This is a genomic window from Roseburia amylophila, assembly GCF_025567465.1.
Taxonomy (GTDB): Bacteria; Bacillota; Clostridia; order Lachnospirales; family Lachnospiraceae; genus Roseburia_C; species Roseburia_C amylophila.
In genome coordinates this window covers 115,344-159,129 of the sequence record NZ_JAOQKI010000007.1, presented here as the reverse complement: position 1 = coordinate 159,129, position 43,786 = coordinate 115,344, and the positions used below count along the sequence as shown (strand labels likewise).

Below are 43,786 nucleotides of genomic sequence, written 5' to 3'. Positions count from 1 at the left end.
AGTGACCTCCATAAGATGGATAAATCTTTTACAGAATGGGATTAGCCATCAACACGTTTTGTCCTATAACCCGAAAAATCGCATGCTTGCATGCGGATTTGGCGAGCACCGCGATAACTCGAGAAACTCGCAAAGCGTGTTTCTCGTAGTTACAGGAAATTGCTTTCCTGTAAAGTAAAAAACGCTCCGTGAGAAACTCTCAAAGTATGTTTCTCGTAGCTGACAGGCATTTGTAAGAAACTGACAGTGATGCATCTTATTCGCCCGGATGAAAATTCTGGTAGAAATCAATAAATAATTCCAAGGATTTCGAAGGCTTTAAGGTGTTTTTATAAGCGAAGCCAATTTCACGCTTGTGAATTGGAAAACCAAGTGGAATCTCTAATAACTCTTTATTTGCAAGTTCGTTCTGGACAAATTGGCGGATGACGCAGGCAACACCCAGGTTGGTTTTTGCAAAGTCAATTAAGAGGTCCATCGTAGAGACTTCGATTAAATCTCTGGTCTCAATTTTATTTTCCTGTAAATAATCATCAATATACTGACGGGTCATGTTGTGCTTATCAAGAAGCATCAGTGTAGAATGCTGTAAGATTGCATCGGAAGAAATGCCCCTTGCATTCAATACGTTTAAGTAAGCTTCCGTTGCAACAAAAATATCTTCAATTTCAGCCACATTGCTGAAATTTAAAGTCTTCTGGTTTTCCGGCCTTGCAATCAGACCGATATCAATTTTGTTTTCTTCTAACATCTGTAAGGATTCGTTGGTAGACTGGCATACGATAGAAATATTAATATGCGGATAACGTTTTGTGAAATCCTTTAAATAAGGCAGAAGCATGTATTTGCAGAGTGTGGAACTGACACCGATTTTTAAGTGGCCGACACCAAGCTCTAAGGAGTTCTTTAATTTATCTTCCCCTAAAGTCAGAGTTTCGAAAGCGGAACTGACATGAGTAAAAAGTAGTTCGCCTTCTTCGGTCAGCAATACGCCGCGGGAACTTCGGCGGAAGAGTTCGCAGCCCAGGCTTTCCTCTAGTTTCTGTATGGATTTACTGATGGCAGGCTGGCTGATATAAAGCTCTTTGGCTGCCTTTGATATATTCTGTGTTTTTGCTACGGTATAGAAAATACGGTAACTGGATAAACTCTGTAACATTTATAGATCCCTCCGTGTTTATAACTAAAAATCATAATAAATATGTTTAATATGTATTTCCATTATACCACTAGCTGTGCTATAATAGCAACTGTATAGAAAAAATGATTTAATTTCAGGAGGAATTTCAAATGGGAATGACAATGACACAGAAGATTCTTGCGGCACATGCGGGACTTGATTCTGTTCAGGCTGGCCAGTTGATTGAAGCAGATTTAGACTTGGTATTGGGAAATGATATCACTTCACCGGTGGCTATCCATGAGATAGAGAAAATGAAAGTAGACGGAGTGTTCCATAAGGATAAAATCGCACTGGTTATGGACCACTTTGTACCAAATAAAGACATCAAATCTGCACAGCATTGTAAATGCGTCAGAGAGTTTGCATGCAAAAACGAAATCACCAACTACTTTGATGTAGGAGAAATGGGTATCGAACATGCACTTCTTCCGGAAAAAGGACTGACTGTTGCAGGAGATGTTATTATCGGAGCAGATTCACATACCTGTACTTATGGAGCATTGGGAGCATTTTCCACCGGTGTTGGAAGTACTGATATGGCGGCAGGAATGGCAACCGGAAAAGCATGGTTTAAAGTACCATCCGCGATTAAATTCAACATCACAGGAAAACCAGCACCATGGATTAGCGGTAAAGATGTTATTTTACATATCATCGGAATGATTGGTGTGGATGGAGCATTATATAAGTCTATGGAATTCGTAGGTGATGGTATCCGGTATCTTTCCATGGATGACCGTTTTACCATTGCAAATATGGCAATTGAAGCCGGCGGAAAGAACGGAATCTTCCCGGTAGACGAGAAAGCAGAAGCATATATGAAAGAGCATTCCAAGCGCCCTTATAAAGTATATGAAGCAGATGAGGATGCTGTATATGATGAGGAGTATACCATTGACCTTAGTACACTTCGCCCAACCGTAGCATTTCCACATCTTCCGGAAAATACAAAGACCATTGATGAAGTAGGCGACATTACTATTGATCAGGTAGTAATCGGTTCCTGTACGAATGGAAGATTAGATGACCTTAAGATTGCAGCTTCTATCCTGAAAGGAAAGAAAGTAAAGAAAGGTTTACGTGTAATCGTAATTCCTGCAACCCAGCAGATTTATCTGGATGCTATGGAAGCCGGATATATCAGAACCTTTATTGAAGCAGGTGCTATTGTCAGCACACCGACCTGCGGACCTTGCCTTGGTGGCTATATGGGAATCCTTGCTGAGAATGAAAGATGCGTATCTACAACCAACCGTAACTTTGTGGGACGTATGGGACATGTGGATTCGGAAATTTATCTGGCAAGCCCGGCAGTTGCAGCAGCAAGTGCAATTACAGGAAAGATTTCCAGCCCGGAAGAAGTATAGGAGGATTAGAACATGAAAGCAGCAGAAGGAAAAGTATTTAAATTCGGTGACAACGTAGACACGGATGTTATTATACCGGCAAGATATCTGAATTCTTCCGACCCTAAGGAACTTGCCTTACATTGTATGGAAGATATTGATAAGGAATTCGTAAATAAAGTATCTGCAGGAGATATTATTGTAGCGGAGAAGAACTTTGGATGCGGTTCATCCAGAGAACATGCACCAATTGCAATTAAAGCCGCTGGTGTAAGCTGCGTCATAGCAGAGACTTTTGCACGTATTTTCTATCGTAATGCAATCAATATCGGACTTCCGATTATTGAATGTAAGGAAGCAGCTTTGGAAATCAAAGCAGGAGATGAGGTAGAGGTAAATTTTGATACTGGTGTCATTACCGACAAGACCACTGGAAAGAGTTTCCAGGGTCAGGCATTCCCACCATTTATGCAGAAGATTATCGATTGCGGGGGACTGGTAAATTACATCAATCAGAAATAGCAGAAAGTGTAGAAAGATAATTGATATATTTTGGAGAGATTTTAAGATTAGTATAAATTTCTGCATATTCTCTAGCGGATAGCTCTGTAATATAGTTTTCTTCAAAATTCTTATGAATACCGGCTGCCTTTGCCAGATCAACAGCTTTGTTGTAGGCAATGGCAGCTTTTTCTTCGGAAGAATAAGTACCAATGGAATAATTGCCATTGATATGGATAAAAGCCTGATAACGGAGGAGTCCATTGTGCTCTGTTTGTACAACTCCACGGTAGCGGTTAATGACAATAATATTGGCATAGCTGTAATCGAAGGGGTTACCATTGGCGAAAGTGTAATCTACATCCAGTACCGCATGATTACGGACTCCATAGCGGGAGAGAATCCCGGTCTGCATGCCGTATTCATTTACAAAAAGCCGACCACCACGCTGCATAATCTTGTGGCTGGAATAAAAGAATAAATCATCAATATCAAATTTATATTCCGTCTGTGGTGCGAGAAAATAGAGAAAATAATTCTGCTTCAGATAAATCGGATTCTTGATATAGACGCCATTGTCACGGAAATTTAAAAGTGTAATGGCTTTGGCAAAATCTAAAAGTTTAATATATGCGGTATAATTTTCCAGTGTGATTTCGGACTCAGAAAGTAGAGAAGTCCCCTCTTTATAGGCAAGATGGGCTTCTTCTTCCGTTGGAAAGCTTCCAAGACTGATATGTTTTCTTTTATAGGTAAGGCTGGAACGGTAGTAGATGGTTCCGTCTTTTGTTTTGGCTGAAAAAGCACCGGAAAGCATGGTAAATCCTCACATTCTAAAATTCTTAGCTACAAATCATCTGTAAGAAGCTGCCGGTGGCGAGTTCTTACGGTAAGTATCACTTTGAGTATAACATTTTTAGGAAAGCATGAAAACAGGAAAATATCTTAAGAAAATATCAAACTTTTGAAATGAAAAATATGCTATGATACCAATATATATTGGAAATTGCAAGGATATAAAAATTCGTGGAAATATCAGGAATATTTGGCGGCGTTATTGGAATAGTGATATGATTGCAGGTGGAAAGGAGCAATTCGTTGAAGCAGGAAAATACAAGAAAGAAATATCAATTAAAAAACTGGCTAAAAGCAGGGATGATTCTGTTACTGGTATGCCTTGGAGGGTTATATTTTTTCAAGACATCCGAACGGTTTCAAAAAAGTGATGAAGTAAAGATAACATTAAAGCATGATAATTTCTTTGATGACAGTGTAGCAGGGATATTGGAGGATCTGGATAATGAAATCGGGCTTCCCAAGAAAATTTATCTGGTGAACCATTTTGATGTGACTTTCTATGCTACCGGAGAAATTGCTGCAATAGATACATTTTTCTATGGTGAGGATGAGAATGGAGAAACCAGAACCTATCTTGTGGACTATAACCGGAAGAAAAGCAGCAAAATGACAGTTTACATCAATAATTATGCCGAGACAGATTATGAAGAAGATATGTGTCTGACACCGCTTTTTGAACTGTTGGGAAATATAAAGGTGAAAGAACGGGTAGATAGCTGGGCAGAAGAAACAAAGAGCCATACCTTTGGAATAAGTTATTCGGGGAAAAGAGCTTTTACCAGTGCAGATAGCCTGCAGGTGATAAAAGCAGAAAGTGCAGATATAGATGAAAATGAAGATATAGATGGAACTGCAGATACAAATGAAAATTCAATTTTAAGCCAGTTGGAATATGGCGGAGAAGTTACAGGTTTTGCAGTTACATTTTCTACTGGTGGCGAAGAAAATACAGGTGAAATTATAACTTATATCATAAATCCAAAATATACCAGTGCTGCAGTGTTAGCCCAGCAAAACCGGCAGGAACAGATTGAGAAAGCCAAAAACAGCTCCGGTGATGTCACAGGAGATAAAAACGGGAATAAAGATAATAGTAATATATCTGGCAGTGAGGACGAAGAAGGAGAAGAGGCTACACCATGGACAGAAAACAGGGAAGATGGAAGCGTGTACTTTTTTTTAGATGACAATACCGGTTATCGTCTGTTGGTGGCGGATGCAGCTGCCGGCAGCCGTTTTTATGAGCTTGAAATGACAAAGGACGGCGGGCAGAGCTGGAATCAGCAAAATGCAGATCCGTTTGATGGAAATATTGGTGTGGCAGAAGGAATAGAATTCTATAATGAAAATCTGGGCGTTATCGGATTGGCTGGAGCGTCAGGTGATTATTCCACACTTTATTTGACACAGGATGGCGGGAAAACATTTTCCATGATTGAGCTTTCCATGGATGAAGTGACAGAACTTCCGGACACAGCAGCAGAGTATGGATTTTCCATATCAGACTATGATTATTGCAAGATGCCACAGCAGAAAGATGGAAAACTTATAATAAAAGTAATATCTGCTATGGGTGAAAACGATGGAATTCTTTTTGAATCCATAGATAGTGGGAATACATGGAATTATTCTGGGATAAGTTATTGACAGTAAACTGCTGGTTCTTATATAATGAAAGACAGAACAAATTTTATGCAGAGAGCAAAAGAGGGACAAAAAATGGATTTGATTTACACAAGTACAAGAAACTCAGATGAAAAGGCAACAGCTTCACAGGCAATTTTAAAGGGTCTTGCAGGAGACGGTGGTTTATTTGTGCCGGATTCATTACCAAAGCTTGACGTTGATATGGATACCCTGGCAAAAATGAGCTATCAGGAGACTGCTTATGAGGTAATGAAGCTTTTCTTAACAGACTTTACAGAAGAAGAGTTAAAGCATTGTATCAATAGTGCGTATGATTCTAAATTTGATACAGAAGAGATTGCTCCGTTAGTAGATGCAGACGGTGCATATTATCTGGAGCTTTTTCATGGAGCTACGATAGCATTTAAGGATATGGCATTATCCATTCTGCCTTACCTTATGACAACTGCTGCAAAGAAAAACCATGTAAAGAATGAAATTGTTATTTTAACAGCAACTTCCGGTGATACCGGAAAAGCTGCTTTAGCAGGATTTGCAGACGTTCCTGGTACTAAGATTATTGTATTCTATCCAAAGAATGGTGTCAGCCCGATTCAGGAGAAGCAGATGGTTACCCAGAAAGGGGCAAATACACATGTAGTTGGTATTCATGGTAACTTTGACCAGGCACAGACCGGCGTTAAGAAAATGTTTTCTGATAAAGAACTGGCAGAATTGATGGACAAAGCCGGATATCAGTTTTCCTCTGCTAACTCTATTAATATCGGCCGTCTTGTTCCTCAGATTGTTTATTATGTATATGCATATGCAAAATTATATGAAAATGGTGCAATTGCAAAAGATGAAAAGATTAATGTTGTAGTTCCAACCGGTAACTTCGGAAATATCTTAGCAGCTTTCTATGCAAAGAACTTAGGACTTCCGATTGCAAAATTAATCTGTGCTTCCAATGAGAACAAAGTATTATTTGACTTCTTCTCAACCGGAACCTATGACAGAAACCGTGAATTTGTATTAACTTCTTCTCCATCCATGGATATCCTGATTTCCAGCAACTTAGAGCGCCTGATTTATCGTATTGCCGGAAATGATGCAGAGAAAAATGCTGAATTCATGCGTGCATTAACAGAAGAGGGCAAATATATGATTACCGATGAGATGCGTGCCCAGCTTGCTGACTTCTATGGCAATTACACCACAGAGGAAGAAACAGCAGAAGTAATCCGTGACCTCTATGAGAAGACCGGCTATGTGATTGATACACATACTGCTGTAGCAACCGGTGTATACCACAAATATGTAAAAGAGACCGGTGATAATACCAAGACTGTTATTGCATCAACAGCAAGCCCGTTCAAGTTTACCAGAAGCGTAATGGATGCCATTGATAAAGAAAAATATGATTCCATGACTGATTTTGAACTGGTAGATGAGTTAAGCAAGATTGCAAATGTAACAGTTCCACAGGCAATTGAAGACATCCGCAGTGCAGAAGTACTTCATAAGACAGAATGCGATGTAGAAGATATGCCTAAGACGGTAAAAGCATTTTTAAATATCTAAATGCTTATGTAAAACATGGAGAATCTGCTACCGGCAGTTTCTTATGGATACAAGGTAACAAAACCCTGTCAGAGAAATCTGACAGGGTTTCGTTTATGTAAATAAAATGTAAAGGTTTAAGATTAGATTTCCATCAGGAAGTGAATGGTTCCAAATGGGAAAATAATAGGAAATACATAAATCTTAGTGGCATTTGTAAGTGTTTCTTCCTCATGAACTTCCGGAGGACATAAGTTTAATTCCAGGGAAAATTCATTAGACATATTTACATTAAATAATCCATTGTGAAGATTTAAGAAATCTTCGATAGAGGCTTTTACATACTCATCGAATTCATGGAATTCTTCTTTGGCATAACGGGATGCAAAAGCAATTGCAACAGATTTACTCATGTCTATACCAGAATTGAAAGAAAGTAAACCTTCATCTTTCTGGGTAACACAATAGTTGGTCATATACTCGGATTTCATCAGTGGATTTAATGGTGTAAAATCCTTTCCGATGAAACGAACGATATCATTAAAGAGAAGATTAAGGTATGCAACAATCTTTCCTGACATATCAGAATTATCAAAATGGAAGAATTTATGAATCAGCTTTTCAACCATATCATTCTGTTCGTTAGCAACATTTAAATCATCAATTTCATTACTTGCCTGATATTCTGCAAGTAATTCCTCAAACTGACTGTTGGTAAGCAGTCCGTCTTCAATCAAAATCTGACCTAAAAGCAGGTAGTCTGGTTTCTGCGAGGAGAGTAATTTGTCAACCTGTTCCTTTGTAAGATATCCGCCTTCGATTGCAATTTCACCAAATTTCTTGTCTTCATGGGTCTGACGGCATATAATAGCGTCAACCTGGGAAGCATTTAATAATCCGGCATGAATTGCCAGAGTACCTAATTTCAGATAGGAAGAGGACTGCCTCTCTAATGCATCTACCAGCTTATCCGCAGGAACAGCACTTTTGCTTAAAAGAAAATTACCAAAAAACTGTGTATACATAATTATCTCCCTTCAAAATAATTCTTCAGTACCCGCTCAATCTGTTCAACATTCAACGGTTTCTGGATAAAATCCTTTGCACCGGCTTCAATTGCATTCTTTAACTGAGCCTGTGTACCAACAGAAGATACGATAATAATAACCGCTTTCGGGTCAGATTCTCTAATTTCTTTTACAGCAGCAATACCATCTTTTACTGGCATAACAATATCAAGAAAAACGATATCAGGTTTATCGGATTTGAATTTGTCAATTGCTTCCTGACCATTTGCTGCCTCAACAAAAGTTGTACCACCATACTGCGCAATAATGTCTTTCAACTGTTTTCTCGCCAGAATGGAGTCATCTCCAATCAGGATTTTTGCTTCGTCTAATTTCATATATAATCCCTCCAAATACAACTAGAATAATTAGAACATATTAATATACTACAATAGTTGAACTAAAGTTTCAATGGCTTTTTCGATAAAATTCGTGGTTTTGCATAAAAAACAAATAAAAATAGAAAGTTATATGATAAATATGTTCACATAGCAATGTAAAGTGTGGTAAGATAAATCAGAATCAGGAAAAAAGAGTAAAAGAGGTTACATATTATGAAAGTAAACTGGAATTTAGTAGTAGATGTTGTGGTAGCACTGGTAGGTGTCTATGTTCTTATGAATGGCATATGGATGAAAAGTACCGGAAAGACAAGCAGCCTTTTGGCAACGCCGGAGGAATTAAAGAAATGTAAACATCCGGAGAAGATAAGAGAAGAAGTAACACCGAAAATGCTTCTTTGCGGAGCACTGGCATTAGTATATGGCATTGTGACGGCATTGGGTGAGACCATCTTTAAACTGCCGATTATTATTAAATCAGGAATCCTTCTGCTGCTGGTGTTATCCTGTCTGTTTTTGGTCAGTACATTAAAGAATGCCAGAGAGAAGTATTTATAAAAAATATTTATTTATAATAATTTATAAAAAACTGTAGTTTATATCTGGAAAAGATACCGGATAAGAACTACAGTTTTTTTGTGTCTAGGCATTCCATAAGAAGCTGCAGGTGACAGAATCTTGCGGTTTAACGTTTGTCAATCGGAACATATTCTTTGCGTTCACCGATGTTACGATATGCAGGACGCATAATTTTTCCATTCTGGGAAAGCTCCTCTAAGCGGTGGGCACTCCAGCCGGCAATTCTTGCAATTGCAAAAATTGGTGTATAGAGTTCTAAGGGAAGGTCAAGCATATGATAAACAAATCCGCTGAAGAAGTCTACGTTTGGACTTACACCTTTATAGATTTTACGTTCTTTGGCGATGATTTCCGGTGCAAGGTGCTCTACTAAGGAATAGAGTGCAAATTCTTTTTCATATCCCTTTTCCTGGGAAAGTTTTTCCACAAAACCGCGGAAGATGACTGCTCTTGGGTCAGAAAGAGAATATACTGCATGACCCATTCCATAGATAAGACCGGCATGGTCAAAAGCTTCTTTATGAAGAAGTGCAGTAAGATATTTACCTACTTCGTCTTCGTCTGTCCAGTCTTTTACAGTGCGTTTCATATCTTCAAACATCTGAACCACTTTGATATTGGCACCACCATGTTTCGGCCCCTTCAGGGAACCAAGGGATGCTGCAATAACAGAATAAGTATCGGTTCCGGAAGAAGATACCAGATGGGTAGTAAAAGTAGAGTTATTTCCGCCACCATGCTCCATATGTAAGATTAATGCAATATCTAAAAGCTTTGCCTCTAATGGGGTATATTTACTGTCTGGCCGCAGAATATGAAGAATTGTTTCTGCAGTAGATAATTCCGGCTGTGGGGTATGAATATAAAGGCTGGCACCATCATGATAATGGCGGTAAGCCTGATAACCATATACAGAAAGCAGTGGGAATAAGCTGATAAGCTGCAAACACTGTCTCAATACATTAGGAAGTGAAATATCATCGGCACGGTCATCATAGGAATAAAGTGTAAGCACACTTCGTGCCAGTGTATTCATCATATCTTTGCTTGGAGCTTTCATAATAATATCACGTACAAAACTGGTTGGAAGTGTACGGTATTCGGAAAGCAGTCCACAGAAGTTTTTCAACTGTTCTTTGGTTGGAAGCTCACCAAACATCAGAAGATAAGCACATTCTTCAAATCCAAAATGGCTGTCCGGTGCAATTCCTTTTACTAAATCTTTTACGTTATAGCCACGGTAATAAAGTTCGCCCTCAGCTGGAATGTATTCTCCATTTACCAGCTTGGTAGAGCATACATCAGAAATGTGTGTAAGTCCTACCAGAACACCCTTTCCGTTTAAATCACGAAGACCACGGTTAACATTATATTTCGTATATAATTCAGAAGGAATGATGGATGATGCGGAGCATTTATTCGCAAGTTCCATTATTTCCGGTGTGATTTCATAAAAACGTCCTGTCATATTGTTCCTCCTCTTTTAATTATTTTAATATGTTATCATATTTCAGTTGTAGAAAACAAGAAAAAAGCGTAAATTTTAAAGAAAGTTTAAAATTGTTTTCTAAAAAATTTAGAATTATAGGAAGATGGTACTAATGTAAAAATGTTCTCTGATAAAACGTTTTTTGCTGGATAAATTACAGAATATATATTACAATTAAAAAAAATACCGGAGGCACAAAATGGAAAAAGAAGAATTATATCGTTATGTGGATCATACTGCGTTAAAAGCCTTTACCACATGGAAGGACATAGAAAAATTATGTGAAGAAGCAATAAAATACCATACCGCATCAGTCTGTATCCCAAGCTGTTACATCAGCCGGGTAAAAGAAACTTACGGCGATAAAATCAAAATCTGTACCGTAGTAGGATTTCCGTTAGGATATGCGAACACTGAAGGAAAGCTGGCAGAGACAAAGAAAGCATTGGAAGACGGCGCAGAAGAAATTGATATGGTAATTAATATCTGCGATGTAAAGAATGGGGCATATCATAAAGTAGAAGAGGAAATCCGTCTTTTAAAAGAGGCAACAGGAGATAAAATCTTAAAGGTTATTATCGAAACCTGTTATCTTACAAAAGAAGAAAAGATTGCCATGTGCCATGCGGTAACCAATGCCGGAGCAGATTTTATCAAGACATCCACCGGATTTGGAACGGCAGGTGCTACCATGGAAGACGTATTATTAATGAAAGAACACATTGGAGCAGAGGTTAAGATTAAGGCGGCCGGAGGAATCCGTACCAAAGAAGATATGGAAAATTATATTAAGGCAGGCTGTTCACGGCTTGGCACAAGTTCTGCCGTTGATATTCTGGGATAGCAGATATTAAGAGCAATGAAGAATGATAAGATAATGAAAAAAATTGTAAAACAGAAATAATTTAGAAAAGGTGAGTGTCATGGAGACGGACAAAAGACAATTATTAGAAGCGGCAAAAGAAGCCAAAAAATATTCCTATGCACCGTATTCCAATTTTCATGTAGGTGCAGCCCTTTATTGTAAGGATGGCAGTATCTATACCGGATGTAATATCGAAAATGCAGCCTTTACGCCCACGAACTGTGCGGAGCGGACAGCAGTCTTTAAGGCGGTATCGGAAGGGAAAAAAGATTTTCTGGCAATTGCTGTAGTGGGAGACAGGGAAGAACCTCTTACACCTTGTGGTGTCTGCCGGCAGGTACTGACAGAGTTTGTAGATGGAAGCACGTTTGAGGTAATTATGGAAGATGGGGCTGGAGGCATTAAAGTCATGAAATTAGAAGAACTATTTCCGGCATCTTTTTCGCCAAAAGATCTGCAATCATAAATTGTTCCACAATTTGACAGGAATTTTACATTGAAAAACGACACATATTAGAGTATAATAACAATTACAAAAAGCAGATAGTTTTATGCCTGGGATGTTCGACACGCCTGTTATTTTGAACCTACATTTACTTTAAACGGGATTCCAATATTTCCAATAGGATGTCAGGCCTCCGTTTGCAGTGGAAGGCAGAGTATTGGTTGAGGTTACCCACCTAGCTTTGCTAGGAGTCAAAATACAGGAAACGGCATTTTGGGTATATTTGCTAAAGATAAGGTATGAATAGACGAAAGAATCTTTGTGTACAAAAGAATCATAAGGTACGGAAGATAAACATATAGTATACCAAAGAAGCATGTTTACAAAAGAACCGAAAATACAAAAGAGAAAAAAGAAGCTGCTGAAAAGCAGCTTCTTTTCTGCAACAGGCAATAAAGGAGTTATTATGCGAAAAGTGAAAAGTAAAAAAAGTAATTATCTGTTGCTGTTTTGTGGAGCATTTCTGGTTCTTATACTGGTGGTTCTGATAACGGATACAAAAGGGGAGAAAAATGGATATTCCGAACAATGTGTTTATCGGAATGAGATTCCCTCCCTGCTGCAGTTTACTTATTATTCCAAGGACGAATGGGCTGAGAAACTGCCGCAACAGGGAACACTTACCTATGATGATGTAAGTGGCATTCTGGAATTGCTTCATTTAAAAGAATATATTCCTTTGGATGATTCGAAAAAAAACATTGACCGGGCAGCCTGGTTTGCTATATATGATGAAATTTTAAGTTATCTTGATACCGATACGTCTGTCTTAAAAAAGGACATTCTTGTATTGAAAAAAGAAAAAAAGCAGCTTACCACACAGGATGGCACTTATACCATTACATCCAATCCAAAGTGGTATCAGAAGCTTCACAGTTATGGTGTTTATCTGTTGGAGGATAAAGTAATCGGGGTCGCCGCAAAGGATAAAGAAGATGTGGCATTGAAAAATGCCTATCTCATTTCAAATATAGAAGGAAATCTTACATTTCTTTATCAGGGAACAGAATACCAGCTGCCGGTTGATACCGATGAAGAATTATCAAATGTCGTAGCAGATATTTCGTTCAGTGAAAAAAAGATACATAAAATCAGCCGGAAGGAAGATACCATTACCGGAAAGCTGATATCAAAAACAGATACCGCAATGGAGATTAAGGGATATGGACAAGTTGCGATAGATGAAGCCATGAAAATATATGCAACTTATGATGGAATCCGGGAAGTCTCCATGGATGCACTGATGCTGGAAAACATGGAAATTACATTTGTAGTGGCAGAAAAACAGATCTGCGCCATTCTTTTGACAGAGCCTGCTAAAATAGAAAACATCCGTGTTTTGTTATTAGACAATGATAATATGTTCCGTTCTGATGTATCATTGGTATCGGATGTGCCGGTGCATCTTTATTATGGAGAAACGGAAACTGTATTAGAAGCAGGAAGCGTGATTACAGCATCCTGTTATGCCAATATACTGACAACATCGTCTGTTTCATTAGTCACAGAGGATGGCACATCGCCATTCTATTTTACTGACAATCAGGGCAATCGCATATCCCCGGCTTATGCAGGCAGCATGGAGCTTCGTATGTATCCGGAAGGATATACAGTGGTAAATGTAGTGGATTTAGAATCCTATGTAAAGGGCGTTATCCCAAGTGAGGTTCCATCTTCTTATGGAATGGAAGCCTTAAAAGCACAGGCTGTCTGTGCCAGAAGCTATGCTTATATCCAGATGATGCACAATAAATATGAAGCTTATGGAGCACATGTAGATGACAGTGTGAATTTTCAGGTGTATAATAAGCAGAATCAGACGCCGGAAACGGTAGCTGCGGTAGATGAGACGAAAGGTCAGGTACTTTCTTATAAAGGTGATATTATAGAGACTTATTATTATTCCACATCCTATGGCCATACCGGAGATTACGAGGCCTGGAATCTTGATAAAGATGCTTATGGTTATTTGCAGGGCGTCTGGGTGCGCAGTGAAGAAAATCCCATTGATTTATCGGATGAAAAAAGCTTCTTGGATTATATCAGTAACGTAGACAGTGCCTGCTATGAATCGGATTTGAAATATTTCCGTTGGAATACTGTGCTTGATTTCCAGGGAAAAGATGAGACATTGCTTCATACGATAGCCGATAGAAAAGAGCACCAGCCGGAGGCTATTAGTTATTATAAAGATGCATCTAAGACGGAAACAACAGACAGTTGCAGCAACTTTGGCTCATTGCAGGCAATAAAGGTGGTAAAACGCAATCAGAGTGGTGTTATTTTAGAACTGGAACTTGATTTCCAGAATGGTGCAGTCAGCGTACAGTCCGAATATAATATGCGTGCAATTTTGGGCTGTGGTATTACGAATATTAACCTTTTGGATGGAAGCAGTGTGGAAATGAGTATTCTGCCCAGTGCTTATATCAGTATACAGGCAAAAGGGGATGGAACTTATGCAGTCCTCGGCGGTGGTTACGGTCATGGCATTGGCATGAGCCAGAATGGGGCACAAAAGCTTTGCGGGCAGGGCTTTGATTATAAAAGGATATTAAATTATTTTTATCAGGATACAGAACTGACTGAGTTATATCAGCCACAAAATATGACGAAGGAAGAAGGGGGTGCATAAGTTTGCTCTGGAAACTGATTGGAAATGTAAAATCATTTTTAGATAAATGTAAACGGGATAATATCAATGCATTTGCAGCACAGGCGGCATTTTTTATCCTCTTATCCAGCATCCCGTTTCTTATGGTATTCAGTTCCCTTTTGCAGTACACGCCGGTAACGGAAGGGATGATTTTACAGATTGTAAATGAAACAATGCCTGAATATATTGCACCGTTCCTGGTAAATATTATCAATGAAGTCTATACCAAATCCTTTGGAATCGTATCAATTGCAGCCATCGCAGCAGTGTGGTCGGCAGCCAAGGGTGTGCAGTATATGGCAAATGGGTTGAATGTGGTAAATGATATTGTGGAGACCAGAAACTGGTTTGTTCTCCGTTTCTGGGCGATTATTTATACCATTGTATTTGTCATTGCTATTGTAATCTCGCTGGTATTACTGGTATTTGGCAAATCATTAGAACATCTTCTGGTGAAGCATATTCCGATAATGACACATATTGTAAGTCTCATATTTGAACGTGGAAGCCTTATTATGATACTGGTGTTAGTCATTCTCTTTGTAGTGATTTTTACATTGATACCAAACCGTAAGGCAACCTTTCGTTCCCAGCTTCCGGGTGCAGTACTTTGTGCCATTGCCTGGTGTGTGTTTTCTGCCGGATTATCTATCTATGTGAATTATTTTAATGGATTTTCCATGTATGGAAGCCTGACTACATTGGTATTAATTATGTTGTGGATGTATTTTTGCATGTATATCCTGATGTTATGTGCGGAATTCAATGTGGTATTCGACGAATATATTGCAGGATTCATACAGCAGAAGAAGGAGCGGAAACGGGATAAAAAATAACTTGAAGTTTTAGAAACCCTGTGGTATTATAACATTTAGTGAAAAAGTAAAAGGCAATGAAAGTGTTCAGTAGGTTATTGTACTTTTTAAAGAGAGAGGAAATCATCGGCTGAAAGTTTCCTTAAGGTAAGGCAGTAATTGAATTTCGCACGGAAGCTGCACAGGTGAATGTTAGTAGTCTGTGACGTGATACGCGTTAAGTATTTATAAGTGTCTAATGATTTAGAAATCAGGGTGGTACCGCGGAGTAATTTCGTCCCTATGGGAAGAAAATGCTTCGCGTTTTTTTACGTGAAAAATTCGCAAAGCGTGTTTCTCGTAGTTTATTTATGAATGAAATAAAATGATAGAAGGAGATATTATTATGAAAGAAAAGCTGCAGAAAATCAGGGAAGAGGCAATTCATCAGATTGAATCATCCGGCGAACTTGGCAAACTGAATGATGTCAGAGTTGCATTTCTCGGAAAGAAAGGTGAACTCACCGCAGTATTAAAAGGAATGAAGGATGTTGCACCGGAGGACAGACCTCTGGTAGGACAGCTGGTAAACGAGACCAGGGAAGCTATTGAAAAGAAATTGGATGAGACAAAACAGAAATTAGAAGCTGCCCAGATGGAATTGAAATTAAAACATGAAGTAATTGATGTTACACTTCCGGCTAAAAAGAACCGTGTCGGCCATCGTCATCCGAATACCATTGCATTGGAAGAAGTAGAGCGTATCTTTACCGGTATGGGCTATGAAGTAGTGGAAGGACCGGAAGTAGAATATGATTATTATAACTTTGAAGCGTTAAATATTCCGGCAAATCATCCTGCAAAAGACGAGCAGGATACGTTCTATATTAATGATAAAATCGTGCTTCGTACCCAGACTTCACCGGTACAGGTCCGTGTCATGGAAAAAGGCAAGCTTCCAATCCGTATGATTGCACCGGGAAGAGTATTCCGTGCAGATGAAGTAGATGCAACCCATTCACCATCTTTCCACCAGATTGAGGGAATGGTAATCGATAAGAATATTACATTTGCAGATTTAAAGGGAACGCTGCAGGAGTTTGCAGCCCGTCTGTTCGGACCGGAAACCAAAGTAAAATTCCGTCCGCATCACTTCCCGTTTACAGAGCCAAGTGCAGAGATGGATGTCACCTGCTTTAAATGTGGCGGTAAAGGATGCCGTTTCTGTAAGGGAGAAGGATGGATTGAAATCTTAGGCTGTGGAATGGTTCATCCGAAGGTGCTTCGTATGAGCGGTATTGATCCGGAAGAATATTCAGGATTTGCATTCGGAGTTGGTCTTGAGCGTATTGCTTTATTGAAATATGAAATTGATGATATGCGTCTCTTATATGAGAATGATGACCGTTTCTTAAGACAGTTTTAATGAACAGGGAAGTTGAAGGGACATGTTTCCTGTAGTCGGAAAGAAAAGAACACAGTAGAGAGTTGATAGAAGGAGAAACAATATGAATACATCATTAAAATGGATAGAAGCTTTGGTTCCGGGACTTAATGTTAATGCACAGGAATATACCGATGCAATGATTCTGTCCGGTTCAAAAGTAGAATTTTACAAGAAAATGGATGCCGATTTAGAGAAAATCGTCGTTGGACAGATTAAGAAAATCGAGCCGCATCCGGATGCTGATAAGTTAATCATCTGTCAGGTAGATGTGGGAACAGGTGAGGACATCCAGATTGTAACCGGTGCTCCGAATGTAAAAGAAGGAGATAAAGTTCCGGTTGTATTAGATGGCGGACGTGTTGCCGGTGGACATGATGGAAAGATGACAGAAGGCGGCATCAAAATTAAAAAAGGTAAATTAAGAGGAATTGAGTCTAATGGAATGATGTGCTCCATTGAAGAACTTGGTTCTACCCGTGATATGTATCCGGAAGCTCCGGAATATGGTATCTACATCTTCGCAGAGGATGAGGTGAAACCGGGTGATGATGCAATTAAAGCATTAGGCCTTGACGATACTATTGTGGAATATGAGATTACAAACAACCGTGTAGACTGTTTCTCAATCCTTGGAATTGCCAGAGAAGCAGCAGCAACCTTTAAGAAAGAATTTGTACCGCCGGTTGTAACTGAGACCGGAAATGATGAGGATGTCAATGATTATATTAAAGTAAATGTAGTAGACAAAGAATTATGTCCTCGTTATACCGCCCGTGTGGTAAAGAATATTAAGATTGCTCCATCACCAAAGTGGATGCAGCGCAGACTTGCAGCCCAGGGAATCCGTCCAATCAATAACATTGTGGACATTACCAACTATGTTATGGAAGAATACGGACAGCCGATGCATGCATATGACTGGGATACCATCGAGGGAAAAGAGATTGTTGTAAGACGTGCCGGAAAAGGCGAATTATTTACAACTTTGGATGGTCAGGAGCGTACTTTGGATGAAAACGTTCTGATGATTTGTGATGGCAGGAAAGCAATCGGTATTGCAGGTATTATGGGTGGCGAGAATTCCATGATTACAGACAATGTAAAAACCATGCTTTTTGAAGCTGCATGCTTCGATGGAACCAATATCCGCCTTTCTGGTAAGAAAATCGGGCTTCGTACCGATGCGTCTTCCAAATTTGAAAAAGGTCTGGATCCGAACCTTGCTATGGAAGCTATGAACAGAGCCTGCCAGTTAATCGAAGAATTAGGCGCTGGTGAAGTAGTTGGCGGAGCCATTGATATTTACGAGAATAAGAAAGAAGGCAGACGGATTCCTTTTGAACCGGAGAAATACAATAAATTATTAGGAACCAATATTAAGCCTGAAGAAATGCTTTCCTATTTTAAACGTCTGGAATTAGGTTATGATAAAGAAACCAATGAAGTATTAGTTCCATCCTGGAGACAGGACTTAGAGTGTGATGCAGACCTTGCAGAAGAGGTAGCAAGATTCTTTGGTTATGCAAACATTCCAACAACCCTGCCAAGCGGAGAAGCTACTACCGGAATGTTATCCTATAAATTAAGAATTGAAGCAATTGCAAGAGAAATTGCAGAGTTCTGCGGTTTTTCACAGGGCATGAATTACTCCTTCGAAAGCCCGAAGGTATTTGATAAATTATTACTTCCGGAAGATTCACCATTACGCCAGACCGTAACAATTTCCAATCCTTTGGGAGAAGATTTCAGTATTATGCGTACCACATCCTTAAATGGAATGCTGACATCTTTATCAACCAACTACAACAGAAGAAATAAAGATGTACGTCTCTATGAATTAGGCAACATTTATCTGCCAAAGAGTGTACCGGTAACGGAACTTCCGGACGAGAGAATGCAGTTTACTCTTGGTATGTATGGTGAAGGTGATTTCTTTACCATGAAGGGTGTGGTAGAAGAATTCTTCTATAAAGTTGGAATGACGAAGAAAGCTGAATATGATCCGAAGTCCGGAAGACCTTATCTGCATCCGGGCCGTCAGGCAAACATTGTATATGATGGTAAAGTAGTTGGTTACTTAGGAGAGGTTCATCCGATTGTAGCTGCTAATTACAATATCAAAGACAGAGTATACGTTGCAGTGATTGATATGCCATCTATTATGGATGAAACAACCTTTGAACGTAAATACGAAGGTATTGCCAAATTCCCGGCAGCAACCCGTGATATCAGTATGGTTGTTCCAAAAGAGATTCTTGCAGGAGATATCGAAAAAGTATTCGACAGCAAGGGCGGCGCTTACTTAGAAAGCTACACACTGTTCGATATTTATGAAGGAGCCCAGATTAAACCGGGTTATAAATCTATTGCTTATTCACTGACCTTCCGTGCAAAGGATAAGAACTTAGAGGAAGCAGATTTAAGCGGAGCAATGAACCGCATTGTAAAAGCATTAGAAGCAATGAAGATTGAACTGAGAGCTTAGAAATAGAGGAAAGAAACATGGATGTAAAAGATTTTGATTACGATTTACCGGAGGAACTGATTGCGCAGGATCCTCTGGAGGATCGTTCCAGTTCCAGACTCATGGTCTTAGATAAGAAAACAGGAGACATTGAACATAAAATATTCCGTGATGTAGTAGATTATCTGCAGCCGGGAGACTGTCTTGTGTTAAATAATACCAAGGTAATTCCGGCAAGACTGTTTGGAGTCAAAGAGGGAACGGAAGCCAAAATAGAGATTCTTCTTTTAAAGAGAAAAGAAAATGATATCTGGGAAACACTGGTAAAACCGGGAAAGAAATGTAAGCCTGGTGTTAAGATTTCTTTTGGAGAGGGACTTTTGACCGGAGAAGTCTTAGAGGTCGTAGAAGATGGTAACCGGCTGATTCAGTTTCACTATGATGGAATCTTTGAAGAGATTTTAGACCAGCTTGGTCAGATGCCATTGCCGCCTTATATTACCCATCAGTTAAAGGATAAGAACCGTTATCAGACAGTATATGCCAAATATGATGGTTCTGCCGCTGCCCCAACAGCGGGACTTCATTTTACACCGGAATTATTACAGCAGATTCGTGATATGGGCATAGATATAGCAGAAGTTACCCTTCATGTGGGACTTGGCACTTTCCGTCCGGTAAAAGTAGATACCATCGAAGAGCACCATATGCATTCGGAATTCTACCGGATCGAACAGTCGGAAGCCGATAAAATCAATCGTGCCAAAGCAAATGGCCACCGGGTAGTTGCCGTGGGAACCACCAGTACAAGAACTTTAGAGTCTGCAGCAGAAGAAGATGGCACTTTACGGGAAAAGAGCGGATGGACGGATATCTTTATTTATCCGGGCTATAAGTTTAAGGTTATAGATGCTCTGATTACGAATTTCCACCTGCCACAGTCTACCCTTGTGATGTTGGTGTCTGCTCTTGCAGGCAGGGAACATATTCTGGCTGCCTATAAGAAAGCAGTAGAAGAAAAATACCGTTTCTTTAGTTTTGGGGATGCTATGCTGATAAAATAATTTCTTATTGTCAGAATTCGAAATATAGGATAAAATAATTTTATTAGCTTTAATCTTGATAGAAGGAGAGGACTATGGACGAGAGAAGAAAACATAAACGATTGGATTTAGATGTATCTGTTCAGCTGGAACGTCTGGATCAGGATGATATTACTACTTTAAAATTTATTCATGTGGTAGTTACTGATATTTCACGTTCCGGAATCGGATTTGTTTCTGACCAGAATTTGAAAGTTGGAACCTACTATGATACCAAGATTCAGATCTGGACGAAAGAGGTCATTGATGCGGTACTTGAGATTGTCAGATGTGACCCGAAGGGGGACGGAACCTATAAATATGGCTGTGTATTTGTTGGAATGTCAGATACCGATGCATTAAAAATTGATATTTATCAGATTTTCAATGATGTCTAAAAGAAAAACTGAGTTACAGAATAAAATGTGTTGATGAAAACCGCTTTTAACCCTTGAAAATAAAGGGCTGAAAGCGGTTTGATGTTTTCAAAACTGCCTGTAGCAGATTTGGTGCTTTTTTAAGTGGATTTATAATCTGACATATGATTTACATAGATAATTTTTCTAAATCTTTGTAGAAATCAGGGTAAGAAACCTCTGCAATTTCGGAATGCTCTAATTCGATACCGCCATCAATATTTAACGCAGCAATGGCAAAGCTCATAGCAATCCGGTGATCAAGTCCTGCATCAATGGCTGCGGAGTGTAAGGTCTTTCCGCCGTGAATAATCATGCCATCATCCGTTGGGGTAACATCACAGCCTAATAACTTTAAGTTTTCTGTTACCGTAAGAATACGGTCGGTTTCCTTTACCTTAAGTTCTGCAGCATCCCGGATAATGGTGATTCCTTCTGCAAAGGCTGCCATAACAGCAATCACAGGGATTTCATCGATTAAAGTTGGGATGAGTTCCCCTTCCACCACGGTACCATGAAGTGAACTGCCTTTTACCAGAAGGTCGCAGACCGGCTCACCGGATGCAGTTCTTGGATTCAGCCGTTCGATGGAGCCGCCCATTGCTTTGGCAACTTTTAAGATGCCGTCTCTTGTGGGATTGACTCCAACATTGCGGATTAAGACTTCGGAACCAGGAGTAAGTAACGCTGCCGCAATAAAATAGGCTGCCGAAGAAATATCTCCAGGAACTTCCACTTTCTGTCCGTTTAAAACAGGATCCGGTGCAATGGATGCAGTTGTTCCTTCGGAGGTGACTTTAGCGCCGAACGAGCGAAGCATTAGTTCTGTGTGGTTGCGGGAGAGTACCGGTTCCGTTACGCTGGTAATTCCGTCTGCATATAAGCCGGCTAAAAGTATACAGGATTTTACCTGGGCAGATGCAACCTTGGAAGTATAATCAATGGCATGTAATTCATGTCCGGTTATTTTTAAAGGAACACAGTTGTTATCCTTTAAACTTTCGATATCTGCCTGCATGAGACGAAGCGGTTCCATGATACGCTTCATGGGACGGGTGCGAAGGGAATTATCCCCATCTAACTGGCTGACAAATGGATTACCGGCTAAGATACCAGAAATCAGCCGGGTAGTAGTTCCACTGTTCCCCGCGTCTAAGATATGCTGTGGCTCCTTTAGACCGTGTAATCCTTTTCCATGGACAAGTACACAGTTTTTTTTCTGCTCAATTTTAATGCCCATTTCCTGAAAGCAGGAAATCGTAGAAAGACAGTCGGCACCCTCTAAAAAATTGGTGATTTCGGTTGTGCCGTTGGAAAGCGAACCAAACATAATTGCACGATGGGAAATGGATTTGTCTCCCGGAATATTTATTTCTCCATGTAAGGCATGGGCTTTTTTGATCTGCATAATAAAATCCTTTCTGGATGTATTCTGAAATATTGTCAATATTTTATCTAAATATTATCGTTCATAAACTGTATAATGATATTTGCGAAGCAGTGCAATGGCACAGTTAAGTGCTTCTTCTTCATATAATTCAATACGAAGTACACCGTTTTCAAATTCACGGTTATGGATAATTCCAATATTTTTAATACTGATATTGTTGCTGGCAAGAATCGTAGCAATGGTTGCAATTCCACCGGCTTCATCAATCAGATCACAATAACATTCAAAGACTTTACGCAATGGACCGGAAGAAGTAATGGTGATAGAATCCCGGTAATCCTTGGCATGAGAGAAGAAATCATAGATTTCCTTTTCTTTTCTTTCAGCAACCAGACTACGCATGGTATTTAACTCTTCCGTATAGCGGTCAATGAGTGTTAAAATCTGCTCCCGGTTAGAGGCACAGATATGCTGCCACATTACAGGAGAAGAGGATGCAATTCTTGTAATATCTTTAAATCCGCCTGCTGCAATCGTCTTCATCGTCTCATTTTCATCATCGGTTTCACGAATCAGATTCACAAGACTTGCTGCAATAATATGCGGCAGATGACTGATAGAAGCGGTTGCATGGTCATGGGTTTTCGCATCCATAATCATAGGAACTGAGCCTAAGGATGCAATATAATCCCGGAACGCATGAAGCACTGTGGTATCAGTTTTTGCAGTCGGGGTTAAAATATAATAAGCATTTTCCAATAAATAGGCGGTTGCAGCCTGATAGCCGGTCTTTTCAGAACCTGCCATAGGATGTCCGCCAATAAAAAAGGATTCTAACTCAAGGGCTGTAATACTTTCATGAATATCCCCTTTGACACTTCCTACATCAGAAAGAATACAGCCCTTTTTCAAAAAGGGCTTTAATTCTTTTATGTATTCAATATTTTTCTGTACCGGACAGCAGAGAAAGATAATATCACAGTCGGAGAAATCTTTCATTGCAAGCAGCGTATCATTGGAAATAGTATGGTCCTCAAAAGCTGCAGTTATGGTAGAAAGATGACCGGATGTGGCAATCAGTTCTGTTCCCGGGTAAATGCGTTTTATGGTCTTAGCCATCGAACCGCCGATAAGACCAAGACCAATAAAACCGATTTTCTTAAAGTCCATGTTACATTAAGCTCCTTCCGCTTAAGGAAATATATGGTTTGATATGTTCCATAACAGAATCGAACTGTTCGAAGTTCAGAGACTGCGGACCATCGGAAAGTGCATGTGCAGGGTCATTATGTACTTCAATCATCAGACCATCGGCACCGCAGGCAATACCGGCTTTAGCAAGCGGCTCAACGAAAGAGCGGACACCGGTTGCATGGCTTGGGTCAACGATGACCGGAAGATGGGTACGTTCCTTTAAGACACATACTGCACTTAAGTCTAAGGTATTTCTGGTGGAAGTCTCGAAAGTACGGATACCACGTTCACATAAAGCAACGTTTGGACTTCCGGAAGAGATAATATATTCTGCTGCATTCAACCATTCATCAATCGTAGCAGACAGACCTCTCTTTAATAAGACAGGAAGACCGGCACGGCCAACTTCTTTTAATAATTCGAAGTTCTGCATATTTCTGGCACCGACCTGAAGCATGCTGACATATTTTACAGCAGATTCTACGGCATGTGCACTGGTTACTTCACAAATGGTTGCAAGACCTGTTTCATCAGAAGCGGTCTTCATATATTTTAAACCTTCTTCCTCAAGACCCTGGAAAGAGTATGGGGAAGTACGAGGTTTGTAAGCACCACCACGAAGAATGGTTGCTCCTGCCTTCTTGACTGCACGGGCAATGCAAAGAAGCTGTTCTTCTGTTTCAACGGCACAGGGACCTGCCATAATTGTCATGGTATCAGGACCGATTACGGTATCCTTAACCTTGAAACTGGTTGGCTGTGGGTGGAACTTCTTATTGGCTAGCTTGTAGCTTTCGGTAATCGGAACTACCTTTTCTACTTCAGGGCTGGCTTCAATGCGCTGAATATCTAATTTGGTTTTATCACCGACCACTCCGATGATTGTAACTTCTTCCCCATGGGAAAGATGTGTTTTTAAGCCTTCTTTTTCCACTGCATCTACAATTTTATCTACATCCTGTGGAAGAGCGGATGGTTTCATAACAATAATCATAATTTATAATCCTCACTTAAAAAATGTCACCTGACCGGACCATTATAATATGAGAAGAAACGGAATGCAACCGTATCTCTCCGGTGGTGCATGTATACTATAACGGAATCAGAATATAATGTCAATACTTTAAAGCGTTAAAGTTTAACGCGCGAAAATATAAAATTTCACAATAAAATGATTAAAAATAGTGCAAAATGTTTACTGCACATTTACAATTCATTCATAAATGTTGTGTATAATACATAATATAGTTGAAGAAAATAACTGGATTTAGTAAAATATATACATAAATCTATAGTACAGGAGGAATGATATATGGAAGTATTTACAACGGACAGAATCAGAAACGTCGTGCTTTTAGGACATGGTGGAGCGGGAAAGACCAGTCTGGTGGAAGCAATGGCATATTTATCCGGCATGACAACCCGTATGGGAAAGATTTCTGATGGAAATACTATCAGTGATTTTGATAAAGAAGAAATCAAAAGACAGTTTTCCATCCATACTTCGGTTGTTCCGGTTATCTGGGATAATACCAAGATTAATTTCTTAGATACTCCGGGATATTTTGACTTTGTCGGTGAAGTGGAAGAAGCAGTCAGTGTCGCAGATGCAGCAATTATCGTGGTATCCGGCAAGAACGGAATTGAAGTTGGTACGAAGAAAGCCTGGGACATCTGCGAGAAATACAATCTTCCGAGAATGATATTTGTTACGGAGATGGATATTGATAATGCAAGCTTCCGGCAGGTAGTAGAAGATTTACAGCAGTTATATGGCAAGCGGATTGCTCCATTCCATCTGCCGATTCGTGAAAACGAGAAATTTGTAGGCTATATCAATGTGGTTCGTAAGAGTGCCCAGAGATGGAATGATAAGGGTGAAGTAGTAGAATGTGAGATTCCGGAATACAGCCAGAATAACCTTGGAATCTGTACCGATGCCCTGATGGAAGCGGTAGCAGAAACCAGTGAAGAATTTATGGAGCGGTATTTTAATGGTGATGAATTCTCAGAAAACGAAATACGTCAGGCACTTCGCGTTAATGTGGCGGATGCCAGCATGGTTCCGGTTTCCATGGGTTCCAGCATTCTTGCACAGGGTATGTATACCTTGTTAGATGACATTATAAAATACTTCCCAAGCCCGGATAAACGTTCCTGTACCGGAATTAATGCCAAGAGCAATGAAGTATATTCCGCAGATTATGATTTCTCAAAGCCAAAATCAGCATATATTTTTAAAACAATTGTAGACCCGTTTATTGGAAAATATTCTCTGATAAAAGTAAATTCCGGTGTGTTAAAAACCGATGATTTACTTTTTAATCATCATCGGGATACAGAAGGCAGGATTGGAAAGCTCTATGTAATGTGCGGCAGCAAACCACAGGAAGTACCGGAGCTTCATGCCGGAGATATCGGAGCATTAGCAAAGCTTTCCGGAGCTATGACAACCGATTCCCTGTCTACAAGAGCCAATCCGATACTCTTTATCCGGACAAGTATTTCAGAGCCGTATACCGGCATGAGATATAAAGCAAAGAATAAAGGTGATGAAGATAAAATTTCCCAGGCATTGCAGAAAATCATGCAGGAAGACTTAACTATTAAGACAGTAAATGACAGTGCTAATCACCAGACACTGATTTATGGTATCGGGGAACAGCAGTTGGAGGTTCTGGTAGAAACCTTAAAGAATAAGTATAAAGTAGAGATTGAACTGAGCCGTCCGAAGGTTGCATTCCGTGAAACCATCCGAGGAACCTCAGATGTGGAATATAAATATAAGAAACAGTCTGGTGGACATGGCCAGTATGGACATGTAAAGATGCGTTTTTCACCATCGGGAAATCTTGAGGAAGCCTATGAGTTCTCGCAGGAAGTGGTTGGCGGAGCGGTTCCGAAGAATTTCTTCCCTGCAGTAGAAAAAGGGCTTCAGGAGGGCGTGCAGAAAGGACCTTTGGCGGCATATCCGGTACTTGGTATCAAGGCAGTGCTTTATGACGGTTCCTATCATGCAGTAGATTCTTCGGAAATGGCATTTAAGGTTGCTGCAAGAGAAGCCTTAAAGAAAGGAATCTTAGAAGCAAAGCCGGTGCTTTTAGAACCGATTGCCAGCCTTAAGATTACATTACCAGACGTTTATACCGGAGATGTAATGGGAGATTTAAATAAGAAGCGGGCAAGAGTTCTTGGCATGACACCGGATAACAAAGGAACCACCGAGATTTTAGCGGATATTCCTTATATTGAATTATATGGTTATGGCACAAGACTTCGTTCCATGACACAGGGAAGCGGAGATTTCTCCTACCAGTTTGCCAGATACGAACAGGCACCGGAGGAAGTCGCAAGGGTACAGATGGAAGAGCGGGCATCCAAGCTTGCTTCAGAAGAAGATAAATAGTGTAGTGAGATAAGTGTAATGAGAAAAAATATCTGTTAAGAAAAACGGATGACGAAAGAGAGGTGGTGGTGACATGGGAAAGAAAAGAACTTTTTTTGCAATTGTTTTGATTATTGCGCTGTTTTTCGATAATTCGCAGTTTTCAGAAGCAAAAGCACTTCGTTCTCTGCCAATCACTACCTCTCTTTATTACAGCATGGAGCCGGAAGATGCCAATGTATTAAAGGAAGATTATGATATCACCTATTACTTAAATGGTGGAATCCCTTCTTCTGATTTGACTTATAACTATATTATAGAAGAACTTCCTCTAACCCTTGATATACCGGAAAAACCGGGATATAATTTCGCTGGCTGGTATACCGAAAGCAGTTATCAGAATAAGATTACAGAGATAAACATTGATAATTTCGGAGACGTATCTTTATACGCAAAATGGACCAAGAAGATTGATTCTTCTTACAGCGTGGAAATGTATCCATATTCCACGGCATCACAGATGAGCGGAAATGACCGGATGTTAAAGGATTGTGGATTCAGCTTTGCCTATGATGTAAATATTCCGGGAATGCCATCCACCAGGGAACAGGATTATGCACAGAATATGACATCCACGGACAACCAGTGTCCGCAGGGTATCTGTATTACCGAAGATTATTATATGATTACAGCATATAATACGGATGATTCGGAAAGCCTTGGAGCCCTTTATATCTTTGACAAAGAGACCGGAGAATATATGGTTACTCTTGGCATGAAAAAGAACAGCCATCTTGGAGGACTTACCTGCGATGGAAGAAATGTCTGGATCTGCCATTCGGATACGAGGTCTTTGGAGCGGCTTAGTTACAATTATATAAAAAAGATTGCAGAGTCCAAACCGAAGATTTTTGTGGATGCCACCGGAATGTTTGAAGAATACCGTGTAGCGAATATGCCATCCTGCATTACCTGGCATGATGGAATTCTCTGGGTAGCAACACACAATGCCTTATTCAAATCCATTATGATTTCTTATAAATATCAGGATGGAGAACTGATGGAACAGCAGCGCTACCAGATACCGGAAAAGGTGCAGGGAATTGCTTTTGATGAACAGGACAGAGTGTATTTAAGCACATCCTATGGAAGAAGTAATTCATCCTATTTAAAGATTTACCAGAATGTAGATGTAATGGATACAAAGCCGCGGACACCGGAACTTAAGGTGGAAATGCCACCATGTTCCGAAGAAATTAATTATGCAGACGGCAATATCTATGTGCTGTTTGAATCGGCAAGCTCGAAATATTTTGAAGGCACAGACGGAAAAGGGAAGAGCATTTGTCCGATAGACCGGATTCTTACAATTGATACAAATACCATTTTTCCTTGACAAATTGAGGGCATGTGATAGAATTTTATGAGTATAAGTCTCTAAAAAGGCATTCTATCAGCATGTCCTTATTTTATGGACGAAAGCTGTTTAAATTAGGAGGAATTGAAGATGTCACAAACAACAGTACCGTATAATCATAGAGCGGTAGAGCAGAAATGGCGTAAAGTCTGGGAAGATAAGCCAATTAACGTAAATGATGGCAAGAAGCCGAAATACTATTGTCTGGATATGTTTCCATACCCATCCGGAAACGGACTCCATGTAGGTCACTGGAGAGGCTATGTAATATCTGATGTATGGAGCCGCTATAAGCTTATGCATGGATATTATGTCATTCACCCGATGGGATGGGATGCATTTGGTCTTCCGGCAGAGAACTACGCAATTAAGATGGGTGTTCATCCGGAAAAATCTACCGCTGAAAATATCAGGAATATCAAGCGTCAGATTCAGGAAATTGCTGCAATCTATGACTGGGATATGGAAGTAAATACTACCGATCCTGAATTCTACAAATGGACACAGTGGATTTTTGTAAAAATGTTTAAAGCTGGACTTGCTTATGAGAAAGAGATGCCAATTAACTGGTGTCCATCCTGTAAGACTGGTCTTGCCAATGAAGAAGTTGTAAATGGTAAATGTGAGCGTTGTGGTGCTGATGTTACCAAGAAGAACTTAAAGCAGTGGATGCTTAAGATTACCAAATATGCTGACCGCCTTCTTGCAGACCTTGATAAGCTTGACTGGCCGGAAAAGGTTAAGAAAATGCAGACTGACTGGATTGGCAAGAGTAATGGAGCGGAAGTCAACTTTAAGGTGGATGGAAGCGATAAAGAGATTACTGTTTATACCACAAGACCGGATACTCTTCACGGAGCAACCTTCATGGTACTTGCACCGGAGCATGCTTTGGCAAAAGAGCTTGCAACTGACGAGACAAGAGCTGCAGTAGAGGATTATATCTATCAGTCATCCCTGAAATCTTCTGTAGATCGTTTGCAGGATAAAGAAAAGACTGGTGTATTTACCGGTTCTTATGCAATCAATCCGCTGAATGGTGCAAAGGTTCCAATCTGGCTTTCTGATTATGTGTTAGCTGATTATGGTACCGGAGCAATTATGTGTGTTCCTGCACATGATGACCGTGACTTTGAATTTGCAAAGAAATTCAATATTCCAATCATCCAGGTTATTGCCAAAGATGGTAAGGAAATTGAAAATATGACCGAAGCTTATACCGAAGCAAAAGGTATTATGATTAATTCTGGTGACTGGAATGGAATGGAGTCGTCCGTTCTTAAGAAAGAAGCTCCGGAAATGATTGAAAAGATGGGCTTTGGTAAGAAGACAACCAACTATAAATTAAGAGACTGGGTATTCTCCCGCCAGCGTTACTGGGGCGAGCCAATTCCAATCGTACATTGTCCGGATTGTGGAGCAGTTCCGGTTCCGGAAGAAGAGCTTCCATTACTGTTACCGGAGGTTGAATCTTATCAGCCGACAGGTACCGGAGAATCACCGTTGGCAGATATTACGGAGTGGGTAAATACCACATGTCCTTGCTGTGGTAAGCCTGCAAAACGTGAGACCAATACCATGCCACAGTGGGCAGGTTCATCCTGGTATTTCTTACGTTATGTAGATAACAAGAACAAAGATGAATTAGTAAGCCGCGAGAAAGCAGATAAATATCTTCCGGTTGATATGTATATCGGTGGAGTAGAGCATGCAGTACTGCATCTTCTGTATTCCCGTTTCTATACCAAATTCTTATATGATATCGGAGTAATTGACTTTGATGAGCCATTTACCAAACTGTTTAATCAGGGTATGATTACCGGTAAGAATGGTATCAAGATGAGTAAATCTAAAGGAAATGTCGTCTCACCGGATGATCTGGTTCGTGACTACGGCTGTGATTCTTTAAGATTATATGAGCTGTTTGTTGGACCACCGGAATTGGATTCTGAGTGGGATGATCGTGGAATCGATGGTGTATACCGTTTCATCACCAGATTCTGGAATCTTGTAATGAGCCAGAAGGATGCAGATGTTGCTGAGACCAAAGAACTGGTTAAGATTCGTCATAAACTGGTATATGATATCACCCAGAGACTGGAAAGCTTCAGCTTAAATACTGTAATTTCAGGATTCATGGAATACAACAACAAACTGATCGACATTTCCAAGAAGGGCGGCGTAGATAAGAAGACACTTGAAACTTATGTGCTTCTTCTTGCTCCATTTGCACCACATATTGCAGAAGAACTGTGGAGCGAGCTTGGTCATGATACTTCCGTATTTGCAGAAAGATGGCCGGAGTATGATAAAGATGCAATGGAAGATGATGAAGTTGAAATTGCAGTACAGATTAACGGCAAGACAAAGGGTGTTGTCAGCATTGCAAAAGATGCTTCCAAAGAGGATGCACTTGCTGCAGGAAAAGCTGCAATTGCAGATAAGCTTACCGGCAACGTAATCAAAGAGATTTATGTACCGGGTAAAATCATTAATATTGTAATGAAATAAGCAATGATAAAATCATAATAAATATTTCGCAAACGAGGATGTGCATTTTGCATATCCTCGCTTGTGTTATAAGAGACTATTTTTTCCTTTTCTGTAACATCTGCATCATCTGCAGCATTTTATCCGCTTTTACACGTTCTGCTTCGGACATATTCTGCTTTAATAATTCAATTAATAAAGTTGTTTCAGTATTCGAAAATGTCATGCCGTTCTGTTTGGCATTATTGGCGGCGTTCATGACCGTGGAAGCCATGGATTTGGCATCCTTTGCATCGGTGTTATTAGAAGCAAAATCCATAAGAAACTGCAGCTTTTCCGGTGAAATATCATTTAAGGCAGGATTGCCTTTTAAAAAGTCTAAATTCATAAAATCCTCCGTTCTTAACAAGTTGACAGGGAACCATAAAATAACAAATGATAAAGTGATGAAATCAGGAAAACAGGGTATCATAAGCAGACAGCATCTGATACATATTTAAAAAGTTTTCAATATTTTCTTTCTCGCCGGGTGTGCACTGTTCGCTGATATCGGTAAGCATCTGAAACATCCGCTCCTGTGGAGAATGACTGCTGACTTCCTGAATCGTAAGGGCGTCATTGGAAAAAAGCTGGGCTGTTTTTTGTAGTTCCATATATTTGATGAGAAGCGCAAAGGGACGCTGCTGACTGGCGGAAAGATATGGAATCATGGTTTTCATAATCTGTAACTGGTGGTTTTGTAACTGCGAGTCAAAGAAGGTTGGTTTATACTCAGAATCCATAAAATAATCCTTTTTCTTTTAAATTATGATAGAACAGCGGAAAATATAACTTTAACGCATATAATAAAATGTAGAACTTTTTTATAGAAACCGGAAAGGATTTGATGCCAGCATGGGAAAATTAATCATTGACGGAAATGAAGTATATGAAATAGATGAAGAGTGTATGAAAAAAAAGGAAGCGGAAAAGAAGAAACTGACCGCACCGGAAAAAAGCGGTCAAAGATATGACAGAACAAAGAATGTGTCTTGACACATTCTTGCGCCTGCGGCGGTCGCTTGCGACATCTACCTTATACGCCGCAGTGCGCATCCTCGCGGAGCATTTTTTACTTTACAGGAAAGCAATTTCCTGTAAAGTGAAAAAGGGACCTCGTTGAGAGGCCCCGCTTTGCAGATGAATTAGCATCCACAACCGTTGTTGTTAAATCCGAAGCTGTCACCACAGCCACCACAGAAGAGCAACAGTAAAATAATCCAGATACAGCTGTCGTTGCCACATCCATTGCCACATCCTCCAAATCCATTGTTGCCACAGCAGGAGAGCAACAGGATAATCCAGATTAAAGAACAGCAGTTATTTCCTTCGTTACATCCACATCCGCAGCCAGTAGCAGCTAAATCACTCATTTTCAAATCCTCCAAAATTTATCTTACACTTCATAATATGGAAGAAGTAAAAATGTGTGACTAAATTATTCTGAAATTTTTTCGATGCCGGAAATGTCCGGGTGAATTGTCAGGGAATAATTCGTATAGTAAATGACATAACCGGCAACAGCACCGTTTGGTTTCTTTACATTTTTACGCTGTAAATAATCGATTTCAATTTTTTCGTTATCACGGCCGGAAGAATAGTAGCCTGCCAGTCTGCCGGCCTCTTCGAAAGTTCGATCCGGCAGCTCCCTGCCTTCGGTTTTTACAATAACATGGGAGCCGGGCATTCCTTTGGCGTGGAACCACCAGTCATTTCCATTGGCAACCTTGAAAGTAAGTTCGTCATTCTGGAAATTATTTTTTCCAACATAAATATCAAAGCCATCACTGGAACGATAATGGAATGGTTTACTTTTGAATTTCTGTTTTTTCTTACCGTTCATTTTCCTGCGGATATAGCCATAGGTTTCCAGCTCGTCCCGGATCTGGGCAAGGTCATCTTCGGATTCTGCAATGGCAAGCGAAGCCTGAATGGTCTGTAAGTGTGCCATTTCTGTCCTGGTTTCTTCGGTCTGGGTATTTAATGCTTCAAAGGTACGCTTTAATTTATTGTACCGGGCAAAATATTTTTTTGCATTGTCCAGTGGAGAAAGTGTTTCGTCCAGAGGAATGGTAAGCATTTCACCGGTATAGTAATTTGGCACCTCTACTGATTTGGCTCCTTCGGTAACCTGATAGCCGTAGGTATTTAATAATTCGCCGTATACTTTAAATTTATCACGTTTTTCCGTATCGTTTAACTGTTTTAACTGTAAATCCAGTTTTTTACTGCTTCGCTCTAAGTGAGTGGATACAATTTTACGCAAATCCACAGATTTCTGACGCATACGGGTGTAGAGGCTGCGGCTGGCATAAAATTGTTCTAATACGGCGGAAATAGAATCTGCCGGTTCTATGTGATAGCCTTCCGTATGTTCATAGCGGGTTGGTAAGATGGCAGCATATTCTGCCGGTTCTTCTCCTTTATAAAGAATACATGGCTTGAAGTTGGCGTTTTCGACATCCTCCATCAGCCAGCTGAAATTATGATAAAGGTGCAGCAGTGCGTCTTCTTCTAAGGTGTTAATCGGTGTATCTGCATCTAAAGAAGCACGGTAACAGATTTCTGCTGCAACCTGTCCACTGATTCCGGTAAAAGCAGAAGTAAGTGCTTTGGCAAGTGGCAGTGGAAGAGAAGACGCCTTTTCACAGAACTGTTCATAGGAACAGTCAAGGGGATTCCGCTTGTTCTGGGTCTCCGGGATAAAATATTCTCTTCCCGGCAGAACTTCACGGACGGAACTCATCTGGGATGGAACCCGTTTGATGCTGTCAATGATGCGTTCGTTTTCATCACAGAAAATAATATTGCTGTATTTCCCCATTAATTCTATAATCAGGTTTTTCTTTTTCAGGTCACCCATTTCATCCAAATGCTCGACCGTAATCCGGATGATTCGTTCTAATCCGGGCTGACTGATGGCAATAATCCGGCCGTTGGCAATATGTTTTCGTAATACCATGCAGAAATTCGGTGCAGTCATGGGACTGACTTTATTCTGTGCTGTAAGATAGATATAAGGCAGGGAAGCACTTGCACTTAAAGAAAGCCGGTACTGGTCGGATGGTGCCTTTATGGTAAGCAGCAGCTCGTCCGCCTCAGGCTGGGCTATTTTGCTGATTCGTCCATTTAAAATTGTCTGATTTAATTCTGCAGTAAGTGCAGCTACGGTAATTCCGTCTAGTGCCATATAATATGACCTCCTTTGGAAAGAATAGATTCTTTTACAGGATTTTATTATAAAGAAATCTTTCTAAAATTTCAATAAATACGGCATTTTGAATTTGACTAATAAAGAAAATTCTACTATAATACATATATCTATGCATTAGGAGGCAGCTATGATTAAAAGTATGACCGGCTTCGGCAGGTGTGAGATAGAGGAAGACAACCGTAAGATAACGGTAGAGATTAAATCAGTAAATCACCGCTATCTGGATGTAAATGTTAAGCTTCCTAAAAAATTAAGTTTCTTTGAAAGTGCCGTGCGTAACTTAATCAAAGAATACATACAGCGTGGAAAAGTAGATATCTTCATTACCTGTGAAGATTTTAACGAAGCCAACTTCTCGCTGAAATACAACGAAGAACTTGCTGGCGAATATTTAAAATATTTACAGCAGATGGCAGAGCATTTCCAACTGGAAAATGATATCCGTGTCAGCACATTGTCACGTTATCCGGATGTTTTTATAATGGAAGAACAGGATAATGACGAAGAAGAACTTTGGGCACTTCTTGAGAAGACATTGCGTAATGCATGTGAGGCATTTGTTGAAACCAGAGAAAAAGAAGGCGAGAATTTAAAAACAGACCTTCTGAATAAATTAGATGAAATGATTGGTTATGTGGATTTTATTGAGGATCGTTCTCCAATCGTTATGAAAGAATACCGTGAGCGATTAGAAACCAAGGTAAAAGAAATCTTAGAAGATAAGCAGATGGATGATGCAAGAATTGCAACGGAGGTTACAATATTTGCTGATAAAATATGTGTGGATGAAGAGACTGTCCGCTTAAAGAGCCATATCGAAGCGATGAAAGCTGCCTTAACAGGCGGTGGAACCGTTGGAAGGAAGCTTGACTTCATTGCCCAGGAGATGAACCGGGAAGCAAATACGATTCTTTCCAAGGCAAGTGATCTTGCAATTTCGGATACCGGTATTAATCTGAAAACGGATATTGAAAAAGTCCGCGAACAGATTCAGAATATTGAATAAATGATTTCCGTAAACCCTGTAGTAAGAATGGAATGGTGAAAAATGGCAGCACTTATGAATATTGGATTTGGAAATGTAGTAAATATAGATAAGATTGTTGCTGTGATTCAGCCGGATTCTGCACCTGCCAAACGCATGATTCAGAAAGCCAAAGAAGAAGAGTGCGTGGTGGATGCAACCCAGGGAAGACGTACCCGTGCGGTGATTATTACCAACGCCGGATATATCGTTCTTTCTGCGTTACAGCCGGATACACTGACTGGCAGATTTAACGAGATTAGTGGAAATAAACTGAGTGAGGAATAGTAAATGAAAAGAAAAGGTATATTAACCGTAGTATCCGGTTTCTCCGGTGCCGGCAAAGGCACTGTGATGAAAGCTCTGATGGCGGAGTACAAGGATACGTATGCATTATCTGTTTCAGCTACCACGAGAAATCCGAGACCCGGAGAAGTGGATGGTGTTGATTATTTCTTTCGTACCAGAGAAGAATTTGAACAGATGATAGCAGACAATGCGTTAATTGAGCATGCCTGTTATGTGGGAAATTATTATGGTACACCAAAAGCCTATGTAGATGAACAGTTAGAGGCTGGAAAAGATGTAATTCTTGAGATAGAGATTCAGGGAGCACTTGACGTAAAGAAACGTTTCCCGGACACCATCTTAATCTTTGTAACACCACCGGATGCGGATGAATTAAAGAACCGCCTGGTGAATCGTGGAACTGAAGATATGGCAACCATCAATGCAAGATTAAGCAGAGCATCCCAGGAAGCAGAGTTTATGAATCAGTATGATTACATTGTGGTGAACGATACCGTCCCTGCATGTGTGGAGAATATCCATAGCATCATTGAGAACGAGCATGATTGTGCATCACGTAATATAAATTTCATCAATAAAATCAGAGAAGAGCTGAAGTGCTTTTCGAAAGGAGAATAAATTATGATACATCCATCTTATGTTGAGTTAATGAAGGTCGTAAATAACGACGTTGAAATCGGAGAAGAACCGGTCGTAAACAGCAGATATTCTATTGTAATTGCTACTGCAAAGAGAGCAAGACAGATTATCGGTGGAGATGAACCATTGGTTGAAAATGCAAAAGGAAAGAAACCGCTTTCTATCGCAGTAGAAGAGCTTTATACCGGAAAGGTAAAAATCATGGGAGAAGATGCTGTTTCAGAAGATAACGAGTAGCATAGCGGGGTTGCCAACATGGTTTGGTAACCCTTTCGTCATGTAAGAGAAAAATATATACAGGACTCTTTCCTGTTACGGAGGAATGAATGAATATTTTCTTTGTATCGCTGGGGTGTGATAAGAACCTGGTAGATTCAGAATATATGCTTGGTATGATCCGTGATGCCGGATATACCATTATTGATGATGAAACGCAGGCAGATGTGATAGTAATTAATACCTGTTGTTTTATCAATGATGCCAAAGAAGAGAGTATTAACACAATACTTGAAATGGCAGAATATAAGAAAACCGGACATGCAAAGGCATTGATTGTAACCGGGTGCCTTGCCCAGCGTTACCGGAGTGAGATTGAGGAAGAAATACCGGAAGTAGATGCAATTCTTGGAACCAATTCCTATGATAATATTGTTTCTGCTGTGAAAGAAGTTATGGCAGGAAAACATTATACCAATTTAAATTCACTGGAAGGACTTCCGACCTTGCATACCAAACGATGTGTTACTACCGGTGGACATTATGCCCATTTAAAAATTGCAGAAGGCTGTAACAAACGCTGTACTTACTGCATCATTCCATATATCAGAGGTAACTACCGCAGTATTCCGATAGAAGAACTGGTAGCAACAGCCAGAGAACTGGTAGAGGGCGGTGTAAAGGAATTGATTCTGGTAGCCCAGGAGACCACTCTTTACGGAATTGACCTCTATGGAAAAAAATCCCTGCACCGGCTTTTAGATGAATTAAACAAGATTCCGGGATTGTACTGGATTCGTATTCTTTACTGTTATCCGGAAGAAATTGATGATGAACTGATTGAAGCAATCAAACGAAATGATAAAGTCTGCCATTATCTGGATATTCCGATTCAGCATGCAAATTCAGATGTATTAAAGAGAATGGGAAGAAAGACCAATAAGGATGATCTGGTTCGTATTATTCATCATCTGCGGAAAGAAATTCCGGATATTACGCTCCGGACCACTTTAATCTGTGGCTTCCCGGGAGAGACAGAAGAGCAGCATAAAGAACTGTTGGAATTCGTACAGGAAATGAAATTTGACCGTCTGGGCGCATTTACCTATTCTCCGGAAGAAGGAACGAAAGCAGCTGAGATGGAAAATCAGATTCCGGAAGAGACGAAGAAGCTGTGGCAACAGGAAGTCATGGAGCTTCAGGAAGAAATTATTTTTGAGAAAAATGAAGATATGGTTGACCGTGAACTTTATGCTTTTATCGAAGGAAAAGTTGCAGATGAGAATGCTTATGTAGGAAGAACCTACCGTGATGCGCCATCTATTGACGGATATATTTTTGTAAATACAGAGGAAACCTTAATGACCGGAGACTTTGCCAAAGTAAAAGTAACCGGAGCTTATGAATATGATTTGATAGGAGAATTAGCATGAATTTACCAAACAAATTAACAATTTTCAGAGTGATTTTGATTCCGTTTTTTGTAGTGTTTATGTTGGCACCGATTTGTCCGGGTTATGCAAATTATATTGCTGTAGCAATCTTTATTGTAGCAAGTCTTACAGACCTTTTGGATGGGAAGATTGCAAGAAAGTATAATCTTGTGACAGATTTCGGCAAATTTATGGACCCGCTTGCGGATAAACTGCTGGTATGTGCCGCAATGATCTGCCTGATTGAAACCGGACAGCTTGCAGCCTGGATTGTAATCGTAATTATCAGCCGTGAGTTTATCATCAGTGGTTTCCGTCTGGTAGCAGCTGATAACGGCGTTGTAATTGCAGCCAGCTACTGGGGCAAATTTAAGACCACATTCCAGATGCTTATGGTCATTGTATTGATTCTTAATTTTGATAACTGTTACTTCCAGTTATTAGGAACCGTACTTACTTATATTGCACTGGTATTAACGGTTGTATCTCTAATTGATTATCTCTGGAAAAACAGAGCTGTTTTAAAAGAACAGAAATAAAGAGGATTCCCATGGAAAAAAGACAGGAAAACCTGGAAGATAAAATTGTAAAACGGCTGGCGGAGAATCATTTATCCATTGCTGCCGCAGAATCCTGTACCGGAGGACTTGTAGCCGCAACTTTGATTAATGTGCCGGGTGCTTCGGATGTGCTGGAAGAATCTTATATCACTTACTCGGATGCGGTAAAGCATAAAGTACTAGGTGTATCGGAAGAGACCTTGCAGAAACACACTGCAGTAAGTAAAGAAGTAGCAGAAGAAATGGTTCGTGGTGTAACAAAAGTTGCAGGTACGAATGTCGGAATCTCAGTAACCGGTATTGCAGGTCCCGGCGGTGGAAGTGAAAAGTTCCCGGTAGGACTGGTATACATTGGTTATAAAATAAATGATTTTGTGAAAGTTATGCGTTATGTATTTTCCGGAGACCGTAGTGAAGTGCGTATGCATGCGGTGGAGACGGCATTGCAGGAACTGGATGATTTACTGATAAAAGAGGGATTTTAATGAGAATAATAGCCGGAAAAGGAAGAAGCCTTCCATTGAAAACAATTGAAGGCATAGACACAAGACCGACAACAGACCGTATTAAAGAAACACTTTTTAATATGCTGCAATACGAGATTGCAGACTGCCGGTTCTTAGATTTGTTTGCAGGAAGCGGACAGATTGGATTGGAAGCTGTCAGCCGTGGAGCGAAAGAAGCTGTTTTTGTGGAAAGTGGGAAAAAAGCAGCAGCATGTATACAGGATAATATTAACTTTACCCAATTTAATGACCAGTGTCGTTTAATGCAGATGGATGTTATGGCAGCTATCCGGAGTCTGGAAGGAAAAGGGACATTCCAGATTATTTTCATGGATCCGCCTTACAATCAGGAACTGGAAAAGGATGTGCTGATGCTGCTTTCTAAATCGACCCTGGTAGATGAAGATACGGTAATTATTGTAGAAGCGTCCCTAAAGACTGGTTTTGAGTATCTTGAGGAGCTTGGTTTTACACTTGATAAATGCAAAAAATATAAGACAAATTTACATGCCTTTATATCCAGAAAGGAATAACCTATGATGAAAAAAGCAATCTATCCGGGCAGCTTTGACCCGGTCACAAATGGTCATGTTGACATGATTGAACGTGCTTCGAAAATAGTGGACGAGCTGGTTGTGGGAGTTTTAAATAACAGTGCAAAAAACTCGTTGTTTTCTTTAGATGAACGTGTTAGTATGTTAAAAGAGATAACAAAAGATATGCCGAATGTAACAGTTGCTTCTTTTGACGGTCTTTTAGTTGACTTTATGGAAAAAATTGATGCAACTATTATCGTCAGAGGATTGCGTGCGGTAACGGACTTTGAATATGAACTTCAGATTGCACAGTCGAACCATCGTGTAAATCCAAAGATAGATACGGTATTTCTTACAACGAATGTAAAATATTCCTATCTCAGCTCTACAATTGTAAAGGAATATGCTTCTTATGGTGGCGATATTTCTCATTTTGTCCCACCACAGTTTATAGAGCGGATTTATGATAAATATAATATCAAAAAATAAGGAGTGTGGACGATGAGTAGCAGAATGGAACAAATCATAGAAGAAATCGAAGAATATATTGATAATTGCAAATATCAGCCATTATCCAGTACAAAAATTGTTGTTAATAAGGATGAGTTAGAAGAACTTCTGACGGAATTAAAAATGAAAACGCCGGAAGAAATCAAGCGTTATCAGAAGATTATCAGCAACAAAGAAGCTATTCTGGCAGATGCCCAGGCAAAAGCAGATGCCATCATTGCTCAGGCACAGGTACAGACCAGCGAGCTTGTCAGTGAACACCAGATTATGCAACAGGCTTATGCCCAGGCAAATGAGGTTGTTATGATTGCTACCAAGCAGGCACAGGAGATTCTTGATAAAGCAACCAATGATGCCAATAATATCCGTATGGGTGCAATTCAGTATACGGACAGCAGTCTTAAGAATATTGAAGAAATTTTAAGTCATGCCATTGAAGGTTCACAGGCAAGATATGATAATCTGATTCATACCCTTCAGGGTTGTCTGGATGTTGTGACGGCAAACCGGAATGAACTGCTTCCAGAGGAAGAAGATGCTTCTTCCGGACAGGCAAAACAGGAAACAACAGCAGCAGAGCCTGCCACACAGGAAGCACCGGCAAATGAGATTCCGGAAGAGTAATATATATTTATCCTGCCGGATATATCATGTACCCCAGAAGGAAAGCACAGAATGCAAGACTGATTCGGACCAGCAGATAATATTTCATGGAAAGCTTCTGGCTTGCAACCATGGAATAGGTCTGGGCGAAGCCGCATAATCCGCCAAAAGAGGTAAGACTTAAAATTAAGGCATAACCAAGTTGTGGAGAGAGAGCTTCTTCGGAAATCTGCCGGATTCCATTAGTAACTTCTAATGAAATACAAAGTGGTAATTGTAAGAGCTTTTGTGGCACATAAAAGGTAATCTGTTCTAACAGAATAGAAAAGAGCATGATATATCCACCGAGTTTACAAAGAATTTCAAAACCGTTCATGATACCGGCATCGATGATTGAAAAGTTTAATTTTAATCGTGGTGCCGTTTCTTTTTGCCTTAGATTATTACACTGAAAAGCATAGAGAATGCGGCATAGAATCAGGGGCGGCAGATAGAGAATCCCAAGTGTCGGTAATAAAAGACCGTCCTGCCGGAGTGTATCGTGAACAATATAGCTTGCAATGAACATGGGACTGATATTATTGCAGATGGCAAAGAGAATGACAGCCTCTTCTCTCGACAATTGATTTTCTTCTAACATCTGGGCACAGATACGGCTTCCCATAGGAAAACCAAATAGAAAACCTGACAGAAGTGGAAAACAGGCATTTCTGCTGCAGGGAATCAGGAGATGGATGAATGGATAGAGGATTCCTGAAATATGATAAAAAACCCCGGATGAAATCAGAATATTGGATAGAATGGCAAAAGGAAGCAATGCAGGCAGAATATTCTGATACCAGAGCATAAGGCCATTTGCTGCGGCTGATACCGTAAGCATGGGATGCACAAATAATAATATTAAGCACAAAAAAAGAATCAGAAGAGAAATAGTTTTTTTCATAGTTCAATATATTGTATAAAATAACTTTTATGCGGATTATTATGAAGAAGAAAATTTGTGTCATTATTCTCTTTTTTTTGCTGTTGGTCATAGACTGCAGCCTGTTACAGCAGATTCAAAAGCGGGCAGCCTTTTATATAGCATTTGAACAACAGGAGTTCTTTCAGAAACTTCGGAATCAGGAAGTCTCTCCGGAAACGGTGTTAAAATTCAGGGAATATGAGTCTGAAGATGGTGAGGCTCAGGACGATATGACATTTACCCGCTATCTTCTGGCATATTATGCTTCAGATTTAACAGAAAAAAACGAACTGAAAGATGTATACAAAAGATTGCTGCATTTTCATAAAGAAGAAATTGAAAAGCAGGAAGCCTATTTAGACAGTATCTGGTCTGACATTGTCTATTTTCCGGTTCCGGATACCATCTGGGACGAAGAGAAAAAAGTAACTTTTGGAGACACCTGGATGCAGAGCCGCACTTATGGTGGAGACAGAGGACATGAAGGCTGTGATATTATGGCAGATATCAATGAACGGGGAAATTACCCGGTAATCAGTGTCAGTGACGGAACCATAGAACAGATGGGCTGGCTGGAACTTGGGGGTTATCGTATCGGAATCCGGAGTCCCCATGGAGCATATTTCTACTATGCACATCTGTCGGATTATGCAGAGGGACTTTCCGTTGGGGATGAAATTCATGCCGGAGAGCTGATTGCATTTATGGGAGATACCGGATATTCTAAGACAGAAGGAACCGCCGGTAATTTTGATGTGCATCTTCATTTTGGAATTTATTTAAATGATGAAAATAAACAGGAGTTTAGTGTAAATTCCTATTCCGTCCTGCAATATCTCTATCAGGAGAAGAAAATATTACATTATCAATATTAAGATTTAAATTAGGATTTGAATTATAAGAAACACGCTTTGCGAGCTTCTCGAGTTATCGCGGTGTCTGCCAAATCAGAGTAGTAAAGGAACGTATCAGAATGAAAGATTTGAGATTAGATAAATTTTTAACAGAAATGGGTAAAGGAAGCAGAAGCCAGGTGAAAACCTATATTTCTAAGGGACGTGTTACCGTAAATGGAGAAATCATCAAACGTCCGGAATATAAGATTTCACCGGAAAATGATATTGTTAACCTCGAAGGTGAAAAGGTTAATTATTCCCAGTGGGAATATTATATGCTAAATAAGCCTGCCGGCTGTGTCAGTGCCACGGAAGATAAGCATTTTCCAACTGTAGTTTCTTTCATAGAAGATGCTGTAAGAAAAGATTTGTTTCCGGTAGGCAGACTGGATAAGGATACGGAAGGGCTGCTCCTTATTACCAATGACGGTGCGTTGGCTCATGAGCTTTTATCTCCGAAGAAACATGTGGCAAAAACTTATTATGCCAGAATAGAAGGAAAAGTGACTGCTGAAGATGTTACGGCTTTTCGGAAGGGTCTTGATATCGGAGAGAAAAACCTCACAAAGCCTGCTGAACTTGTGATTTTAAAAAGTGATTCAGAATCAGAAATTGAAGTTACTATTACCGAAGGAAAATATCATCAGATTAAGCGGATGTTTGAAAAAACAGGAAAAAAGGTCATTTATTTAAAACGACTTTCCATGGGAAGCTTAAAGCTGGATGAAACTCTGGCAACAGGAGCGTATCGCGCATTGACGAAGTCAGAATTACAGGCATTAAAGGAAGGATAAGAGGATGCAGAATGGTTTTTTACCAATTTCAAGAAAAGACATGGAAGAAGCAGGGATAAAGCAGCTGGATTTCGTCTATGTATGCGGAGATGCATATGTAGACCATCCTTCCTTTGGACATGCTATTATCAGCAGAATATTGCAGGCACATGGTTATACCGTGGGTATCATTGCACAGCCGGATTACCGGGATAAGGAAAGCGTAACCATATTGGGAGAGCCACGGCTTGGTTTTTTGGTTTCCGGAGGTAATATGGATTCCATGGTAAACCATTATTCCGTATCGAAAAAGAGACGTGCCCATGATGCATTTTCACCGGGTGGTGTTATGGGAAAACGCCCGGATTATGCAGTGGTAAGTTACTGCAATCTGATCCGTCAGACCTATAAACATAATCCAATCATTATCGGCGGTATTGAAGCAAGCCTTAGAAGACTGGGGCATTATGATTACTGGTCTAATAAGGTAAAACGTTCCATTCTTTTGGACTCCGGTGCTGATTTGATTTCTTATGGAATGGGCGAGCACAGCATTGTTGAAATTGCAGATGCGTTAGCTTCCGGTCTTGCAGTAAAGGATATTACTTATATCGATGGAACTGTTTTTAAAACCAGAAATAAAGAAGATATTTATGATGCTTTGGAATTGCCGTCTTTTAATAAAATCAAAGAGGACAAGACAGCGTATGCCAAGAGCTTTTACCTGCAGTATCAGAATACAGACCCTTTTACGGCAAGAAGAATTTATGAAACCTATGATGAGAAAATGTTTGTCGTACAGAACCCTCCGGCAAAGCCATTGACCCAGATGGAAATGGATGATATCTACGCACTGCCATATATGAGAACCTATCATCCAATCTATGAAAAGGATGGTGGTGTACC

General features: G+C 40.0%; 43 protein-coding genes, 1 other RNA gene and 1 other annotated feature (1 of these 45 running past the window's edge). Of the genes, 31 read left to right on the top strand and 13 right to left on the bottom strand.

Annotation, left to right across the window (positions count from 1 at the left end):
* Nucleotides 1-256: 256 nt before the first annotated feature.
* On the bottom strand, nt 257-1,159 hold the full coding sequence (locus OCV43_RS06340; RefSeq protein WP_022243893.1) for a LysR family transcriptional regulator: 903 nt from the start codon (nt 1,157-1,159) through the stop codon (nt 257-259).
* Nucleotides 1,160-1,290: 131 nt separating this feature from the next.
* Here OCV43_RS06340 and leuC point away from each other — a divergent pair, with 131 nt between their 5' ends.
* Complete coding sequence (gene leuC / locus OCV43_RS06335; RefSeq protein WP_022243892.1) at nt 1,291-2,550, top strand: 3-isopropylmalate dehydratase large subunit; 1,260 nt, start codon at nt 1,291-1,293, stop codon at nt 2,548-2,550.
* Between the two features lie 12 nt (nt 2,551-2,562).
* Nucleotides 2,563-3,051, top strand: a complete 489-nt coding sequence (gene leuD, locus OCV43_RS06330; protein ID WP_262623660.1) for a 3-isopropylmalate dehydratase small subunit — start codon at nt 2,563-2,565, stop codon at nt 3,049-3,051.
* Here the strand turns inward: leuD and OCV43_RS06325 are convergent.
* Nucleotides 3,038-3,847, bottom strand: a complete 810-nt coding sequence (locus OCV43_RS06325; RefSeq protein ID WP_227700052.1) for an AP2/ERF family transcription factor — start codon at nt 3,845-3,847, stop codon at nt 3,038-3,040. The genes leuD and OCV43_RS06325 overlap by 14 nt on opposite strands.
* A gap of 281 nt (nt 3,848-4,128) precedes the next feature.
* Between OCV43_RS06325 and OCV43_RS06320 the strand changes: the two genes are divergently transcribed.
* Together OCV43_RS06320 and thrC are read left to right on the top strand one after the other, a co-directional pair.
* Nucleotides 4,129-5,535, top strand: coding sequence for a WD40/YVTN/BNR-like repeat-containing protein (locus OCV43_RS06320; protein ID WP_262623659.1), 1,407 nt, complete (start codon nt 4,129-4,131; stop codon nt 5,533-5,535).
* Between the two features lie 72 nt (nt 5,536-5,607).
* Nucleotides 5,608-7,098, top strand: a complete 1,491-nt coding sequence (gene thrC / locus OCV43_RS06315; RefSeq protein ID WP_262623658.1) for a threonine synthase — start codon at nt 5,608-5,610, stop codon at nt 7,096-7,098.
* Between the two features lie 122 nt (nt 7,099-7,220).
* On the opposite strand, the gene OCV43_RS06310 is transcribed toward thrC, so the two are convergent.
* On the bottom strand, nt 7,221-8,102 hold the full coding sequence (locus OCV43_RS06310; protein WP_022243887.1) for a hypothetical protein: 882 nt from the start codon (nt 8,100-8,102) through the stop codon (nt 7,221-7,223).
* A 2-nt stretch (nt 8,103-8,104) separates the two neighbouring features.
* Nucleotides 8,105-8,482 carry a response regulator gene (locus tag OCV43_RS06305; protein ID WP_117698987.1) on the bottom strand — a complete coding sequence of 126 codons (378 nt, stop codon included), beginning with the start codon at nt 8,480-8,482 and terminating at the stop codon, nt 8,105-8,107.
* Between the two features lie 216 nt (nt 8,483-8,698).
* Between OCV43_RS06305 and OCV43_RS06300 the strand changes: the two genes are divergently transcribed.
* Entirely contained in the window at nt 8,699-9,043 is a 345-nt protein-coding gene (locus tag OCV43_RS06300; protein WP_022243885.1) for a hypothetical protein, read from the top strand.
* Nucleotides 9,044-9,170: 127 nt separating this feature from the next.
* Here OCV43_RS06300 and OCV43_RS06295 read toward each other — a convergent pair whose 3' ends face one another.
* Nucleotides 9,171-10,532: a citrate/2-methylcitrate synthase gene (locus tag OCV43_RS06295; RefSeq protein ID WP_227700055.1), complete on the bottom strand. Its 1,362-nt coding sequence runs from the start codon at nt 10,530-10,532 to the stop codon at nt 9,171-9,173.
* A 220-nt stretch (nt 10,533-10,752) separates the two neighbouring features.
* On the opposite strand from OCV43_RS06295, the gene deoC reads away from it, so the two are divergent.
* The 9 genes from deoC (at nt 10,753) to OCV43_RS06250 (ending at nt 20,764) form a co-directional block, all read left to right on the top strand.
* A complete protein-coding gene (gene deoC / locus OCV43_RS06290) occupies nt 10,753-11,397 on the top strand; it encodes a deoxyribose-phosphate aldolase (RefSeq protein WP_022243883.1) in 645 nt (214 codons plus the stop codon).
* A 79-nt stretch (nt 11,398-11,476) separates the two neighbouring features.
* Complete coding sequence (locus OCV43_RS06285) at nt 11,477-11,884, top strand: cytidine deaminase (protein WP_022243882.1); 408 nt, start codon at nt 11,477-11,479, stop codon at nt 11,882-11,884.
* 83 nt (nt 11,885-11,967) lie between these two features.
* Nucleotides 11,968-12,147: non-coding RNA, 6S RNA (ssrS, locus tag OCV43_RS06280), on the top strand.
* Between the two features lie 182 nt (nt 12,148-12,329).
* Nucleotides 12,330-14,558 carry a SpoIID/LytB domain-containing protein gene (locus OCV43_RS06275; RefSeq protein ID WP_262623657.1) on the top strand — a complete coding sequence of 743 codons (2,229 nt, stop codon included), beginning with the start codon at nt 12,330-12,332 and terminating at the stop codon, nt 14,556-14,558.
* 2 nt (nt 14,559-14,560) lie between these two features.
* On the top strand, nt 14,561-15,415 hold the full coding sequence (locus OCV43_RS06270) for a YihY/virulence factor BrkB family protein (protein WP_022243880.1): 855 nt from the start codon (nt 14,561-14,563) through the stop codon (nt 15,413-15,415).
* Between the two features lie 47 nt (nt 15,416-15,462).
* Nucleotides 15,463-15,679, top strand: a binding site (T-box leader).
* 100 nt (nt 15,680-15,779) lie between these two features.
* A complete protein-coding gene (gene pheS, locus OCV43_RS06265) occupies nt 15,780-16,799 on the top strand; it encodes a phenylalanine--tRNA ligase subunit alpha (RefSeq protein WP_117698997.1) in 1,020 nt (339 codons plus the stop codon).
* An 82-nt stretch (nt 16,800-16,881) separates the two neighbouring features.
* The gene (pheT, locus tag OCV43_RS06260) at nt 16,882-19,305 is read left to right on the top strand and encodes a phenylalanine--tRNA ligase subunit beta (protein ID WP_262623656.1); all 2,424 of its coding nucleotides are present in this window, start codon (nt 16,882-16,884) and stop codon (nt 19,303-19,305) included.
* Between the two features lie 17 nt (nt 19,306-19,322).
* Nucleotides 19,323-20,348 (top strand): tRNA preQ1(34) S-adenosylmethionine ribosyltransferase-isomerase QueA, encoded by a 1,026-nt coding sequence (queA, locus tag OCV43_RS06255; RefSeq protein ID WP_262623655.1) that lies wholly within the window; start codon nt 19,323-19,325, stop codon nt 20,346-20,348.
* 74 nt (nt 20,349-20,422) lie between these two features.
* Entirely contained in the window at nt 20,423-20,764 is a 342-nt protein-coding gene (locus OCV43_RS06250) for a PilZ domain-containing protein (RefSeq protein ID WP_022243876.1), read from the top strand.
* Between the two features lie 148 nt (nt 20,765-20,912).
* Here the strand turns inward: OCV43_RS06250 and aroA are convergent, their stop codons facing one another.
* From aroA to aroF, 3 genes are read right to left on the bottom strand one after another with little or no spacing between them, the layout of a single operon-like run.
* Nucleotides 20,913-22,190, bottom strand: a complete 1,278-nt coding sequence (aroA, locus tag OCV43_RS06245) for a 3-phosphoshikimate 1-carboxyvinyltransferase (RefSeq protein ID WP_262623654.1) — start codon at nt 22,188-22,190, stop codon at nt 20,913-20,915.
* 54 nt (nt 22,191-22,244) lie between these two features.
* The gene (locus OCV43_RS06240) at nt 22,245-23,342 is read right to left on the bottom strand and encodes a prephenate dehydrogenase (RefSeq protein WP_262623653.1); all 1,098 of its coding nucleotides are present in this window, start codon (nt 23,340-23,342) and stop codon (nt 22,245-22,247) included.
* A gap of 1 nt (nt 23,343) precedes the next feature.
* A complete protein-coding gene (aroF, locus tag OCV43_RS06235; RefSeq protein WP_022243873.1) occupies nt 23,344-24,360 on the bottom strand; it encodes a 3-deoxy-7-phosphoheptulonate synthase in 1,017 nt (338 codons plus the stop codon).
* Nucleotides 24,361-24,678: 318 nt separating this feature from the next.
* Between aroF and OCV43_RS06230 the strand changes: the two genes are divergently transcribed.
* From OCV43_RS06230 to leuS, 3 genes are all read left to right on the top strand, one after another.
* Nucleotides 24,679-26,772, top strand: a complete 2,094-nt coding sequence (locus OCV43_RS06230) for an elongation factor G (protein ID WP_022243872.1) — start codon at nt 24,679-24,681, stop codon at nt 26,770-26,772.
* A gap of 73 nt (nt 26,773-26,845) precedes the next feature.
* Entirely contained in the window at nt 26,846-28,147 is a 1,302-nt protein-coding gene (locus OCV43_RS06225) for an InlB B-repeat-containing protein (RefSeq protein ID WP_262623652.1), read from the top strand.
* A gap of 111 nt (nt 28,148-28,258) precedes the next feature.
* On the top strand, nt 28,259-30,679 hold the full coding sequence (leuS, locus tag OCV43_RS06220; RefSeq protein WP_022243870.1) for a leucine--tRNA ligase: 2,421 nt from the start codon (nt 28,259-28,261) through the stop codon (nt 30,677-30,679).
* Nucleotides 30,680-30,755: 76 nt separating this feature from the next.
* Here leuS and OCV43_RS06215 read toward each other — a convergent pair whose 3' ends face one another.
* On the bottom strand, nt 30,756-31,046 hold the full coding sequence (locus OCV43_RS06215; protein WP_262623651.1) for a hypothetical protein: 291 nt from the start codon (nt 31,044-31,046) through the stop codon (nt 30,756-30,758).
* Between the two features lie 64 nt (nt 31,047-31,110).
* The gene (locus tag OCV43_RS06210; protein WP_022243868.1) at nt 31,111-31,440 is read right to left on the bottom strand and encodes a hypothetical protein; all 330 of its coding nucleotides are present in this window, start codon (nt 31,438-31,440) and stop codon (nt 31,111-31,113) included.
* 112 nt (nt 31,441-31,552) lie between these two features.
* On the opposite strand from OCV43_RS06210, the gene OCV43_RS06205 reads away from it, so the two are divergent.
* Nucleotides 31,553-31,693, top strand: coding sequence for a hypothetical protein (locus tag OCV43_RS06205; RefSeq protein WP_262623650.1), 141 nt, complete (start codon nt 31,553-31,555; stop codon nt 31,691-31,693).
* A 149-nt stretch (nt 31,694-31,842) separates the two neighbouring features.
* Here OCV43_RS06205 and OCV43_RS06200 read toward each other — a convergent pair whose 3' ends face one another.
* A complete protein-coding gene (locus OCV43_RS06200) occupies nt 31,843-32,070 on the bottom strand; it encodes a hypothetical protein (protein WP_022243866.1) in 228 nt (75 codons plus the stop codon).
* Nucleotides 32,071-32,135: 65 nt separating this feature from the next.
* Nucleotides 32,136-33,887, bottom strand: a complete 1,752-nt coding sequence (locus tag OCV43_RS06195) for an Rqc2 family fibronectin-binding protein (RefSeq protein WP_262623649.1) — start codon at nt 33,885-33,887, stop codon at nt 32,136-32,138.
* A gap of 151 nt (nt 33,888-34,038) precedes the next feature.
* Between OCV43_RS06195 and OCV43_RS06190 the strand changes: the two genes are divergently transcribed.
* The 10 genes from OCV43_RS06190 (at nt 34,039) to OCV43_RS06145 (ending at nt 40,268) form a co-directional block, all read left to right on the top strand.
* Nucleotides 34,039-34,917 (top strand): YicC/YloC family endoribonuclease, encoded by an 879-nt coding sequence (locus tag OCV43_RS06190; RefSeq protein ID WP_022243864.1) that lies wholly within the window; start codon nt 34,039-34,041, stop codon nt 34,915-34,917.
* Nucleotides 34,918-34,959: 42 nt separating this feature from the next.
* A complete protein-coding gene (locus OCV43_RS06185) occupies nt 34,960-35,223 on the top strand; it encodes a DUF370 domain-containing protein (protein WP_022243863.1) in 264 nt (87 codons plus the stop codon).
* Between the two features lie 3 nt (nt 35,224-35,226).
* The gene (gene gmk, locus OCV43_RS06180; protein WP_022243862.1) at nt 35,227-35,862 is read left to right on the top strand and encodes a guanylate kinase; all 636 of its coding nucleotides are present in this window, start codon (nt 35,227-35,229) and stop codon (nt 35,860-35,862) included.
* Nucleotides 35,863-35,865: 3 nt separating this feature from the next.
* Nucleotides 35,866-36,120: a DNA-directed RNA polymerase subunit omega gene (rpoZ, locus tag OCV43_RS06175; protein WP_022243861.1), complete on the top strand. Its 255-nt coding sequence runs from the start codon at nt 35,866-35,868 to the stop codon at nt 36,118-36,120.
* Between the two features lie 89 nt (nt 36,121-36,209).
* The gene (gene rimO, locus OCV43_RS06170; protein WP_227709549.1) at nt 36,210-37,532 is read left to right on the top strand and encodes a 30S ribosomal protein S12 methylthiotransferase RimO; all 1,323 of its coding nucleotides are present in this window, start codon (nt 36,210-36,212) and stop codon (nt 37,530-37,532) included.
* Nucleotides 37,529-38,071, top strand: coding sequence for a CDP-diacylglycerol--glycerol-3-phosphate 3-phosphatidyltransferase (pgsA, locus tag OCV43_RS06165; protein WP_022243859.1), 543 nt, complete (start codon nt 37,529-37,531; stop codon nt 38,069-38,071). The genes rimO and pgsA overlap by 4 nt, the downstream gene beginning before the upstream one ends.
* A gap of 11 nt (nt 38,072-38,082) precedes the next feature.
* A complete protein-coding gene (locus OCV43_RS06160; protein ID WP_022243858.1) occupies nt 38,083-38,577 on the top strand; it encodes a CinA family protein in 495 nt (164 codons plus the stop codon).
* The gene (gene rsmD, locus OCV43_RS06155; RefSeq protein ID WP_022243857.1) at nt 38,577-39,131 is read left to right on the top strand and encodes a 16S rRNA (guanine(966)-N(2))-methyltransferase RsmD; all 555 of its coding nucleotides are present in this window, start codon (nt 38,577-38,579) and stop codon (nt 39,129-39,131) included. Before OCV43_RS06160 ends, rsmD begins: the two co-directional genes overlap by 1 nt.
* A gap of 6 nt (nt 39,132-39,137) precedes the next feature.
* Nucleotides 39,138-39,623, top strand: a complete 486-nt coding sequence (gene coaD / locus OCV43_RS06150) for a pantetheine-phosphate adenylyltransferase (protein WP_022243856.1) — start codon at nt 39,138-39,140, stop codon at nt 39,621-39,623.
* A gap of 12 nt (nt 39,624-39,635) precedes the next feature.
* The gene (locus OCV43_RS06145; RefSeq protein ID WP_022243855.1) at nt 39,636-40,268 is read left to right on the top strand and encodes a hypothetical protein; all 633 of its coding nucleotides are present in this window, start codon (nt 39,636-39,638) and stop codon (nt 40,266-40,268) included.
* Between the two features lie 7 nt (nt 40,269-40,275).
* Here the strand turns inward: OCV43_RS06145 and OCV43_RS06140 are convergent, their stop codons facing one another.
* Nucleotides 40,276-41,094, bottom strand: coding sequence for a nucleoside recognition domain-containing protein (locus tag OCV43_RS06140; RefSeq protein WP_262623648.1), 819 nt, complete (start codon nt 41,092-41,094; stop codon nt 40,276-40,278).
* Between the two features lie 137 nt (nt 41,095-41,231).
* On the opposite strand from OCV43_RS06140, the gene OCV43_RS06135 reads away from it, so the two are divergent.
* The 3 genes from OCV43_RS06135 to OCV43_RS06125 form a co-directional block, all read left to right on the top strand.
* The gene (locus tag OCV43_RS06135) at nt 41,232-42,086 is read left to right on the top strand and encodes a M23 family metallopeptidase (protein WP_262623647.1); all 855 of its coding nucleotides are present in this window, start codon (nt 41,232-41,234) and stop codon (nt 42,084-42,086) included.
* Between the two features lie 98 nt (nt 42,087-42,184).
* Nucleotides 42,185-42,901: a pseudouridine synthase gene (locus tag OCV43_RS06130; protein WP_262623646.1), complete on the top strand. Its 717-nt coding sequence runs from the start codon at nt 42,185-42,187 to the stop codon at nt 42,899-42,901.
* 4 nt (nt 42,902-42,905) lie between these two features.
* Nucleotides 42,906-43,786, top strand: the beginning of a protein-coding gene (locus OCV43_RS06125; RefSeq protein WP_262623645.1) for a YgiQ family radical SAM protein. 1,090 nt of this gene lie beyond the right edge of the window; 881 of the gene's 1,971 nt are visible here — the first part of the coding sequence; its start codon is at nt 42,906-42,908; its stop codon lies beyond the right edge, outside the window.

Excerpts from the sequence above, each read along its gene's own strand:
- OCV43_RS06205 (WP_262623650.1), top strand. The coding sequence starts at position 31,553 with ATGGGAAAATTAATCATTGACGGAAATGAAGTATATGAAATAGATGAA.
- OCV43_RS06300 (WP_022243885.1), top strand. The coding sequence starts at position 8,699 with ATGAAAGTAAACTGGAATTTAGTAGTAGATGTTGTGGTAGCACTGGTA.
- leuC (WP_022243892.1), top strand. The coding sequence starts at position 1,291 with ATGGGAATGACAATGACACAGAAGATTCTTGCGGCACATGCGGGACTT.
- deoC (WP_022243883.1), top strand. The coding sequence starts at position 10,753 with ATGGAAAAAGAAGAATTATATCGTTATGTGGATCATACTGCGTTAAAA.
- OCV43_RS06185 (WP_022243863.1), top strand. The coding sequence starts at position 34,960 with ATGGCAGCACTTATGAATATTGGATTTGGAAATGTAGTAAATATAGAT.
- rsmD (WP_022243857.1), top strand. The coding sequence starts at position 38,577 with ATGAGAATAATAGCCGGAAAAGGAAGAAGCCTTCCATTGAAAACAATT.
- aroA (WP_262623654.1), bottom strand. The coding sequence starts at position 22,190 with ATGCAGATCAAAAAAGCCCATGCCTTACATGGAGAAATAAATATTCCG.
- OCV43_RS06225 (WP_262623652.1), top strand. The coding sequence starts at position 26,846 with ATGGGAAAGAAAAGAACTTTTTTTGCAATTGTTTTGATTATTGCGCTG.
- gmk (WP_022243862.1), top strand. The coding sequence starts at position 35,227 with ATGAAAAGAAAAGGTATATTAACCGTAGTATCCGGTTTCTCCGGTGCC.
- OCV43_RS06195 (WP_262623649.1), bottom strand. The coding sequence starts at position 33,887 with ATGGCACTAGACGGAATTACCGTAGCTGCACTTACTGCAGAATTAAAT.
- OCV43_RS06295 (WP_227700055.1), bottom strand. The coding sequence starts at position 10,532 with ATGACAGGACGTTTTTATGAAATCACACCGGAAATAATGGAACTTGCG.
- rimO (WP_227709549.1), top strand. The coding sequence starts at position 36,210 with ATGAATATTTTCTTTGTATCGCTGGGGTGTGATAAGAACCTGGTAGAT.
- OCV43_RS06230 (WP_022243872.1), top strand. The coding sequence starts at position 24,679 with ATGGAAGTATTTACAACGGACAGAATCAGAAACGTCGTGCTTTTAGGA.
- rpoZ (WP_022243861.1), top strand. The coding sequence starts at position 35,866 with ATGATACATCCATCTTATGTTGAGTTAATGAAGGTCGTAAATAACGAC.
- OCV43_RS06305 (WP_117698987.1), bottom strand. The coding sequence starts at position 8,482 with ATGAAATTAGACGAAGCAAAAATCCTGATTGGAGATGACTCCATTCTG.
- leuD (WP_262623660.1), top strand. The coding sequence starts at position 2,563 with ATGAAAGCAGCAGAAGGAAAAGTATTTAAATTCGGTGACAACGTAGAC.
- OCV43_RS06160 (WP_022243858.1), top strand. The coding sequence starts at position 38,083 with ATGGAAAAAAGACAGGAAAACCTGGAAGATAAAATTGTAAAACGGCTG.
- OCV43_RS06210 (WP_022243868.1), bottom strand. The coding sequence starts at position 31,440 with ATGGATTCTGAGTATAAACCAACCTTCTTTGACTCGCAGTTACAAAAC.
- thrC (WP_262623658.1), top strand. The coding sequence starts at position 5,608 with ATGGATTTGATTTACACAAGTACAAGAAACTCAGATGAAAAGGCAACA.
- pheS (WP_117698997.1), top strand. The coding sequence starts at position 15,780 with ATGAAAGAAAAGCTGCAGAAAATCAGGGAAGAGGCAATTCATCAGATT.
- OCV43_RS06325 (WP_227700052.1), bottom strand. The coding sequence starts at position 3,847 with ATGCTTTCCGGTGCTTTTTCAGCCAAAACAAAAGACGGAACCATCTAC.
- pheT (WP_262623656.1), top strand. The coding sequence starts at position 16,882 with ATGAATACATCATTAAAATGGATAGAAGCTTTGGTTCCGGGACTTAAT.
- OCV43_RS06215 (WP_262623651.1), bottom strand. The coding sequence starts at position 31,046 with ATGAATTTAGACTTTTTAAAAGGCAATCCTGCCTTAAATGATATTTCA.
- OCV43_RS06340 (WP_022243893.1), bottom strand. The coding sequence starts at position 1,159 with ATGTTACAGAGTTTATCCAGTTACCGTATTTTCTATACCGTAGCAAAA.
- pgsA (WP_022243859.1), top strand. The coding sequence starts at position 37,529 with ATGAATTTACCAAACAAATTAACAATTTTCAGAGTGATTTTGATTCCG.
- leuS (WP_022243870.1), top strand. The coding sequence starts at position 28,259 with ATGTCACAAACAACAGTACCGTATAATCATAGAGCGGTAGAGCAGAAA.
- queA (WP_262623655.1), top strand. The coding sequence starts at position 19,323 with ATGGATGTAAAAGATTTTGATTACGATTTACCGGAGGAACTGATTGCG.
- OCV43_RS06275 (WP_262623657.1), top strand. The coding sequence starts at position 12,330 with ATGCGAAAAGTGAAAAGTAAAAAAAGTAATTATCTGTTGCTGTTTTGT.
- OCV43_RS06130 (WP_262623646.1), top strand. The coding sequence starts at position 42,185 with ATGAAAGATTTGAGATTAGATAAATTTTTAACAGAAATGGGTAAAGGA.
- OCV43_RS06135 (WP_262623647.1), top strand. The coding sequence starts at position 41,232 with ATGAAGAAGAAAATTTGTGTCATTATTCTCTTTTTTTTGCTGTTGGTC.
- coaD (WP_022243856.1), top strand. The coding sequence starts at position 39,138 with ATGAAAAAAGCAATCTATCCGGGCAGCTTTGACCCGGTCACAAATGGT.
- OCV43_RS06200 (WP_022243866.1), bottom strand. The coding sequence starts at position 32,070 with ATGAGTGATTTAGCTGCTACTGGCTGCGGATGTGGATGTAACGAAGGA.
- OCV43_RS06310 (WP_022243887.1), bottom strand. The coding sequence starts at position 8,102 with ATGTATACACAGTTTTTTGGTAATTTTCTTTTAAGCAAAAGTGCTGTT.
- OCV43_RS06145 (WP_022243855.1), top strand. The coding sequence starts at position 39,636 with ATGAGTAGCAGAATGGAACAAATCATAGAAGAAATCGAAGAATATATT.
- OCV43_RS06190 (WP_022243864.1), top strand. The coding sequence starts at position 34,039 with ATGATTAAAAGTATGACCGGCTTCGGCAGGTGTGAGATAGAGGAAGAC.
- OCV43_RS06240 (WP_262623653.1), bottom strand. The coding sequence starts at position 23,342 with ATGGACTTTAAGAAAATCGGTTTTATTGGTCTTGGTCTTATCGGCGGT.
- OCV43_RS06140 (WP_262623648.1), bottom strand. The coding sequence starts at position 41,094 with ATGCTCTGGTATCAGAATATTCTGCCTGCATTGCTTCCTTTTGCCATT.
- aroF (WP_022243873.1), bottom strand. The coding sequence starts at position 24,360 with ATGATTATTGTTATGAAACCATCCGCTCTTCCACAGGATGTAGATAAA.
- OCV43_RS06250 (WP_022243876.1), top strand. The coding sequence starts at position 20,423 with ATGGACGAGAGAAGAAAACATAAACGATTGGATTTAGATGTATCTGTT.
- OCV43_RS06285 (WP_022243882.1), top strand. The coding sequence starts at position 11,477 with ATGGAGACGGACAAAAGACAATTATTAGAAGCGGCAAAAGAAGCCAAA.